We start from the raw sequence: 57,671 nt of genomic DNA, 5'->3' as shown, positions 1-57,671 counted from the left end.
CTTCTCCACCACTGTGCCGCCAAGCAGATCCGGGCTGCGGTCCACCACCTCGATCGGTGTGGTTTCGTCGGCAAACTCACCCGCAGCTTGCGCCGCCAGCGCACGCTGGTGTGACTGCAGGGCAAAGGCGTCCTGCGCCTCGCGGCTCACCTTGTACTGCTGTGCCACTTTCTCGGCGGTCAGCCCCATGCCGTAGGCAATGCCCACATCCTCGCTGGCAAAAATGGCCGGTGACAGCGACGGTGTGTTGCCCATCATCGGCACCATACTCATGCTTTCGGTGCCGGCAGCAATCATCACCTCGGCCTCACCGACGCGGATGCGGTCGGCCGCCATCTGGATGGCGCTCAAGCCCGAGGCGCAAAAGCGGTTGACAGTGATACCACCCACACTCACTGGCAGGCCGGCCAGCACAGCGGCGATACGCGCCACATTCAGGCCCTGTGCTCCTTCGGGGATCGCGCAACCGCAGATCACGTCCTCGACCGCCGCCTTGTCCAGGCCGGGTGCCTGTGCCAGCAGCGACTGCAGCACCTTGACCAACAGGTCGTCAGGACGAGTGTTGCGGAAATAGCCACGGTGCGACTTGCCAATGGGGGTGCGCGTGGCGGCAACGATGTAGGCATCAGTCAGTTGTTTCATTTGAAATCCTTTGATCAGTTGGGGAGAGGGCAAATTTGCTGCGCAAATCTTGTTCTGTCCCGCAAAAAAATTAGTTGCGAACCGGCTTGCCGGTGGACATCATGCCCATGACGCGCTCCTGGGTCTTGGGATTGTCAAGCAGCGAGCAGAAGGTCTGTCGCTCCAGCGTCATCAGGTATTCCTCTGTCACCAGACTACCGGCATCCACATCACCACCGCAGACCACATTGGCAATCAGGCTGGCAATATGGAAATCGTGCTGACTGATGAAGCCACCGTCGCGCATGTTGACCAGCGAGCCTTTGAAAGTGGCAATGCCGCTGCGTCCGGCCACGGCAAACTGGCGTTTGTGCGGTGGGCGATAGCCTGAGCGCGCCATGGAGCGTGCCTCATTGATGGCCACAAACAGCAGCTCGTCCTTGTGTGGCACGATCACATCACTATCGAGCAGATAACCGATCTTGCGCGACTCCAGCGCGCTGGTGCCGACCTTGGCCATGGCAGCGGCAGTAAAACCGTCCGTGAGGAAGGGCAGCAGGTCTTTGCCGGTCGACGCGGCGGCATTTTCCGCGGCCCGCCGGGCAATGTAGGTCAGGCCGCCAGCTCCGGGGATCAGGCCAACCCCGACTTCCACCAGACCGACATAACTTTCCATCGCCGCCACACGGCGCGCGCAACTGACGGCGAGTTCACAGCCCCCGCCCAAGGCGATGCCGCGAATGGCGGCCACCACCGGCACTTGGGCATACCGCACACGCAAAAACGCCTGTTGCATTTGTGCCTCGACCGGTTCAATGGCCTTGGAACCCCCGCTCATGTAGGCAGGCAACAACGCCTGCAAGTCAGCACCTGCGGAAAAAACCTCGTCTCCACTCCAGATCACCACCGCCTGAAAACGCGCTTCGGCCAGATCAACCGCACGCACCAGGCCTTCGACCACATCGGGGTGCAGGGTGTGCATCTTGGTCTTGCTGGTCACAATCAGTACCTCGCCATCGAGCGTCCACAGGCGCACCGCGTCGTCCTCATATTCGGTGGTGCCGGCGCTGGCATGGTCGGGTGCCTGGGAGCCCAGGACGCTTTCCGGGAAGTGCTGGCGCGCATACACCGGCAAGCTGCGTACCGGCACAAACTGGCCGGTCGTCGGATTCCACGAACCTGCCGGCGTGTGCACCCCGCCGGCGTCGGCCACCGGGCCACTGAACACCCACTCAGGCAGTGGGGCATTGCACAGCGCTTTACCAGCGTCAATGTCTTCCTTGACCATATTGGCCACTGTCAGCCAGCCGGCCTCCTGCCACAGCTCGAACGGGCCTTGCTTCATGCCAAAGCCCCAGCGCATACAAAAGTCCACGTCACGCGCGTTGTCGGCCACGTCGGCCAGATGTACGGCGGCGTAGTGGAAAGCGTTGCGCAGGATGGCCCACAGGAACTTGCCCTGCGCGCCCTCGCTGTTGCGCAGCAGTTGCAGGCGCTCAGCGGCGGGTTTTTTCAACATGCGGGCATAAACCTCGTCGGCCTTCTCGCCAGCGGGTACATAGGTTTTGCTTGCCAGATCGAAGCGCGTGATGTCGCGTCCAACCTTTTTGAAGAAACCAGCTTTGGTCTTTTGTCCCAGGTTGCCCATCTCCAGCAGGGTTTTGAGCACTTCGGGTGTGGCAAAGCTGGCGTAAAACGGATCAAACTTGCCGACGCCTGCCGCAGCATCGCCGCTCAGCGTGTCCTGCAAGGTCTTGATGACATGCGCCATGGTGTCCAGACCCACCACATCGGCGGTGCGGAAAGTGCCTGAGCTGGCGCGCCCCAGCTTCTTGCCCGTCAGGTCATCGACCACGTCGTAACTCAAGCCGAAATTTTCCACTTCTTTCATGGTGGACAACATGCCCGCCACACCGATGCGGTTGGCGATGAAGTTGGGCGTGTCCTTGGCGCGCACCACGCCCTTGCCCAGCGCGGTGGTGACAAACGCTTCGAGTTCGTCCAGAATGCTGGGCTGCGTCGTCGGGGTATTGATCAATTCCACCAGCAGCATGTAGCGGGGTGGATTGAAGAAATGGATGCCGCAAAAGCGCGGCTTGATTTCCTCAGGCAAAACCTCACTCAGCTTGGTGATCGACAGGCCCGAGGTGTTCGACGCGACAATGGCGTGCGGTGCGACAAAAGGTGCAATCTTTTTGTACAGATCGAGCTTCCAGTCCATGCGTTCGGCAATCGCTTCAATGATCAAGTCGCAATCGCGCAATTGCTCCAGATGTTCTTCGTAATTGGCCTGGCCAATCAGCGCGGCATCTTCGGGCACACCCAGTGGCGAGGGTTTGAGCTTTTTCAGGCCATCGACCGCGCGGGTGACGATGCCGTTTTTGGGCCCCTCTTTGGCCGGCAGGTCAAACAGAACGACCGGCACCTTGACGTTGGCCAGGTGCGCGGCAATTTGCGCGCCCATCACACCTGCGCCGAGGACGGCGACTTTTTTCACATTGAAACGAGACATGGTTTAACTCCGTTAGGGCCGAGCTTGTCGAAGCCCTTGAATACGTTCTGATATGCCCTTTGACAAGCTCAGGGCGAACAGTGCGCGCGATTTACTGAACGCGCACCCAGGTTTGCGTGCGGCCAATGCCAAATACCGAGCCGCGGACTTCCAGCTTTTTGCCGTCTTCAATCGGGGTCAAACGCAGGGTATAGGACTTGCCGTTTTCCGGATCAAGAATCTTGCCGTCCTCCCAAACGTCTTTGCCCTCGACCTTTTTGGCCCCACGGATGATTTCCATGCCCAGGACCGGCTTGTCCTTGCGATCGTCGCTGCACTCGGTGCAGAGCTTTTTCTGGTCGGCATCCTTGCGCAACAACTTCTCGATGTGCCCCGTGAGCACGCCGCCGGCCTCCTTGATGATGATCAGGCTCTTGAGCTCATTGGTCTTGTCGTCGATGCTGTGCCATTGGCCTACGGGGGTCATCTGGGCCGCTGCGGCACCACCGAATGCAACCAATACGCTAGCTATCAGCGCACGTCCGGTATGGGCTAGAGTCCAATTTGTCATATAAAGTCTCCTCGAATAGTGGTTAAAAAAGTTCAGGCTAACGCCGCATCAGTATCCATCAAGACTTTGGAGCCGGTGCGCGCTGTGCGCATCAGTGTTGCCGTCTCGGGGAACAGCTTGGCAAAGTAAAAACGCGCCGTCTGCAGTTTGGCAACGTAAAACGGGTCCGTGTTGCCCGAGGCGATCTGGCGCAGCGCCACTTGTGCCATGCGCGCCCAGAAGTAGCCAAACACCAGGTGCCCGGCCACCCGCAAGTAGTCGACCGCAGCGGCACCGACTTCGTCGGGGTTCTGAAAGCCTTTGAAGCCCAGCTCGGTGGTGAACTTGGTCATCTGATCGCCCAGGATGGCGATCGGGGTGATGAACTCGGCCATCTTTTCGTTCACACCTTCTTCGGCCACCAGCGCGCCAATGAGCTTGCCAAACTTTTTCAGCGTGGCACCGTTGTTGCCCAGCACCTTGCGTCCCAGCAGATCCAGACTCTGGATGGTGTTGGTACCCTCGTAGATCATGTTGATGCGGTTGTCGCGCACAAACTGCTCCATGCCGTTGTCCTTGATGAAGCCGTGACCGCCAAACACCTGCATGCAGGCATTGGTCGAGATATGGCCGTTGTCGGTGATGAAGGCCTTGACGATGGGGGTGAGCAGCGCTAGCATCTCGCCAGACTCTTTGCGTGTCTTTTCATCAGGGTGGTGGTGCTCTTTCTCCAGCAGCATCGAGCTGAAACACATCAAGGCGCGGCCCCCTTCGGCATACGCCTTGGCGGTGAGCAGCATCTTGCGCACATCAGGATGCACAATGATCGGGTCGGCAGCCAGGTCTTTGGCTTTGACACCCGACAAGCTGCGCATCTGAGTCCGCTCTTTGGCATAAGCCAGTGCATTCTGGAACGCCACTTCGGTCAAGCCCAGCGACTGGTTGCCCACGCCCAGGCGGGCCGCGTTCATCATCACAAACATGCCTTGCATGCCCTTGTTGGGTTGACCGACCAGAGTGCCAACGGCGCCTTCGAGTTCGATCTGCGCGGTGGCGCTGGACTTGATGCCCATCTTGTGTTCCAGACGCGAGGCAAAGACGCTGTTGCGTGCGCCCAGAGAGCCATCGGCATTCACATGGAATTTGGGCACGATGAACAGGCTCACGCCCTTGATGCCCTGGGGAGCGTCGGGCAGTCGGGCCAACACCAGGTGGATGATGTTGTCAGCCAGGTCGTGCTCGCCGGCGCTGATGAAGATCTTGGTGCCGGTGATCTTGTAGGTGCCATCCGCTTGGGGCTCGGCCTTGCTGCGCATCAGGCCCAAATCGGTGCCGCAGTGCGGCTCGGTCAGGCACATGGTGCCGGTCCACTCGCCGCTGGTCATCTTGTGCAGATAAGTGGCTTTTTGCTCGGGTGTGCCGTGCGTGTACAGGGAGGCGTACGCACCGTGGGTCAGACCGGGATACATGGTCCAGGCCTGATTGGCAGAATTCATCATCTCGTAAAACAACTGGTTCACCACCAATGGCAAGCCCTGTCCGCCATATTCAGGGTCACACGCCAGGGCGGCCCACCCTGCTTCAATGTACTGGGCATAGGCCTCTTTGTAGCCGGTGGGAGTCTTGACCTCGTGCGTGCTGGTATCGAGCTTGCAACTCTCGCTGTCACCACTGATGTTGATGGGAAGCAGCACGTTGGCGGCAAATTTGCCACCTTCTTCCAGCACGGCGTTGATGGTGTCAGCGTCCATGTCAGCATGTACCGGCATGGCTTGCAGATCAGCGGTGACGTTGAGCACTTCGTGCATGACAAACTGCATATCACGCAGCGGCGGGGTGTAAACAGCCATGGTTTTCTCCTTGTAGGCGAGGGATATCAGCGCGACATGCCGGAAGGTCTGGCGACCGACCTGCCGTAACGCAACAAAATGTTTTCAAATCCGGTATTGGCGCGGCCAATGGCACCCGGGTTTTTCAAGAAGCGGGCCTCGTAATGCAGTGCCAGGATCAGGCCATGAATCTCGAAGGCCATCTGCTGCTCATCGGCATCAGCCACCAGATGGCTGGCCTCTTTGGCTTGCACAACGGCACGGTACATGGCCGCTAGCCATGTCTGCACCGAAGAAGCCAATGCATCGCGCACCGGGCCGGGGCGATCGTCAAACTCGACGGCACCACTGATGAATATGCAGCCCGACTGGATTTCAACGGCCACGCGTTTCATCCAGTTGGCAAACAGCGCGCGCACCCGTGGCAGGCCACGCGGCTCGTTCATGGCGGGGAAAAACACCTCGTCAGCAAAGCGCTTGTAATACTCGCGGATCACCGAGATCTGCAATTCTTCACGCGAGCCGAAGTGGGCAAACACGCCCGACTTGCTCATATGGGTGACTTCGGCCAGCGCGCCGATACTCAGGCCTTCAAGCCCAATCTGCTCAGCCAGCCCCAGCGCAGCGTCGATGATGAGCTGCTTGGTTTGCTGGCCCTTCTGCAAGGCACGCTCACCGCGGGACGCAGACGAGACGCTGTCACGCTCAGGTTGGGATGTAGATAGGAGTTTGCGCATGTTGCATAAAAGAACGGTCGTTCTATTTTGCAACAAATCCCGGTTTTGTAGCGACAGCGCAGCAGTTCTAGGGACCTCGTTCTAGCCCGGACCGGGGTTTTCCCCTAGTGAACCGGCACGCCAACCCTTGCGCGCCCTGAATAGCGAGCATTCAATGACCCAGCATGAGCAACAGGCCCTCCTCCAGCTGCTCCGACGGCAGGTGCCTGAAACCGCCACGCACATAACGCTGCAATCGTCCTATGGCAAATGCGGTCAGGATTGCGGCACGAAGATGTTGCATCCGCGTGGGCGTCGCGGTGGCGGCATCGAGCGCACCATCGCGCAGACTTTGCTTGAGCGCAGATTCAAACTTGTCGAAAAACAGGTTCATTCGCTGCTGCAATCGCGGATGCTCCAGCACCAAGGCTTCGCCCACCATGACGCGTGCCATGCCACGGTTTTTCTCGGCAAACCGCAGTAACAGGGTCACCATCTGCCCAGCCTGTTGGCCACCGGCTGCGTTGCTGCTGCTGATCTGACCGATCAAGCCAAAAACGCTTTGCTCGATGAAATCGATCAGCGCTTCAAACATTTGCGCCTTGCTGGCAAAGTGGCGGTACAGTGCGGCCTCGCTAACCTGCAATTGCGCCGCCAGGGCTGCCGTGGTGATGCGCTCGGCAGCGGGCTGCTCCAGCATGACCGCCAGTGCCTGCAGAATCTGCAAGCGCCGCTCGCCGGGCTTGGCCCGTGCACGCGTCCGGGTGCTGAGTGGTGACGCCTCGGCCTGGCTTGCATTTTTCATGTTCTGTTGGCCTCTAGCGCTTGCATGTATTATTTTTTTAGATACGTTTTCAATAGCAATTATTGGGAACGGATCATGGTGCCAAAGGCTTGATCGGTCAAGATTTCAAGCAGCAGCACATGGGGCACGCGACCATCGATGATGTGCACGGCATTGACGCCGCTTTTGGCAGCATCCAGCGCACCCGCAATTTTTGGCAACATGCCACCGCTGAGCGTGCCGTCGGCAAAGAGGCCGTCTATCTGCTGTGCTGTCAATTCCGGGAGCAGTTCACCCGCCTTGTTGAGCACGCCGCTGATATTGGTCAGCATCATCAGTTTCTCGGCCTTGAGCACCATGGCGAGTCTGGCCGCCACCACGTCGGCATTGATGTTGTAACTCTCGTTGTTGTCACCAAAGCCAATCGGACTGATGACCGGAATGAAAGCGTCGTCCTGCAAAGCCCTGACCACGCTGGGGTCGACGCTGACGATGTCTCCCACCTGCCCGACATCGTGCTCTTTGCTCGGGTCGGCGTTGTCAAGCATCTTGAGTTTTTGCGCGCGGATCATGCCACCATCGCGCCCGGTCAGCCCCACTGCCTTGCCACCCGCCTGATTGATCAGACCAACAATGTCTTGCTGCACCTCCCCGCCCAGCACCCACTCGACCACTTCCATGGTTTCGGCATCGGTGACCCGCATACCCTGAATGAATTCGCCCTTTTTACCCAAACGCTTCAGCGCGGTTTCGATTTGCGGGCCACCACCGTGGACCACCACCGGATTGATACCCACCAGCTTGAGCAGAACCACGTCTTCGGCAAAATCTGCCTGCAGGGCCGGGTCGGTCATGGCGTTGCCACCGTATTTGATGACCATGGTCTTGCCGTGAAACTTGCGAATGTAAGGCAGCGCCTGAGCCAGAATTTCAGCCTTGTCGCGTGGGGAAATGTGAGATACGTCGGTCATGTGCGTGGTGTTGACAGAAAGGAATCCGGATGGAAGCTTAAATTGTGCCGCATCCGCAAGCTGCCGCAAGGACCGACGCCAATTCAACCGGTGGTCGCCGTGGCAAACCCTTGGACACAGCAGCCAAGTACCGCTTTGATGCCTGGCAAGTCGCCGGCTGCGGCAGCGCTGCGCAGGGTGTCCAGATGCGGGGCCAGTTCGGTCCAGGTCAAACAGACTTCTTGCGCTTTCATGATGCGCGGATGGGTGGTAGGCTGCGGATCATCACCGATCAGCAGCTCTTCATACAGCTTTTCAGCCGGACGCAGCCCGGTCACCGCGATTTCGATATCGCCATCGGGACAGGCCGCATCGCGAACCCGAAGACCCGCCAGCGCCACCATGCGCCGCGCCAGATCCATGATTCTCACGGGCTCCCCCATGTCCAGCACGAAAACATCGCCACCGCGTGCCATGGCACCTGCCTGCAACACCAGTTGCGCTGCCTCAGGGATGGTCATGAAGTAACGCGTGACTTCCGGATGGGTGACGGTCAGCGGGCCGCCACTGGCAAGTTGGCGACGAAACAACGGCACCACACTACCGCTGGAGCCCAGCACGTTACCAAAGCGGACCATACAGAAGCAGGTGCCCGCAGCACCATCCTCCAAAGGCGACAAGGCCTGCAAGACCAGTTCGGCCATTCGCTTGCTGGCACCCATCACATTGGTCGGACGAACCGCCTTGTCGGTGGAGACCAGCACAAAGCGCGCAGCACCGCTGCGCCGCGCCGCCAGCGCCACGTTCAAAGTACCAAACACGTTGTTCAGCACCCCTTCACCTGGGTTGTCTTCCACCATTGGCACGTGCTTGTAGGCTGCCGCGTGGTAGACCGTGCTGGGACGGTAAATCGCGCAAATGGTGTCCAGTCGCTCCGGGTTGCTGATACTGCCAAGCAGCGGCCGCAATGCCACCTGCAAACCTTCGGCATTCATCAGTTCCAGCAGTTCCTGATGAATACTGTAAAGACCAAACTCGTGGTGGTCAAACAGCAGCAGTTGGCGCGGGCGCTGCCGCACAATCTGCCGGGTCAGTTCGCTGCCAATGCTGCCCCCGGCACCCGTGACCAGTACCACCTGTCCGGCGAGATCGCGCGCCAGCAAGACCGGGTCGGGTGGCACCGGGTCGCGTCCAAGCAGGTCTTCCAGGTCAAGTTCATGAAAGTCCTGTACCGTGACGCGGCCACTGGCCAGATCGGCCAAACCCGGCAAGGTGCGCACATGAACGGGCAAATGCGCCAGGCTTTGCAATATCGCATTGCGCCGGTCACGCGAGACACTGGGCAGGGCCAGCAGGATATCGGTCACGCCCTGCCGGGCAATGACCCGAGCGATATCAGCCGGAGAAAACACCGGAACCCCGTTGAGGCTGCGCCCTGCCTTGGTCGGATCATCGTCCACAAAACCCAGCAGCGCATACTGCTGTGACAACCGAAGCGCCGCCGCGGTTTGTACACCTGCCGTACCCGCACCGTACACCAACAGCCGACCTTCAAGCTTGGCGCCATGGTGGCCTTGTCCGGCCAGCCAGAAGCGAGCGACGGCACGGCTACTGACCAGCAGCAACAAAAAAATCAATGGCTGCAAAACACCCAAGGTACGAGGGACCCAGGGCCACTGCATCCACAGCAGAATCACAAAAAGAACACCACCGTAGATCAGTACCGCCAATCCGGTGGTTTGCAAGGCGGCCTGGCCGGTGTAACGAAAGATGGCCCGATACAGGCCAAAGCGGAAAAAAATCGGGATGAAGAGCGCTGGCGCCAGCAAATAGACCCACCATTGGGCTCCCACTGGCGGCCCGTAATAGTCCAGCCGCAAGGCAAAGGCGATCCAGGTTGCAAACAGGGCCAGAGCAACATCAAGACCAATCACCACCAGCCGCTTGACCCAGCGCGGCCACTCCAGAACCCTGCTTTGCATTCAATAACCTTGAATCACCCTATTCTCAAGATGAGATGGCAAATGACTCTTTGGTTCTACCTTGAGCCACCAAAGCGGCAAGCCAGCGCGGCATCAAGCCACGACCACTCCAGGTTTCCCCGTTGGGACCACGGTATTTGGCCGGTGCCGGATTGCTCGACTTGGTCGCGCTGCCGGCTACCTTGCGTGGTCGACCCTTGCCACCCTCCAAATCGGCCACCGTGATGCCAAAGGCCTCCATTTTGGCCAGGATCTCCTGCACTGTCTTGCTGAACTCCTGGGCCTTGATCTCCTCGGCCTGTTTTTGCAGCATTGCAATCTGGTTCTGTATCTCGATCAAATTGTTCATTTCAAATACCTGTTCATGAAAAATCCCTGAAAGTCGACTTGGCGTATTGTTTTAATGCGTAACATTATCCCGCCTTATCACCTTAAAAATCGTGCTAAAAATAATCTTCACATCAAAATAAAGCGATTGATTCTTCAAGTATTCAATATCCAATGCGACTTTGTCCGGAATCGGCAACTCATCACGGCCGTTGATTTGTGCCCAGCCCGTCAAACCCGGAGTCAAACGATGGACTTGCACCCGGGTTCGTAAAGTGATCAGGTCATGCTGATTGAACAAAGCCGGTCGTGGCCCGACAAAACTCATATCTCCTTTCAGAATGCTCCACAATTGCGGCAATTCATCCAGACTGCTCTTTCTCAAGAAACCACCTACCGACGTCAGGTAAATCGCGGGATTGTTCAACAAATGGGTGGCGACCGCGGGCGTGCCAATTTTCATGCTACGAAACTTCGGCATTCTGAATAGCTGATTGTCCCGTCCAACCCGGTCTGACCAATATAGTATTGGCCCACGAGAGGTAAGCCGTACCACGATGGCGACCGCAATCAGCGGTACCAACAGGAGCACCAGCGCCAACAACGCCAGCAAAACATCAAAAATCCTTTTCATGTCGGGGCTTCAATGGAAATCGTCCGACGCAAACCCTCTGCAACGGTGATCCTTGGTTCCCATTGCAACCGTTGGCGGGCTTTATGAATATCCAGCTGCAAGTTGGCGCACAAACGGTCAATGACGTGAGTGCGACCCGTCAAGCGGCCCGCCAGCTGCAAAGCCCAGACCGGCAAAGCAACCAGTCTTGATGGTCGTCTCAGCGCGTGAGCGATTCCTCGAACCAGATCAGCGGTCGACTTGTCTTCACCGTCGCTGACCAGAAATAGCTGATTGGCGGCCGCCGGATGGCTGAGGCAAATACTCAGAAAGTCCACCAGGTTGTCCAATGCAACCAGGCTTCTGGCATTGTGAACTGCCGCCAGCGGCAAAGGCCAGCCGCGCTGAACCCAACGCACCAATGCGGCAAAGTTGGCGCGCACCCCTGGCCCATACACCAAGGGCGGGCGAACAATCACCAGTTCCAGACCGGTGTCGCGGACAATCGCCCACAAGCCCTGTTCTGCCTCCCACTTGCTGATGGCATAAGGGTCCTGCGGTGCGGGTATATCATGCTCCGCAAAAACCTGCCCCGGGGCGGTGTGCTCTCCATTGACCTTGACGGTGCTGACGAACACCAGGCGCCGCACCCCGGCGCTGACCGCCTGTCGTGCCAGATTCAGCGTCGCCGCCACGTTCACCTGTCGAAATGCCGCCAGCGGATCGGCTGCATCGTCGTTCATGACATGCACCCGCGCTGCCAGATGGACGATGGTATCCACACCGGACAGCGCCTCGTGCCACGACGTTGAAGCGCCGAGATCCCCCACGCGGACACAATCGCCCGACAGTTTGCTCGCGCCACCATCCCGCACAACCGCCCGCACCGCCACACCGAGCGCGGTCAGATGTCCGCACAGACGACGTCCGACCAGTCCATTGGCACCCGTGACCAATACCCTCATAGAAGGCCGGCCCCACGCAGTTGCCGGAAAACCGGTGACCGAAAAAAGCGAGCAATGCTACGGATATGCCACACGGTGTACTTGAATTGTCGATGGCTGGTGCGCTGTGCATGATGCACGACCTGAGTCTGGGTGCACCACGCCACCTGGCGTTGCGACAAACTCAGGCGCGCACAAATGTCCACGTCTTCATAATAGAGAAAATACCGCTCATCAAATCCTTGTAGTTCTGCATACACCTGCTTGGGAAATAGCAGCAACATACCCGCACACCAATCCACGACCCGCACCTCACCATCCGATGGGTAATCTGCTTGTTGTGAGCCCGAAGTCAATTTGCCAAGTATTTTTTTGGGTGTGGGAAATTTACGCGCGCTGTCTTCGAGCTGACCAGTTGGACCGAGTACCAAGGGTGCTGCAATACCCACGGATGGATCGACAAAGGACGCCAGCAACCCCCCGAAAGGACATGCGCTAAATCGGATATCCGGATTCATCACACAAAAGTAGTGGCCTCTGGACTGAGCAAAAGCAGTATTGTGATTGGCACCGAATCCTTTGGGTTTCAGGTTTCGAATGATCTGGACCGGAAAGTCATAATCAGCAGCATCAAATACCGCAAGTTCCGGGATATTGAGTGTCAGAATCAGCTCAAAAGCGAAATCAGCGCAACTCGACTGAAAATCCTCCAGCAACTTTGCAACCAGCGGCCATTGCCCGTGGCTGACGACTGAAACGGTGATCATCATAGATCTTTCGGCCGTTTGGTTTTCCATCGCAAATAAATCAGATAAATGATCAGACGGCGAAAATACTTCAGCACGGAATAAACGGCCAACAGCGACAACTGCCAACGCTGGATACTGCCCCGCCGGAACAGGCGCTGGTAGTTGCCCAGATCGCTACGTTCCATCAGCCACACCTGCGAGCTCAAACCCGTGACTCCGAAAGGGTTTTTGTAAATGGCGGCCAGATCCATCGGCAACTTCACCACCTTCTCGCCGGCGCACACTACTTTCAGCCACAGCATATGGTCTTCCATATACCGCTGGCGCTCTTCAAACCGGTGTACGGTGTCGCGCCGGATCATGACCGAAGGCGTCACAAAGCGGTTGGACAAAATCAGGCGCCATTTGCGCAGCACAATGCCGGCCGATTTTTGCACGGCCCAATACGGCAACACACCCTGTTTGAGCAGCCGGTGCCCATGACCACACAACACCACATCGGGGTTGGCTGCCATGTAGGCGAACTGGATTTCGAGCTTGCGGAAGTGCCAGGCGTCGTCGGCATCCAAAAAAGCAACAAAAGGCTGGCTGGCCACGGCCCAGGCGGCATTTCGAGCGCTAGCAGCACCCTGGTTCTGCTCCAGCGCCAGCAAATTGATCCAGCCCGGTTCAAATTTCGCCTGCTGTGCACGCAAGACTGAAAGCGTGTCATCACCGCTTGCATCATCGACCAGAATCACCTCGACCGGCTGACAGGTCTGCGCCACCACCGAGGCCAAGGCACGCTCAATGGTTTTCGCACAGCGAAAGCACGGGATCACCACCGAAACCGCAACAGAGGTTTTCATGCGTCGACAAAACCCTTCAGCACCGCGCAAGCCCGCTGGCTGTCAGCACAAAAAACGCGTTTGAGCAGCATCATGACCATCAAACTCACAGTTGGAACCCAGGGTATTGGTGCATGCTTGCGAAAGAACCGCAAGGCAGACCGTGTGAAGTATTGATCCAGCAGGGGACTGCCCCGCCCCAGACTTGCCGATTGCTTGTGCCACACCCGCGACTGCTCCGCGACGCCTAGTAGCCAGCCTGCTTGGCGAAGGCGAGCGCCCAAGTCGGTGTCTTCCCAGTACATGAAGAAAGACCGATCATCAAACAGCCCCACTTGCTGCAGTGCCTCTCGGCGCAGCAACATCGAAGCCCCAGAGACAAAGTCCAGCGCAGCGGGCACACGCTGATGATGGGAACGCCCGGTCCACAGATTCACCCGGCCACCGCCCCAAAGCTGGATCCGATCAACTCCACCGGCATCAAACAGCAGCGAGCCCACCGCGCCCAACGATGGGTTGCCTTGCGCCACGGTCACCAGCGCAGAAAGTGCGCCGACTGCCACGGTGGCGTCGCTGTTGATCAGCCAGATGTAATCTGCACCAACGCCAAGAGCGTACCGAATACCCACATTGCAACCGCCTCCAAACCCCAAGTTCGCCCCAGTTTGCAGCAGCGTCACGGCCGGTTGATGTGCCAGGATGTGCTGCACCGAATCGTCGGTGGAACCGTTGTCCACCACGATCAGGTCAAAGTCCGGATAATCCAGCTTCTGCAATGACGCAAGGCAGGCAAGTGTGTCGCGCCAACCGTTCCAGTTGAGCACCACCACACCGACCCGACTCGTGCTGCCATCCTTGGTCATGGCTTAAAGCGAAGCGCTCTTTTTTCGACAAGATGCCAGGACAACCAGGCCAGCAGCATCGTCAACCCAAACGACAGCGCCAGGTGGAACTCAAAACTCCAGCCGTAAGACTGACCCATCGACACCACCACCTGCTGCACCGGAAAGGCAAATATGTACATACCGTAAGACAAATCACCCAAAGGTTTCGTCAACCGTGCGCCACCCTGCCAAACTTGCGCCACAGCCACCAGGCCTGCGGCAAACAGCAGCAAAGCCGTGCGCTCCATGCCGCGCGGGCTGCTGACCCAAAAAATCAATAGCGCCAACAAAACGGCTGCGGATACCCGCCACTGGTGTTTTGTCCAAGCCGGGTCGCCACGAACGAACGCGTAGACGGCACCCCACCAAAAAAAAGCAACCATCTCAAAATGTGCAAGAAACCGCTGCCCTAACACGGGTACGCCAAAGGCCGCACCACTCAGCGCCAGTGCCATTCCGAGCGCCAATCCACGCCAGTTCGCTCGACGAAAAACAAGGCCCAGCACAGCCAGCAGAACATAACAAAAAAACTCCACTGGCAAGGTCCACAAAGAACCATTGACCGCGTCAGGGTACGGATTGTCTTCAAAAACACCCGGCAACCCATAACGCACCAGCAAGATTGCCGTGCTCAGGTAACGCCAGGTCGCAGCAGAAGACCCGTACTCCCCAAGCGGCAAGACCGAGATGGCAGGACCCAGCACCAGCACCGTGAGCAACACCAACACCCACAACGCCGGAAAGATCCGCAAGGCACGACGCTGAAAAAATCGCCATCCATCGGGATCCCGCACCCAACTCGACCAAATCAGACATCCACTCAAGAAGAAAAACACCGATACCCCCGCCCCGCCAAAGCTGGTCCACCCCATGAAATTGGTCTCGGGATGGCCGAGCAACACATGCTGGTGACTGTACAGCACCATACCCGCAGCGCCCAAGCGCAACAGATCAAGGGAGTTGCCCGCACTGGCCGTCTTTCCAAGCCCTGCCCCCAAACTAGCTCCTCTCTCGAGCCACCAGATAGTACTGGTAGGTGACAAAGTCCCTGAAGAGGCCCAAAGTCAGGGTATTGAGCAGATTCTTGCGTGACCAGCCGACAAAACCCGTGTCCCGGCAGACCGGCTTCGTCAGCCGTGGATGGGTCAGCAGCTGCAACGCAGAATGCCGTGTGAAAAAACGCAAATGTGTTCGATCCAGATGGCCCGCATCGGTGTAATCCCAGCGCCCCTGAAACAGCAGCGGAACCAGCACACTGAAATGCCGGATATTGGGCACACTCACAATGAGCGTACCACCCGCGGCCAGTTGTTGTGTAACCAGGCGGTCAACCATGGCCCATGGGTCGACCAGATGCTCCAAAACATCCAGACACAGCACCAGGTCGAACCGACCGCCTGAGAAAAACACCTCGGTGCGCTCGATATCGGCACAGTGCACCTCGTCCACGTCCTGACGTGCCGCCTTTGCCGCAGTTTCTGAAATTTCAACCCCGGCCGTGTAAGCCACACGCCGCACCTGGCGCAACCACGCCAGCGTCGCACCGGAGCCGCACCCCAACTCAAGAACGCGCCCACAATCGGCTGGCAGAAGCGGCGCGATTTCCTTGCGGGCGTGCGCAAAATAAGTATCGGCTTTGTTGGTATAACTTTGCATGGCTCAAATCGTGCTGCTGATCGCGGCGGTACCCTGGTGCCGATGCCACATCCAGGCCAAAGCGGCGTAGTCTACGACGCTTCTGAGCAGCCAGGCCCAAGCGGCTCCGATCAGCCCAAGGCTAGAAATGGCCAAGAAAACAAGTGCAGCATAGGGCAGCAACTCAATACTGTGCAACAAGGCGACCTGTCGGACCCTGCCAACCGCCTGCAGTGCAGTGAACGGAATCTGCGCCAGGGCATTGACACCGAAGGCAAACAGCAACACGCGTGTCGGCGCCGTTGCCTGGGCAGAAAAGTCTGCGCCAAGCCACACATGAAACGCCCACGGCGTGCCCAGATAGGCCAGTGCCACCACCAATGTGACAACCAGCAGACTCAGGGCACTGGAACGCGCGACCAGTTGCTGCGCTCTGGAAGTTGCCGAAGGGTCTGAGGATGACGCCAGGCTGGCCAGACGCGCCAGCTCGGGAAGCAGCACGCTGCACAAAGCCGCGATCAAAATCGGCAGTCGCGACACCAGGTCAAACGGAATCGCATAGACGGCCACTGCAGCGGCAGACAGTGTAAAACCAATGACAAACCGATCCACATAAACGATCAAGGGGCCAATCACATTGCTGACCGTCACCCAACTGCCAAAAGAGAGCAGTCGGCGCAGCCAGACCAGGCTGACGCCATGCAACAAAACACGGCCATAGGCAGCAGCGCCAACGCCAGCCTGATCCGACACCAGGCGCCAAAGTACCAGCACATGCAACAGACGCACGATCAGAATGCTGACACAGGCACCAATCAGACTGGGCGTCCAGGTGGCACTCAGACACGGACCCAAGACCAGCAGGACACCGGTCGGAATACGCAGCAGATTGAGGGCCTTGAATGCCCCGATCCCTTCCAGTTGGCCGCGCAGCGCTGATGACAGCAATAGCAATGGCAAACTGGGCAAGGTCCAAAACAAGGCCAGCTTCACCTCTTCACGCAAGCTGGGTGAAGACAAGTCAAACGGCACCCCCCAGACTGAAACCGCAAGGCCCAAAACCACCGCCGCCGCCACACCGATGCCTGACAACAAAACCGATGCTGTTCCCAACACGTGGGTCTCATCGACGTGAGTTCCCGCCACCGCGTTCGCCCTCAGGGCAGCAACCGCCACGGTCACCGCGCGGCCAAGCCCCATGTCAAGAAAACTGAAATAACCCACCACCACCCAGACCAACGACAGGATGCCCACACGCTCCTGTCCCAGGGTCTGCATCAACCAGGGCACCGCCGCGAGCGCGGCGAGCATGGGCACCACGGTTCCTGACAAGGACCAGAAAACCGAGTGAAGGAGACTGCGCGACAGAAGGGTGGCAGGTGGCATCAGGCAGGAAGGAGAGCTTCGCCCGCAGGGACTCTGCCAGCATCAAGCCACTCGGACATTAAAAGGGCACCCCCAGGTGCCCCGAGCGGCGGATTATCGCCGCATCGACTGCAATCAGGCGCGCTGCTAAAAATGGATGCCGCGCATCATCTGCTGCAACGCCACCGCTTCGGGCGACAGTTGCGACTTGGCAGATTTTTCGTCAGGTTTGGCACCTTTTGCGGCGCTGGAATCGGGGAACATCCTGAAACTGGTGTTCATGGCGATCTGAGCTACCCGAGGCAAGGCCGCATGCAAAATCTGCCCGGTGATGCCCAACCGGGTGGCAATGCGCACCGGTTTAAAGATGCAGGCCTGCGCAATCATGTCGGCCGCCTCTTCGGGTGAAAGCGTCGGCACGTTGTTATAAAGGTTGGTTGGCGCAATCATGGGAGTGCGCACCAGCGGCATATTGATGGTGGTGAAACTGATGCCCTGATCGGCAAACTCGCTGGAAGCGCAACGCGTCCAGGCATCCAGCGCAGCCTTGCTGGCCACATAGGCACTGAAACGCGGCGCATTGGTCAGCACACCAATGGAACTGATGTTGACCACATGGCCCCTGCGTTTGGCCACCATGCCAGGCAAAAAGCCGGTGGTGACGCGCAGGCTGCCAAAGTAGTTGAGCTGCATGGTGCGCTCATAGTCGTGGAAGCGGTCATAGCTGGACTCAATCGCCCGGCGAATGGAGCGCCCAGCGTTGTTGATCAGAAAGTCCACGCCACCGTGCTGCGTGATCACCTGCTGCACAAACGCGTCACAGGCGGCCTGTTCGGCAATGTCGACGGCGTACGCAACAAACTTGTAGCCGCGGGAGGTGGCCTCGGCACACGCCTCGTCAAGCTTCTCCTGGTCGCGGCCACAAATCAAAGTGATAGCACCCGCCTCAGCAAACTTGTGGGCTGCAGCCAAACCAATGCCAGAAGATCCGCCTGTGACAAGAACCACCTTTCCGGCCACCGTGCCACGCAGACTGCGGTCGATGTGCAGGTCCGGATCCAGATGCCGCTCCCAGTAGTCCCACAACCGCCAGGCATAGTCATCCAGCTTGGGACAGGCAACACCGGTCCCCTTGAGTGCGGCGACAGTGTCCCGGCAATCAAAACGCGTGGGGTAGTTCACAAAGGTGAGCATGTCTTCCGGCAACCCCAGATCGGCCATGATGGCGCTGCGAATGCGGCGCACCGGTGCCAGCGCCATCAGCCCCTTCTTGACGCTGCGCGGTATAAAACCCAGCAGCGCTGCATTGATAAACAGGTTCATCTTGGGCGCATGCGCGGCACGGCTGAAAATATCCAGCACATCACCAACGCGGTACCCCACCGGATCGACCAGGTGGTAACACTTGCCGGCAATGCTGCTTTGATGACTGATGGTGGCAAGTGCATCCACCACAAAGTCAACCGGCACAATATTGATGCGCCCACCTTCCAGCCCGATCGATGGCATCCATGGCGGCAACAGCTGCCGCATACGCTGAATCAGCTTGAAAAAATAGTAGGGTCCGTCGATCTTGTCCATTTCGCCCGTGCGGCTATCGCCCACGACCATTGCCGGACGGTAAATGCTCCAGGGCAGCTTGCACTCGGTGCGCACAATTTTTTCACTCTCGTGCTTGGTCATGAAATACGGGTGCTCGTAATTCTCGGCCTCATCGAACATATCCTCGCGAAACACCCCTTCATACAAACCGGCCGCAGCAATAGACGACACGTGGTGAAAATGTTTCGCCTCAATGCTTCGGGCGAAATCGACCGTATTGCGGGTCCCATCCACGTTGACTGCGATCTGGCTGCCTTCATCAGCCCCCAGGTCGTAAATGGCGGCGAGATGATAAAAGTGGTCGATCTGCCCCTTGATCTGCTTGATATCGGCCGCAGCCACACCCAGTTTTTTGTCAGCTAGCTCACCCAGTACCGGGATGGCCCGTGTCGGCCCCACACCCCAAAACTCGCGCAGCGCCTTGACTTTGTCCTGGCTTTCCTTGCGGATCAGAAAATAAACCACCGCGCCTTTTCGCTGCAGCAGCTTGCCAACCAGACGTTTTCCGATGAAACCCGTCGCACCCGTCACAAAATATTGCATGTCAACTCCATTACTGATGCCGCATTCTTGCCCGAAACAGCACTTTTTGCATTCAGCGTAAACCCGTGGGCAGCACGCCCATGGCCGGCAAATTAGTAAGACACACCTACACCTCGAACATCGGTACCCCTACAGTTGCGCCAAATTCGGGCCGCAAGCCTGTTTTGAAACTATTTTTGAACCAACCGGAGTACATACCATGGTGACCAAACTTACGAAAGCCGCAGCACCCAGCAAACCCACACGTGGCAAAACAACCGCCAGCAAAAAGACCGCATTGCCACTGGCGGGCTCGGTGAAAGATTCAGCACAACAGATCTGGCAAGCCGGTCTGGGCGCATTCACCAAGGCACAGACCGAAGGCACCAAGGCCTTTGAGGCATTGGTCAAGGAAGGCGTCAGTTTTCAGCGCAAGACGCAGTCCGCTGCCGAGGAAAAAATCAATGAAGCCACTCAGAAGATGTCCAGCATGGCGACCGACATCTCCAGCAAGGCCTCTGGTCAATGGGACAAGCTGGAGAACATTTTTGAAGACCGTGTCGCCAAGGCTCTGAATAAACTGGGGGTTCCGTCTGCCAAGGATGTCAGCGCACTGATCGCACGCATTGACGAACTCAATGCCAGTGTGCAAAAGCTCTCGGGTACCCAACCTGCAGCCAAGACCGTGCCCAAAGCTGGTCCCAAGACTGCCGCGAAGGCACCCGTGGCAAAAAAACCCGTGGCGAAGAAAGTGACTTCGCCCAAAGCCGCTGTCAAGCCTGCCGTGGCTGAAACCCAAGCGGATCAGGTAAACCCTGAGTCGAAATAGCACGATCGGTCTTAAACTGTGACCCATGAAGACTTCACCACCCGCCACTCCCAGAATTGCTTTGGCGTTGGCAGGTGGCGGGCCTCTTGGTGCCATCTATGAAATTGGCGCCTTGTGCGCCCTCCAGGATTCACTGCTCGGCATTGACTTCAATCGCTTGCAACATTACGTCGGTGTTTCTGCCGGCGGTTTTATAGCGGCTGGACTGGCCAACGGCATCACGCCACAGCAGTTGTTCACGCTGTTCATTGAAGACAGCAAACGTCAAACCGAGATTTTTGACCCTGCTCTGCTGCTCAGGCCTGCATTCTCCGAGTTTTTTTCTCGTTCCCTGCTGTTGCCTGAACTGATGATGGCAGGTGTCTGGCAGGGCACACTGGGGCGCAAGTCGTGGATGCGGGCGCTTGAGCGGCTGAGCCCTAGTTTGCCAACCGGTCTGTTTTCCAATGCCCAGATCCACACCGAGTTGAGTCGGCTGTTTTCCCGCCCGGGACGCAGCAATGATTTTCGGCAACTGAAAAGCCGCCTGACACTGGTGGCCACCCATCTCGACAGCAGCACCGCCGTGCCCTTTGGCCGACCGGGTTGGGACCATGTGCCAATTTCCCGTGCCGTGCAGGCCAGTGCGGCCTTGCCGGGCCTGTTTCCACCGGTCGAAATTGATGGGCAGCATTTCGTTGATGGCGCGTTGATCAAAACGATGCATGCGTCGATCGCGCTCGACGAGGGTGTGGACCTGATGTTGTGCCTGAACCCCCTGGTGCCATTTGACGCGACAACACCGGTTACAGCGAGAGACCGAATCATGCCATGGACCGCACCCGAACCCATTCCGCGCATCGCGGAAGGGGGCCTGCCCGCCGTGCTGAGTCAGACGTTCCGCTCATTGATTCATTCGAGGATGGTGCTTGGCCTCAAGAATTACGAACTATCCTATCCCAATACCGACATTGTGCTGATCGAGCCGAACCATCGCGACCCCGAATTGTATTTGGCCAATACTTTCAGCTACAGTCAAAGGCGTCACCTGGCGGAACACGCTTACCAGCAGACGCGCCAGATGCTGCGCTCCAATCAGACCAATCTGACGGCCAAGTTTGGCTACCACGGGATCACGCTGAATCACCGTCTGCTTGACGACTCCCATCGGCATTTATGCTTGCCGAAACACCCGCCCGCCCGGATTGGAAGGGCGTTGACCAAGCTGCATGACTTGATGAACAATTTGAGTCAGGTGGTGGATCATCCCCGCGCCGAAAGTCAAACCGCATGGTAAAGAAGGCACCACGACGTACGGCTGAGCGCATTCTTGAGGTCACACTGGCGCTGTTCAATCGCTTCGGCGAGCCCAATGTGTCGACTACCCTGATATCGGCCGAGCTCAATATCAGTCCCGGAAACCTTTACTACCACTACCCGGCCAAAGACGAGCTGATCAACGCCCTGTTCAACCGTTTTGAGCGCGAGCTGGGCGAGTTGCTCAACGCCAGTGACGATGTGCGCAACGTGGAAGACGCATGGTTCTTTATGCACAGCCTGTTCGAGCTGATCTGGCAATACCGTTTTTTGTACCGCGACCTCAACGACCTGCTGAGCAAGAACCGCCGCCTGGAAACTCATTTCCAGCTGGTCCTGAAGAACAAGACACGTGCCGCTCGGGCGCTGCTTGACGGCATGCGCCGGGGTGGTGCGTTGCAGATCGACTCGCGCGAGATCGACGCCACTGCGACGAGCATGGTGGTGGTGCTGACCTATTGGCTCAGTTATGAGTATGTGCGCGACCCGCGCAATGCGCTTGAGCCCAACAACGCGCAGTCTGCGCTGATGCGTGGCGCGCAGCACACACTGAATTTGTTGGCACCTTACCTTGAGTCTGGCCAGCGTGCCCATTTGCTGCAACTTGCAGATGCCTACAATAAAGGGTAGCGGTTCAAAAAAACAGGTTCTAGGAGACAAAAATGGCCAGATGGACGGCTTTTCCTTATGCTGGCACGGACAACTTTGATGCCGCCATCCTCAGCCGAAAGTGGCTCTTGCTCCACGCAGGTGATCTGGAGCCTTTGCCGACCCATCCGCAAGTCCTTCAAGCCTGGGTGCATTTTCACAATGGCGAATTTCACAAAGCGGCAACGCTGGGACAGGGCCTGGGGCACGAAGGCCTGACGGTTTACTGCAAAGCCACCTGCACCCACGCCACCTACCTGGAAAAACACGAAGAACACCGACTTGACCTGTTCCTGCAGGTGGCGCAGCGTGCCGAGCAGCGGGCACTGGCACAACCGGACAATGCCAGTGCGCACTATTGGTGGGCCTTTGCCCTGGGGCGCTACAGCCAGGGTTTGAGTGTCGCCAAGGCACTGGCCCAGGGTCTGGACAACAAGGTCAAAAGCCAGTTGGAAAAGGTAATTCGGCTGCAACCCAGACATGCCGATGCCCACATTGCGCTGGGAAACTTTCACGCCGAGATCATCGACAAGGTCGGCTCGCTGATTGGTGCCATGGCGTATGGCGTGAACAAAGACGTCGGGCTCAAACTTTTTGCCAACGCCATGCAACTCAACAGCAAATCACCCCGCTGCATGGTGGAATACGCCCGCGCACTGCTGATGTTTGACGGCGACAAAATGATGGAAGAAGCCACACACCTCTATCAACTGGCGTCACGCAGCCATCCGCGTGATGCCATGGAGCGACTGGAAGTCGAAATGGCCAAAGCCGAGCTTGAGGACTAAACCCGGTCAATCATCCCAGGGCAACATCAAAGTCAGCCAACTGAGTTTCTCAAACTCGGGGGCAAAACCATCGATGATGGCTTGGGGGTCGGGGCACAACGTGGTGTCACTGATCACGCCAAACTGCACACCACCGCCGTAACTCAGAATTGACACACCCAGTCCCACGGTGCCGGACTGCGGCACCCAAAACAGCGTCTGATCCAGCGTGGCACCGCAAAACTGCAGTTTCTCACGGGGTCCGGGCACATTGGTCATGACCGCCGTGGTTTTCTTGGAAAACAGATTGAGCATCGCATCCTGAGCCGGCTTCAACAGTAACCCGGCCACAGCCAACATACCAAAGGCCAACAGGGGCTGCATGCTGCCTTTCAGTTCGGACATGCGTCGACGCACCTCGTAGACACGCGCGATCGGATTTTCCAGACCCAAAGGCAGCACCACCGGTGCCAGACCAAACTGGTTGCCCAGCTTGTACGCCTGCGACATCGGGCGCAAGTTCACCGGCACCATGGCCCGTACCTCTTTGCCCAGCACCGCGTCACCATGGCCCTTGAGATACTGGGCGATGGCGCCGGCCACACTGGCCAGTAGCACGTCGTTGATCGAACAGCGCAAGGCTTTGCTCACCGCACGCACTTCATCCAGCGGAATGGGACGACACCAGGCGACGCGTTTGCTGGTGCCAGGTATTCCCTTGAGGCGTGTGGGCGAGTCATCGGGCATCAGCGCCAGCGCCGCACCGTCACGCAACACCTGATAGGCCAACCGGGCAAGCTCCGCCGACCCGGCCTTACCTTTGCTGAAACCACTTTCCAGCCAGCGCTCCAACACATTGCGTGGGTCGCCCATGGCCTCGAAAGCATGCACTGCCCCATCACCAGCAACTTCCAATGCCTTGACGGCAGCCACCGTCAAGGGTTCGATCAGGGTGTGGCTCATCCACTCCTCGGCCGCCTCCCAGCCATGCGGGTGTGCCCCCCGCGGTGCCCGCTGGGGTGGGTCGGATCCACCGTCCACCAAGGACTGAATGACCGAGATCAAAGCCAGCCCGTCGGCGATGCAATGGTGGATCCGCGCCACCAGGGCAGAGCCGCCGTCGTAATGCTCCACCAAACGAAAATCCCACAACGGATAGCGGGCATCCAAAGGCTGCATCGCCAGTTCACCCAGACGTTGCTGCAGCGCCTGTTCCGGCTGGGACTTGGCCGAAGCCGGGAGTTTTTCACGCAGCACATGACGCCTGATGCTGAACCGGGTATCAGTCACCCAGTTGGCCCCGGTTGCATCGAGCTGTACGCGCTGAGAAAATCTCGGATACTTGAGCAAACGCTCCTCGATGCGCTCGCACACTGCGGCATACCGCACACGCGGCTTGATGATCCAGACCCCAACAATCATCATCAGGTTACTTGGGGCATCCATGCGCAGCCAGGCGGTGTCCACCTTGCTCATGCGCTCTACGGTAAATGGAATATCTTTTCGGGTCACCATACACTGGCTTTTTTGGGAATGATCTCTATTTTGTCGGCAATCGCGCCTTTAAGATAGCTGTGTATTACCCTGATACGCACTGCCCCAGCCTCACAACCAAGAACCCAAGGAAAGTCCGCCATGTCAGCCCTGAAAACCAAGTTCGAAGCCGCCGTTGCCAACTCAAAAAATCTGAGTGAGCGCCCCGACAACATGACCTTGCTCAAGTTGTACGCCCTGTACAAACAAGCCAGCAGCGGTGACAACACAGAAAAGAAACCTGGATTCACCGACATGGTGGGACGCGCCAAGTGGGACGCCTGGAACGGGCTAAAAGGTACGGCCAGCAACGACGCCATGCAGCAGTACGTTGACTTGATCGAATCACTCAGCTGACCCGGCCTTTTGTTTGGGCCGTGCGCGCACCACCCGAGGTGCTTGCGGTTCTGTTTTTGGCGCGAGCAAGGTATCGAGGTTTTTGACAATTTCGGCCTCGATCTTGTGCTTGAATGCGCCCAACAGAAAACCGAGTTGTGCGCGCAATTCAAAACGGTCTTTGTGCACCAGCAAGTTGCCTTTGACGCCTGAGCGGGAAAACACCACCTCATCACCGCCCTTGCTTTCTGCATAGCTGCAAGCCATGCCGAAATCGGCCTCGACCTGTTCAGCCCATTGAAAGGCGATCTTTCTGGCTTTGGCCAGGCCCAAGCTGTGTTCGCGAACGATGTGTAAATCAGCCAAGTGTCTGCTCCTGTGCCCATTGTTGAAGGTGTGTGTTGCGTTCGATTGCCGCCATTTTGGCCAATTGCCTGACCGCATCATAAAACCTCTGCCAGTCGCGCCCGACCTGCTCAAACAGAGCCTCAAACCCCGGCACCAGATCATCATAGGCCGCTTGTGCGGCAAAACTCGCATTGTTGGCCTGCGCCACCCAGGCATCAAAGCCGCTGTAACCACCCCACTGTTGTTTGATCTGGGTGTAGTCGGCCCGAAACTCCTGCATGATCTTATTTTTTATAGCAGAAATCTCTTGTTTAGATTGCGCTAGAGCCTGTTTTTGAGCGTAAAAATCAAGCAGCTTCTGGCGCGTCTGTCGGGTCAGTGTACGAAACTGAACACGCCGCTGATCGAACAGCTGGTACTGCGCTTTGACCTGAGGATCGCCCTTTAAATCCAGCCATTGCCGCACACCGAGGCGCTCCACAGCGGTCGCAAAAGATTCATTGAAGCGCGTGTCGTCCGCCACATACACCACCTGGTGGGCCAGTTCATGAAACATCAGGCGCGCCAGTTCGCCATCGCTGTAATGGACAAAGGTATTGAGCAGGGGGTCGCCGCCAGCCCAGTTCATCCAGCCCAAGGTCGAGTAGGCCGGTACGCCATAAACGCTGACCTCCCATCCCTGATGGCGCAATTCGCTGGCCTGCTGGTTGGCGGCAGACTCATCAAAATAGCCGCGATAAGTCACACAACCCGCCACCGGAAAGCACCAGGTCTTCAATGTCAGAGAAAACTCGGGGGTCGCCACCACGTTCCAAACCACATGACGGCGATGCAAATCGGCGTAGGCTTGGTAGCTGGCGTTGTCTGGCAGATGCAACCGGGTTGTTGCAAAGTGGCGTATCTGCTGCGCCAGTTGCAGGCGCGCACGCAGCGCCGGCGCGGTCTGCGCGTCTTCCAGCCAGTCGCGGATGGGGCGCGCCGACTGCATCAGGCGCATGTGTCCGCCGATCGACTGCCAGTAGTAGGCGGTTTCGGCGCAGGCACCCAACAGCAGCGTCAGCGCCAGCAGCAAGCGCCGCGCGACAATGTGGGTTATCACACCGAGCGCCATGACTGGCACGGTGTAGCATGACTGACCGAAGCCTTTGGCTCACAGACCACATCACAGAAAGACATCAGGAATGCTCTACAAATTCAAATCAAAAGCCGCCGGTGACGTGATTATGTTGCAGCCCAACGGCGAGCATGTTCTACAGATCATCGGCAAACACAGCGCCGACGAACCCAGTGTGAAGGGCATTTTGCTACCAGAGCAGATGGCGCAGGCGCTGGACGCCTTGAGCGCAGCCATCGCGCACGAAGAAGCGGCACGCCGCGATGCCATCGCCGCCGCACAAGCCGAGCACTTGCCAGCACCCCGATTTGACGCCATCGGCTTGCGCCAGCGCGCGCAGCCCTTGATGGAGATGATACGGTTATGCCAGAAAGAAGAAGAGCCCATCACCTGGGGTGTCTGATCTATTCCAGCATAAAAACTGGTTTTGGCGCTTACCCATATTGGGTTTATCGCTATATTATTGATAACTTCTGGCGTCCTCGATCACCTTGCCATCGTTGGGCAGGGTGCCGATCGGCAGCAATTCGACCTGGGCGCGCAATTTGGTCACGTCCCGCATGGCCTGGGTCAACTGTTCAGCCAGACCGATGGCATCACCCAAGGCTTCGACCTTGAGTGTCATGCTGTCGTTGGCCATTTCGCCACTGACCACCAGACGCGCCCGAGTGATCTCGGGGAAACGCTTGACAACGGTGTTCACCTGCCCCGGGTGCACAAACATGCCACGCACCTTGGTGGTTTGATCGGCGCGACCCATCCAGCCCTTGATACGGGTGTTGGTCCGCCCGGTGGGGCAACTGCCCGGCAGCACCGCCGACAGGTCTCCCGTGCCAAAACGAATCAGCGGGTAGGTCCGGTTCAGCGTGGTCACCACCACTTCACCCACCTCCCCCGCAGCCACCGGGTCACCGGTGCCCGGGCGCACGATCTCCAGCAATACGCCTTCGTCCACCACCAAACCTTCGCGCGAAGCGGTTTCGAACGCAATCGAACCCACATCGGCCGTGGCGTAACACTGATAACCAGCCACGCCGTGCGCCGCAAACCAGTCACGCAAACTCGGCGGAAAGGCCTCACCGCCAAACATGGCCTTGGTCAAGCTGGGCAGAGGCACGTCCATCTCAAGCGCTTTTTCAAGAATGATCTTGAGGAAACTGGGTGTACCGATATAGCCTGCGGGCTGCAACTCGGCCATCGCCTGCACCTGCTGCTCGGTCTGACCGGTGCCGCCGGGGAACACCGTACAACCCAGCGCATGGGCACCGGTTTCCATCATCGAGCCGGCCGGTACAAAGTGATAGCTGAAGCTGTTGTGGATCAATTCACCCGGCCTGAAACCGGCCGCAAAAATGGCGCGCGCCATCCGCCAGTAATCCTGTCCCGTGCCTTCGGGCTCGTAGATCGGACCGGGACTGGCAAACACACGCGGCATTTGCGCACCAAAACCGGCGGCGCTAAAGCCACCAAACACGCTAAGGCCTTGCTTGCGGCTGGCGAGTTGCCGCTCAAGCAGCTCATGCTTGCGTATGACGGGCAGTTGGGCCAGAGCCTGCCGGCTATTGACACTGAACGGATCGACGTCCTGTAGCAGTTGCGCAAATGCCGGGGAGGCCAACTTGGCGTGTGCCACCTGCACCGGCAAGGCGCTCAGCAGAGCCATTTCACGCGCAGCTGGTTCCCGCGTTTCCAGCGCGTCAAAAAAATTGTTCATGTTCTTCCCAGAAAAAACTGTCACGCCAACCAGCGCTTGCGCCGCTTGTAACTCTTCACGTCCTTGAAGCTCTTGCGTTCACCACCACCCATGCCCAGATAAAACTCTTTGACATCCTCGTTGTTGGCCAGGTCACTGGCCACACCGTCCATCACCACCCGGCCCGACTCCATGATGTAGCCATAGTCGGCGTACTTGAGCGCCATGTTGGTGTTCTGTTCCGCCAGCAGGAAGGTGACTTTCTCTTTCTCGTTCAGATCTTTCACGATCTCGAACACCTCTTCAACAATCTGCGGCGCCAATCCCATCGACGGTTCATCCAGCAACACCATGCTGGGGTTGGTCATGAGCGCTCGGCCAATCGCGCACATCTGCTGCTCACCACCCGAGGTGTAGGCGGCCTGACTGGTGCGCCGGGTTTTCAGGCGCGGGAAATAGGTGTAGACCTTGTCCAGATTGGCGGCAATTTCGCCTTTGTCCTTGCGCGTGTAGCTGCCTGTGAGCAGGTTTTCTTCAATGGTCAGGTGGGCAAAACAGTGGCGCCCTTCCATCACCTGCACCACACCACGCTGCACCAGGTCGGCGGGCGACAGGTTTTCGATGCGTTCACCCCGCAACTCGATCGAACCCTTGGTGACCTCGCCCCGTTCACCACGCAACAGGTTGGAGATGGCACGCAGTGTGGTGGTTTTGCCCGCGCCGTTGCCCCCGAGGATGGCCACAATGTTGCCCTGCGGCACATTCAGCGACACACCTTTGAGCACCAGAATGACATGGTTGTATATGACTTCGATGCCATTGACATTGAGAACGATGTTGTTGGGTTCCATATTTCCTAGCTTTCACCAATCAACAACCCTGCACGCAGGACTGTTGGCTGGGCATCCCGGCTAGCAGCCGGGATGCGGGGAGATATCAGGACTGGCAGTCCGCCGGGGTGCGCGGGGTCAGCTTCTTGTCCTCGGCATATTTGGCAGCCGTCTTTTTGACCAGGGGTTTGAGAATTTGCTCGTCGGCCTGCAGCCAGTCAGAGCTGAATGCCCATTGTTTGCCATCCCAGGTGTGTACACGCGCCCAGTTGGAACCCATGTGGTCGGCGCAGGTGGTGGCCACCGGACGCATAACCCCGGCAAAACCCAGCCCGTCAAGCTTCTTTTGATCAAGCGCGAGGTTTTCATAGCCCCAGCGAGCCTGCTCACCATTCATCCACTTGCCTTTGCCAAAACGCTCTTGCGCGCGTCGCACACCTTCAACCGCGAACATCGCACTCATGGCACCCCGCATGTACAGCACCGAACCCACCTCTTCCTTGGGGCCACTGCCTTTGCCAGCACCATGGACCTTGGCCAGGATTTCCTTGACAACGGCTGAATTGGGTTCAGCACCATGTTGCATGGTGACCGCGTTGTAGCCCTTGGCCCCCTCGCCCACGTCTTTCACGTCAGGCTCGGCACCCGACCACCATACACCGTACATCTTGTCACGCGGATAACCGGTAGCCTGAGCTTCTTTGAGCGCAGTGGAATTCATCACACCCCAACCCCACAACAATACGTAGTCGGGACGGGCCTGGCGTACCTGCAGCCAGGTCGCTTTCTGGTCAACACCTGGGGCAGTGACTGGCAACAATTGCAGATTGAAACCGTGCATGGCAGCGCGCTCCTGCAAGAGCGGGATCGGCTCTTTACCATAGGGTGAGTCATGGTAGACCAAGGTGACCTTCTTGCCTTTGAGCTTGTCGAGGCCACCTTCCTTCTTGCCGATGGTTTGCACCAAGGCGTCAGCAGCCAGCCAGTAGGTGCCCGCGATCGGGAAGTTCCACTTGAAAATCAAGCCATCCTGGCTTTCGCTGCGGCCATAGCCTGCAGTGATCAAGGAAATCTTGTCGCCTGGCGCTTTTTCTGTCAAAGCAAACGTGATACCGGTGGACAAGGGCTGGAACACGGTGGCACCGCCATGTTTGCCTTTAAGACGCTCATAACACTCCACACCACGTGCCGTGTCGTAGCCAGTCTCGCACTCTTCGTAAATGATCTTCACGCCATTGATACCACCGCGCGCATTGGTCAGCGCCATGTAGTCCGCGTAGCCGTTGGCCCATGGCACCCCGTTCGGTGCGTAGGGTCCGGTGCGATACGGCAGACCGGGGAAGAACTGCTCTTTGGCCTGGGCAAACGCCCCTGCGGCGGCAGCGACCATGGCACTGGCCAGAACGATGTTGCGAATTTTCATGGAGTCTCCTAAGTAATTGACACTCACGTGCCTATGGTTAACGAACGGGAACAAACAACAAAATCAGTGTGGAAATGGCCACAAGCGCATCTTTTGTTTGCCAATGGACCAGAGTTTGGCCAGCCCATGCGGCTCAACAATCAGAAACCAGACAATCAACGCGCCAAAAATCATCAGCTCAGCGTGAGAAATTCCCGACGTCGAAATCTGCACACCGACCAGACCACCCAGCAGCGGCAAGAACTGGTTCAAAAAGATGGGGAGCAACACAATGAACGCGGCACCAAAAAAGCTGCCCATGATGGAGCCCATGCCGCCAATGATCACCATGAACAACAGATTGAACGACTGGTTGATCGAAAACGCCGCCGGCTCCCAGGAACCCAGATAGACAAAGCCCCACAACGCCCCCGCCATACCAACGATGAACGAGCTGACCGCAAACGCAGTCAATTTGGCATACATCGGACGGATGCCGATCACCGCAGCGGCCACGTCCATGTCGCGGATCGCCATCCACTCCCGTCCCATGGCACTACGCACCAGGTTCTTGGCCAGCAGGCCAATCACCACCAAAAGGGAAAGACACAGCAGGTATTTGGAAAGCGGCGACTCAATGGGCATGCCAAATACCTGCAGTCCTGATACCGAAACCGACCCCGAGGGCGCGTCGTTGGTGAACCATTTGATGCGCAAGAACATCCAGTCGGCAAAAAACTGCGCCGCCAGCGTGGCCACTGCCAAATACAAGCCCTTGACCCTAAGGCTTGGTAAACCAAACAAGATTCCAAACGCCGCCGAACAGATACCACCCAACACCAGCGCAGCAACCAGTGGCATGCCTGGCACACGTACAAAAAAATTGAACGCGGCATAAGCCCCCACCGCCATGAAGGCGCCCGACCCCAGAGAAATCTGGCCGCAGTAACCGACCAAGATGTTGACCCCCAATGCAGCCAGCGCCATGATGAGGAACGGGATCAGGATGGCACGGAACATGTAGTCGCTGCTGAACAGCGGCACCACCAGATATGCCGCGGCGATGATCAGCAGTACCGCCCAGCGATCCTGTGCAATCGGAAAAATCTGCTGATCGGCCCGGTAGCTGGTCTTGAATTGGCCGTTTTCTCTGTAGAACATGTCGATTCTCTATTCGTTGGGGGCTGGAAAAATGTCAGGACCAGTTTCAGACGCGATCAATGATCTTCTCGCCAAACAACCCTTGTGGCCGATACAGCAAAAACAACAGCGCCAACACATAGGCAAACCAGATCTCGATGCCGCCACCCACATACGGCCCCAAAAACACTTCAGACAACTTTTCACCCACGCCGATGATCAGGCCCCCAATGATGGCCCCAGGCACCGATGTCAGTCCCCCCAGGATCACCACCGGCAGCGCCCGCAGCGCCACCGTGGTCAGAGAAAACTGCACACCAAGCTTGCTGCCCCAGATCATGCCGGCCACCAGCGCCACCACACCCGCCACACACCACACGATGACCCAGATGCGATTGAGCGGAATGCCGATGCTCTGCGCCGCCTGATGGTCGTCTGCCACCGCCCGCAACGCACGCCCGGTCACGGTTTTCTGGAAAAACACGGTCAGCAGGCCGACCAGCACGGCGGCAATTACAGCCGCATACAAATCCTCCTTGTTGATCAGGATGCCGCCTTCAAACAGGCTCTCAAAGGCCATGATCGGCTCTTTGGGCATGCCCACATCAATCTTGTAAATGTCGCTGCCAAAAATGGTCTGGCCCACGCCGTCGAGAAAGTAGCTGATCCCCAGCGTGGCCATCAACAGTGTGGTGCCTTCCTGATTGACCAGGTGACGCAAGGCCAAGCGCTCAATCAGCCAGGCCACGCCAAACATCAGGATCCCGGCGCCAATGAAGGCCAGCGCATTCGCCACAAAACTGCTGGTGATACCCGCGTAAAGGGGGATCCACTCAGAAAATCGCGCCATCGCCAGCGCCGCAAACAGCACCATCGCACCCTGGGCAAAGTTAAATACCCCCGAAGCCTTGTAAATCAGCACAAAGCCTAACGCCACCAGCGAATACAGCATGCCGGCCATGAGGCCACCGAGCAAGGTTTCAATGAAAAATCCCATGTGCTTAACTCCTGCGTGCTTAGTGACTGGTGCCAAGATAGGCGCTGATCACTTCTTCGTTGGTACGCACCTCGTCGGGTGTGCCATCGCCAATTTTTTTGCCGTAGTCCAGCACCACGACGCGGTCGCTGATGTCCATCACCACACCCATGTCGTGCTCGATCAGCACAATGGTGGTGCCAAACTCTTCGTTCACATCCAGCACAAAACGGCTCATGTCCTGCTTTTCTTCGACGTTCATGCCGGCCATGGGCTCATCGAGCAGCAGCAGTTGCGGCTCCATCGCCAGCGCACGGCCCAGGTCGACGCGCTTTTGCAGGCCGTAGGGCAGCTGGCCGACCGGGGTCTTGCGAAACGCCTGGATCTCCAGAAAGTCGATGATGTGTTCCACAAACTCGCGATGTTTTTCCTCTTCGCGCTGGGCCGGGCCGATGCGCAGCGCCTGCAGGAAGATGTTGCTTTTGATACGCAGGTTGCGACCGGTCATGATGTTGTCGATCACGCTCATGCCCTTGAACAGCGCCAGGTTCTGAAACGTGCGCCCAATGCCCATGGTGGCCACCTGGTGGCTGTCCATGTGACTGAAGGTCTGGCCTCTGAAAGTAATGGCACCTTCCGTCGGCCGATAGACGCCGTTGATGCAGTTGAGCATGGAGCTCTTGCCGGCACCATTGGGGCCGATGATGGCGCGTACCTCGTGCTCATGCACGTTGAAGCTGATGTCTGTCAGCGCCTTGACACCGCCAAAACGCAGGGAGATGTTCTTGACGTCAAGAATGACGTCGCCAATTTGTTTGCTTGCCATGGGATGAACTTCTTTCAGGCTGCCGCTTTGACCGGTGCAAAGGTTTTGGTGTCGTCGATGCGCAAGGTGGCGCTCACCTTGCCGGTGCGACCGTCTTCAAATTTGACCTGTGTTTCGATGTACTGCGTGGTTTTGCCGCCATAGAGCGCGTCGATCAGCACATCGTATTTTTCGGCAATGAAACCGCGGCGGACTTTGTTGGTGCGTGTCAGTTCGCCATCGTCGGCATCGAGTTCCTTGTGCAGCACCAGGAAGCGGCTGACCTGAGAGCCCGCCAGCAGAGTGTCCACACTCAAATCGGCGTTGACCTTCTCCACACACTCTTTGACCAGCTGATAGACCTCAGGCTTCTGCGCCAGATCGGTATAACCCGCGTAAGGCAGATTGCGCCGTTCGGCCCAGTTGCCAACCGCGTCAAAGTCGATATTGATCATCACGCAGACCTTTTCGCGGCCATCGCCATACGCCACCACTTCTTTGATGTGCGGAAAGAACTTGAGCTTGTTCTCGACATACTTGGGCGCAAACATCGCACCGTCGTTGGCACCGCCCTTGATACGGCCCACGTCTTTCACGCGATCGATGATTTTCAGGTGGCCGTGCGCATCCAGAAAGCCGGCATCGCTGGTGTGGTACCAGCCGTCAGTGGTCAACACCTCGGCCGTGGCTTCGGGGTTTTTGAAATAGCCTTTGAGCAAGCCGGGCGACTTGACCAGAATCTCGCCGTTGTCGGCCAGTTTGATCTCCACGCCCGCGCACGGCACGCCCACCGTGTCGGCACGCGCTTCATGGTCGGGCTGCAGGCAGACAAACACGGCCGTTTCGGTTGAGCCATACAGTTGCTTGATGTTGACGCCAATGGAGCGGTAGAAGCTGAACAGGTCCGGGCCAATCGCCTCGCCAGCGGTGTAGGCCACCCGCACCCGGCTAAACCCCAGGTTGTTGCGCAGTGGCCCATACACCAGAAAATCACCCAAGGCGTACATCAGCCGGTCACCCAGCGGCACACTTTTGCCATCCATCAAGGTCGGTCCTACCCGTTTGGCAATCGCCATGAAGGCGTGAAACATCTTGCGCTTGATGCTACCGGCGTCTTCCATGCGGATCATCACACTGGTCAACAAGCCCTCAAACACCCTGGGTGGCGCAAAGTAATAGGTCGGCCCAATTTCCTTCAGATCAATGGTCACGGTGGCGGCTGACTCCGGGCAGTTCACCACATAACCACAGCTCAACCACTGCGCGTAACTGAAGATGTTTTGCCCAATCCAGGCCGGTGGCAAATAGGCCAGCACGTCTTCATGGTGGGTCAATTTGTCAAACTCGGCACCGGCGCGCGCCCGGTTGAGCAGGGTGTCGTGGGTATGCACCACGCCCTTGGGGTTGCCGGTGGTGCCACTGGTAAAGAACATCGCCGCCACATCATCGGGCAACACCTTGTCAACCTCGGATTTGAAGAACTCGGTGTGGATGGCAGCAAACGCCTTGCCGGCGGCAATCAGTTCGTCCAGCGCGGCCAGGCCGGGCTCGTCGTAATTGCGCAGGCCACGTGGATCGTCAAAGTAAATATGCGTGAGCTGCGGGCACTGCTCCCGTATTTCCAGCAACTTGTCAACCTGCTCCTGATCCTCGGCAAAGGCAAAACGGACCTCGGCGTTGTTGAGCGGGAACACACACTCGGGTGCTGCAGCATCCTGGTACAGCGCAATCGGCACTGCGCCCAGCGACTGCACCGCCAGCATGGTGGCGTACAAACGTGGGCGATTCGCCCCAATCACCACCATGTGGTCGTGCTGACGCAGCCCCGCCTGATGCAGCCCACAGGCCAGGTGCTCCACCAGTGCTGCCATGTCGGCCCAACTGGTCGCCTGCCAGATGCCGTATTCCTTCTCACGCATGGCGGTGTCGGTGGGGCGCTGCGTGGCATGGTTCAACAGTAATCGCGGAAAAGTCGTCTGCATCGGTTTGCCTTGTCTGCCTGATTCAATGCCAGTCCGGTAACCCGGATACTGGCTGAAGTGGGCGCAATGATAGGACGCAGTTTGACGTCAAGTTGTCGTTTGGACGACAATCTGGCGCTTTCTCGGTAGGTGTTTTCCCTGCGTTTTATCAATTTGTTGACAAAGGAGCTGATCCATGACCACCGAACCGAGTCTGTTTCAGCGCCGACGTCCCCTCACACCCGCCGAGCTTGACCAGATCCCATGGCTCAAGCGACTGCTACCCACCGAGCGCGAGCGTGCCGTGGAAGACCTGCAGGTCTCGGACGCCAAACCCGGGGACTATGTTTGCCGCACCGGCCGGCAGGTGACATACTGGTTTGGCGTGATTGACGGACTGCTAAAGATGAGCACCGACAACGCCGAAGGCCAGACCATGACCTTCACCGGTGTGCCCCCCGGTGGCTGGTTTGGCGAGGGCACCGCGCTGAAACGCGAGGTGTACCGCTACAACATCCAGGCGCTGCGCAACAGCATGGTGGCCGGCCTGCATGTGGACACCTTTCACTGGTTGCTCGACCATTCCATCGGATTTAACCGATTTGTGATGAACCAACTCAACGAGAGGCTGGGCCAGTTCATCGCCGCCCGCGAGATCGACCGCATGAGCAACCCGACTATCCGGGTGGCCCGCAGTCTGGCGGCGCTGTTCAACCCGGTGCTGTATCCCGGGCTGGGCACCGAGCTGCGTATCACCCAGCAGGAACTGGCCTATCTGGTGGGACTGTCGCGCCAGCGGGTGAACGAGGCGCTGACAACCCTGGCGTCCCACGGCGCAATTGCGGTGGAATATGGCGGCCTGAGGGTGGTCAATCTGCAGGCACTGCGCAGCAGTTACTTTATTGAATAAATCGGGCTTCAGCCCATATTCATCAAGTGTTAGTAGCTACAATTTCAATACTATGACGTCTTCACCCCAGCCTCCTGCCTTCCGGCGCGCCGCACCTCCCCCCCAAAAAGCCCCGATCCCTGCTGGCCAAAGCAACACCGCAGCGTTTGGTGCCAACGGCACCTTGAGGCTCAACAAACGCATGGCCGAGTTGGGACTTGCATCGCGCCGCGAAGCCGATGACTGGATTGCCAAGGGCTGGGTCAAGGTCAACGGCCGCGTCGCGGAAATGGGAATGCAGGTGGCGCCCGACGTCAAGATCGAGATCGACAAACAGGCACAGGGCCAGCAGGCCAAACAGGTCACGGTACTGATCAACAAACCGCTCGGTCTGGTCAGTGGACAGGCCGAAGACGGGCATCAACCTGCCATCACGCTGGTGCAACCGCAGAATCGCTGGACCGAGGACAACGCACGCTTTTTCTTTCACCCCAGCCAGCTCAAAAGCCTGGTGCCTGCCGGACGGCTCGACATCGACTCCACCGGCCTCCTGGTGCTCACGCAAGACGGACGGGTGGCACGCCAGCTCATCGGTGAAGACGCGTCGATGGAAAAGGAATATCTGGTACGGGTGATCTACACCGGTGTCATCAACACCGCTGCGGCCAGCTCGGCCGCTGCCACCCATACCGCGAGGCCCGTCGCACGCGCCACCCTGAACCGCCCCGCTGCGCCCACGCAACTCAGCCGCATCGATGACGACGACCCGGTGAGTCAGGACGTGCAGTCTGTGTTCCCACCCGAGCAGCTGGCACTGCTGCGCCACGGTCTGCGGCTGGACGGTCAGCCCTTGAAGCCCGCGCAAGTTGAATGGCAGAACCCCGAGCAGTTGCGCTTTGTGCTGACCGAAGGCAAAAAACGCCAGATTCGCCGCATGTGCGAGCTGGTCGGCCTGAAGGTCGTCGGCCTGAAACGCGTGCGCGTCGGCAAGGTCATGCTGGGCAATCTGCCCGTGGGCCAATGGCGTTACCTGGCACCGCACGAGCACTTTTGAGCCACTTCAGACCCTATCTCACGGCGTTTGATTTTGGGCAGTGGGTGGCGTCACACCTGAAGCTATCATCGCCCTTGACGGTCGCTGCAGACCATGTAACGACCCGTGCCAACTGCCCTCCGAAGAGATAGCCCACGTGAACCCCTACCCTGCGATCGACACACTCAGCAACCTCTACCGCTGCATGGTGCGCATTCGCGCCTTTGAGAACGCCGCCGAGATCGCCAGCCAGGGTGGTGTCAGCGCTTACGGCCAAAGCGCCGGTGGCAGCGCCCAGGTGCGCGGCCCGCTGCATTTATCCACCGGACAGGAAGCGGTGCCAGCGGGCGTCTGCGCACACTTGAGTACCCGCGACACCATCACCTCGACCCACCGCGGACACGGCCACACCCTGGCCAAGGGCGCTGACCTGGGGCGCATGATGGCTGAACTGTTTGGCAAAGCCAGCGGCTTCAATGGTGGCAAGGGCGGCTCCATGCACATTGCCGACTTTTCGGTCGGCATGCTGGGTGCCAACGGCGTGGTGGCGGCCGGTTTGCCGATCGCCGTGGGTGCGGCACAGGCGCAAAAACTGAAGCAGAAGACGCAAGCCGAACAAGGACGAGAGATTGAAAACACCATCACCGTGTGTTTTTTTGGCGATGGCGCCATTAACCGGGGGCCGTTCCTGGAGGCCCTGAACTGGGCGCAGGTCTATCACCTGCCGGTGCTGTTTGTCTGCGAAGACAACCGCTGGAGCGCCACCACCGAAAGCACAGCCATGACTGCCGGGGCGGGAGCCTCCGCGCGGGCCCAGAGTCTTGACATCGCGGCCACCCAGGTGGATGGCAACGATGTCGTCGCGGTGTACCAAGCTGCGCAGGCGTTGGTGGCGCAGGTGCGCGCTGGCCTGGGGCCGCGCCTGCTGCACGCCCTGACTTACCGGGTCAAAGGTCATGTGTCAGTGGACCCGGCCGCTTACCGCAACCCACAAGAGCTGGCAGCAGCCTTGCAAACCGACCCGATCGCCCGACTTCGTGAACGTTTTAAGGCTATAGCGCAGACAGATCAATCGCTGACAGCTATTGAAGATGCAGCGGCTGCCGAGGTCAACGCGGCCCTGGCTGCTGCTGCTGCTGCCCCCTGGCCTGACGCCAGCGCTGCTTATACCGACGTCCAGACCACCGGAGCCGGCACATGGTATTGACAACAACAGCGCCTGCCGCGCAGAGCATGACCTACGCGCAAGCCGCCGTGCGTGCCTTGCAACTTGAGATGCGCGCCGACCCCCATGTGGTGGTGCTGGGCGAAGATGTGGGGCGCGGTGGCATTTTTGGCCAGTACGCCGGGCTGCAAGCCGAGTTTGGTGTGGATCGCGTCATTGACACTCCGATCAGCGAATCGGCCATCATGGGCGCGGGCGTCGGGATGGCGCTGGCAGGCCTGCGCCCGGTGGTGGAGATGCGGGTGGCCGACTTTGCCCTGTGCGGCATGGATGAAATCGTCAACCAGGCCGCCAAGAACCGCTATATGTTTGGCGGCCAGGGCCGGGTGCCGCTGGTGGCGCGCCTGCCCGGCGGGATTTGGGACGCATCGGCTGCCCAGCACTCGCAGAGTTTCGAAGCCTGGTTTGCCGCCCTGCCGGGGGTGGTGGTGGTCTGCCCGGCGACGGTGCAAGACAACTACTCACTGTTGCGCGCCGCGCTGGCCTGTGGCGACCCGGTGATTTACATCGAACACAAAACGCTCTGGGGCGCATCGGGTGCTGTCGATGAAGCGTTGCAAGTGCCACTTGGCAAAGCTGCCATTCGCCGCCCTGGCACCCAGTTGACGCTGGTGAGCTGGAGCCGGCAGGCGCTGCTGTGCGAACAGGCGTGCCAGACGCTCGCGGCGCAAGGCATCGACGTCGAGCTGATCGATTTGCGCAGTATTTGGCCGTGGGACCGTGAGTGCGTACTCACCTCCACCGCCAAAACCGGCCGTCTGCTGGTGGTGCACGAAGCGATTCAGGTGGCGGGTTTTGGCGCCGAGATTGCCGCCACAGTGGCCGAAGTGACTGGCGCGCGCGTCAAACGACTCGGTGCACCGCGCATTCCGGTCGGCTACTCGCCCATTCTGGAAGCACAATCGCGCATCAGCCCTGAGACGATTGCCGCCACGGTCAGAACCATGCTGGCTTAGGCCCGACCCGACGATGCACTTACCCCACGAACCCCATCACCTGCCCATTGAGGTGCAAGACCCGACCGTTCCCGAAGAACACCCCCGCGTTCCGCTCAAGGTAGAAGACTGGTTGACCGTGATCGTCATGGCGCTGCTGGCGCTCATCACTTTCACCAACGTGCTGGTGCGCTATTTCACCAACGAGTCATTTGCCTGGACCGAAGAGTTTTCGGTGTTCCTGATGATTGTGCTGGCGCTGGTGGCGGGTTCGGCCTCGGTGGCGCGCAACCGGCAAATCCGCATCGAGTTTTTTTCTGACAGTGGCACGCCAGCACGCCAGCGTGCGCTGGCACGCTTTGGGGCGCTGATGGTGTGTGCACTCTTCACGCTGATGGCGGTATTGAGTGTGCGCACCGTGTACGACGATTTTCAGTACGGCGAAACCTCGCCTGGTATTGGCGTGCCGCAATGGTGGTACACCATGTGGCTGCCCGTTCTGTCGATCGCCATCGCTTTGCGGGCGCTGGGCCTGTTCATCCGGCGCGGGCGCGCGCCATGATCGCCACGTTGTTGTTCGTAGTGTTTGTTGGCATGATGCTGGCGGGCGTGCCGATTGGTGTGTCGCTGGGTCTGGCCGGCGCAGCGGCCATTGCGCTGGCCAACGCCGGCTCACAGTGGCTTGGTCTGCTGGCGGTGCCGCAGAACTTTTACGCCGGCTTGGGCAAGTACCCGCTGCTCGCGATCCCAATGTTTGTGCTGGTCGGCTCGATTTTTGACCGCTCGGGCGTTGCTTTGCGATTGGTCAACTTTGCCACCGCCATCGTTGGGCGTGGCCCGGGCATGTTGCCGCTGGTCGTGATTGCGGTGGCCATGTTCATGGGCGGTATTTCTGGCTCCGGGCCGGCCACAGCCGCCGCCGTCGGGGGCGTGATGATTGCTGCCATGACGCGCGCCGGTTATGCGCCGGCGTTTTCGGCCAGCGTGGTGGGGGCTGCGGCCTCCATCGACATTTTGATTCCCCCGTCGATTGCCTTCATCGTCTATTCAGTGCTGGTGCCAGGGGCCTCGGTACCGGCCATTTTTGCCGCCGGCATGGTGCCCGGTTTGCTGGTCGGACTGGCGCTGATGGTGCCCGCCGTGTGGCTGTCGCGTCATCACGGCATGGGCCAACAGGAGTCTTTGTTGCCGCGCCCACCGTTCTGGGCCAGCCTGCGTGAGGCGTCCTGGGGACTGGCGGCACCGGTGCTGATTCTGGGTGGTATGCGTGCCGGCTGGTTCACCCCCACCGAGGCTGCCGTGGTGGCGGTGTTCTACGGTCTGTTCGTCGGCATGGTGATCTACCGCAGCATCAAAGTGCGCGACCTGTTTGAGATTCTGCGCGAATCGGGTGAACTGTCAGCCATCATCTTGCTGGTGGTGGCTCTGGCCGGCGTGTTTGCCTACTCGCTCTCGACCCTGGGCATCATCGACCCGGTGACGCAGGCCATTGTCAACTCCGGGCTGGGTGAGTACGGCGTGCTGGCATTGCTGATGGCCTTGCTGGTGGTGGTGGGTATGTTTCTGGACGGTATTTCGATCTTTTTGATCTTTGTGCCGCTGCTGATACCGGTAGCCCAGTTTTACCATTGGGACCTGGTGTGGTTTGGCGTGTTGCTGACTCTCATGGTGGCCCTGGGCCAGTTCACCCCGCCGATCGCGGTCAACCTGATGGTGACTTGCCGCATTGCCGGTGTACGCATGGAAGAAACCGTGCGCTGGGTGATCTGGCTGCTGGCCGCGCTGCTGAGTGTGCTGCTGCTGGTGATTGTGTTCCCGCAGGTGGCGTTGTGGTTGCCGACCCGTTTGGGTTACTGACACAGCGTGCTTGAGACGTTTGGATTTTTTAACTGAAGGAGACTTGAGATGATGAAATTGCGTAGAACCCTGGTCGGCCTGGCCGCCGTTGCGGCCACCTTGGGCGCGCTCTCGACCCCGGCTGTGGCCGCTGAGCCTTACAAGGCCGAGTACCGCATGTCACTGGTGGTCGGTACCGCCTTCCCCTGGGGCAAGGGTGGCCAGATCTGGGCTGACCTGATCAAGGAGCGCACCCAAGGTCGCATCAACATCAAGCTCTACCCCGGTGTGTCGCTGATCCAGGGTGACCAAACGCGCGAATTTTCTGCGCTGCGTCAGGGTGTGATCGACATGGCAATTGGCTCCACCATCAACTGGTCGCCACAAGTGAAGGAACTCAACCTGTTCTCGCTGCCTTTCCTGATGCCCGACTACGCTGCCATCGATGCACTGACGCAGGGTGAAGTGGGGCAGAAGATGTTTGCCACCCTGTACAAAGCAGGCGTGGTGCCGCTGGCCTGGGGCGAGAACGGCTACCGGGAGCTGACCAACTCCAAGCGCCCGGTACGCAGCCCGGCTGACCTCAAAGGCCTGAAGATTCGCGTGGTGGGCTCCCCCTTGTTCCTCGACACCTTTACCGCGCTGGGTGCCAACCCGACACAGATGAGCTGGGCCGATGCCCAACCCGCCTTTGCCAGTGGCGCGGTGGACGGCCAGGAAAACCCGATGTCGATCTTCACCGCCGCCAAGCTGCACAACGTGGGACAGAAGAACGTGACCATGTGGGGCTATATGGCCGACCCGCTGGTGTTTGTGGTCAACAAGGACATCTGGGCTTCCTGGACACCGGCAGACCAGGCGGTGGTGCGCCAGGCGGCCATCGACGCCGGCAAACAGGAGATCGAAATTGCTCGCAAGGGTCTGGCTGATGCCGGACAGCCTCTGCTCAAGGACATCGCCGCCATGGGCGTCAACATCGTGCAGCTGAGCACTGCTGAGCGCGACGAGTTTGTCAAGGCCACGCGCCCGGTCTATGAGAAGTGGAAAAAAACCATTGGCGCTGATCTTGTGAGCACCGCCGAAAAAGCCATTGTGGCGCGCAAGAAGTAAGCCAGTGACGCCGCCACCCGCAGGGTGGTGGTATTGCCCCTTGCCTGTTCATCAAAAGCAGGCCGTCTGACGCCCATTGACACCGGCGTCAGGCATAGAATGACCTGTCATGAAAACGGGATCAGGTCTTCGCCTGGCACTTCTGTCGTTGTTGATCGTTGTACTCAGCGTGGCGGGCAGCGTTTATTTCTGGGTCTCCCTGGTCGATAGCGAAGCCACGGAACTGCAAAACGCCAGAATCCGCCACGAGCAACGCGCTGACCAGCTCAGCATTGCAGTGTCCCAGCAGTTTGATGCTGTCATCCGAAGTGTGGACACCGCTCTCAAGCACCTGCGCAAGGTGTATGTGCATGACCGCAAGAACTTTGATGCAGCGGCGCAGGAGTTGCTTCGAACGTATCCCCCGGACATGTTGCAGTTCGTCACCGTGTTCGGTGCCGATGGCTACCTTCAGTACTCATCCGATGGAAGCACCGAGCGACTGTTTTTTGGCGACCGGGAGCACTTTCGCGTGCACGCTGACAGGCAGGCAGACGCGCTGTTTATCAGCAAACCCATCGTCGGGCGCATCTCCAGTGTCCCGCTGATCCAGATCACCCGTCCAATTCTTGTGGACGGCCGGTTTGTCGGGGTGATCGGCATCCCGTTGCGGCCGGACTATATGGCGCGACTGCTCAATGCCATGCAAACCGACCCGCTGGACCTGGTCACCATCGTGCGTGCAGACGGTCGTTTTGTCACCCGCAGCCGCAACCTCGAAGCAGCACTCAAGACCCAGTTGCCCCTGTCCCGCCCGTTCCTGTCGGCACAACCCGGTGCACATGGCCGATTTCGCGACATCTCGACACTCGACAAAATTCCGATGCTGTTCTCTTGGCGCAAATTGACCGAGTGGCCAGTCAGCGTGGTGGTTGCGGTCAATGAGAGCCCGGAGTTGCTCAGAATCGGGCAGGGTCATGCAGTGGAGCGCCAGCGTGCCCTGCTGGGTATGGCAACCCTGACGCTGTTTGCAGTCGCCATCAGTTTCCTGCTGCTGCGGATTGGGCGAAAAAATGCGCAACTCGCCCAAAGTGATGCGCGCCGGCAACAAGAACAACTGTTCAGCCATGCCATTTTTGACGCGGTTGGAAATATCGGCCTGGTCATTGACCGCAGTGGAACCATCGTCCGGTTTAACCAGGCGGCACAGGACTTTACCGGTTACGCCTTTGCCGAGGTCAAAGGCCAGGCCTATTTCTGGACGCGATTTTTCCCGCCTGATCAGCAGGCCGCAGTGCAAGAGGTATTCAAGTCCTTTGCCACCGGGAACATTCCCCACCACTATGAAAACTACTGGATCAACCGCAGCGGTGAACAGCGGCTTCTGGCCTGGTCCAATACCACCCTGCCGGACCCACAAGGCCAGCCCTGTTACCTGGTTGCCATTGGACTCGACATCACGGCAAGCAAACGGGCTGAAGAGCAGCTGCGTCAGGCTGAATTGCTGCTGCGCTCGGCCGTTGAAACCATCGGTGAAGCCTTTGTCGTGTACGACCCGCGCGATCGCCTGGTATTTTGCAACGATCAATACCGGGCGTTTTATGCCACTTCAGCGCCCGCCATCCAGGAGGGCCGCACTTTTGAAGAAATTCTGCGCTATGGCCTGGAACGGGGCCAGTACGCAGCCGCCATCGGGCGGGAAGAAGACTGGCTGCAAGAGCGTCTGGCGATTCGTCGGCGCGGCGAGCAGGAGCTGATCCAGAAACTCGACGATGGCCGCTGGGTCAAGATCAGGGAGCGTCGCACACCGACGGGTCACACCGTTGGTTTTCGCGTCGACATCACCGAGCTTTACCTCGCCAAAGAAGCCGCCGAAACGGCCAACCTGGCCAAAAGTCGCTTTCTGGCCACCATGAGCCATGAGATCCGCACCCCGATGAACGGCATTCTGGGTATGGCGCAGATGCTGTTGACCCCCCATTTGGACGAGCAGCAACGCAACGACTATGCCCGCACCATTTTGTCGAGCGGTCAAACGCTGCTGACCCTGCTCAATGACATTCTGGATTTGTCAAAGATCGAAGCGGGCAAGTTCCAGCTCGAACGCACCACGTTCAGCCCGCCGGACCTGCTGCACGAGATTTGTAACCTGTTTGCCGGTACGGCCCAGGCGAAAGGTTTGCAACTGGATGCGCGATGGCACGGCACACCCAAGCGACGCGGTCTGGCCGATGCGCACCGGTTGCGCCAGATGCTTGCCAACCTGTTGGGCAATGCCGTCAAGTTCACGCAGCAGGGACAGGTCCTGATTGAAGTCAGCGAACGCGACCGCCATGGCGACACCTTGTGGCTGGAGTTTTCGGTACAAGACACCGGTATCGGCATTTCGGCCGACAAGCTGGGCTTGCTGTTCAAACCGTTCTCACAAACCGACAGCTCAATCACCCGCGAGTTTGGCGGATCGGGGCTGGGCTTGTCGATTGTGAGTCATCTGGCCAAAGCCATGGAGGGTGAGGTGGGGGTGAGCAGCGAACCCGGTGTTGGGTCGCGCTTCTGGTTCCGGGTGCCGATTCAAGTCCTTGCCGAAACCCAGGACAGTCGCCAGTCAGAGCGTGCGACCGCCGGCCAGACATCTGCCAGCCCGGCGTTGTTGCACGGCCATGTGCTGGTGGCCGAAGACAATCTGGTCAATTGCCTGGTGATTGAAACCTTGCTGGGCAGCCTGGGGTTGAGCGTAGCGCTGGTGCACGATGGCGAGCAGGCGGTTCAAGCCATCGAGCAGGCCGCCTCCGGCGCCGACCCCGATCAACATCAGCGGCCAGATCTGGTCCTGATGGATTTGCAGATGCCGGTACTCGACGGTTACCGCGCCACGGAGCAAATCAGGCAATTCGAACTGGCGCGGCAACAACGCCGTATGCCCATCATTGCCCTGACCGCGGACGCATTTGAAGAAGATCGGCAACACTGCCTGGCGGTCGGGATGGACGACTTCCTGACCAAGCCGATTGACCTGGAAGCACTGAAATCCGCGCTGGCCAAATGGTTACCCGGGCGGTCGATGCCCGTTGACGATGCTTCCTCCTGAACCCAGTGGATAGACCCTCGCCTCTAACACCGGCAGCCCGTGAGCGGCCACAATGCGTTGTATGACGCCTGCAACTCCTCCGATGCCAAAGAGCCGCCACCTGCGGGCCACCGATTTGCGAGCCGTCGCCCAATTGGCCGTTGAGGCCACGCATGCCATCACCCGCCTGAGCGAGGGCGTCCACCAGTCGGTCTGGCGTACCCTGGGCGCACCCAGTGGTGGCACCACCGCCCAAACGCGTGGCTTGACCGGGCTGGTCTACCAGAGCATTCAAGGGGTCACTCGGCTGGTTGGCCGGGGCGTGTCGGCCGCGCTGACCCAACTGGAGCCGCTGTTGCAACAACTGGAAGGCGCGCCAACGGCGTCGCCCGAGCGCGCTGCCGTGCTGGCGGCACTCAATGGTGTGATGGGTGACCGGCTGCAAGACAGCGCCAGTCCGCTGAGCACCACCATGACGCTACGTTTTAGAGAGCATTTAGGCCAATACTCAAAAGCGCTGGACCTCAGTTTACCTATAAATGATCAGATATCCGATGCATCCCCCAAGCTGCTGCTGGTGATTCACGGCCTGTGCATGAACGACCTGCAGTGGAGCACTGAGCAAGGCGGTCATGATGTCAACCACGCCAGCACCCTGGCGCAGGCGCTGGGCTTTACGCCGATCTACCTGCGCTACAACACAGGCCTGCACGTGTCGCAAAACGGCCATGCGCTGGCCGACCAGCTGGAACAATTGATGCAAAACTGGCCGACGCCTGTGACCGAACTGACCGTGCTGGTGCACAGCATGGGCGGGCTGGTGACACGCAGCGCGCTCTACTACGCCGCGCAGGCTGGGCTGCACTGGCCCCAGCTGGTCAAAAGTATCGTCTTCCTCGGCACGCCCCACCACGGTGCGCCGCTGGAGCGCGCCGGCAACTGGGTCGACGTGATACTGGGCAGCACGCCTTACAGCCGCCCATTTGCCAAACTCGGGCAGCTGCGCAGCGCGGGCGTCACCGATCTGCGCTATGGCCATGTGCTGGATGTGGACTGGCAGGGGCACGACCGGTTCCGGCGCAAACCCGACAGCCGCCAGCCTGTGCCGCTGCCAGAGCACATCGCCTGCTACACCATCGCGGCCACCACCGCTGCTCAACGCGGCAAACTGGCGGACCGACTGATCGGAGACGGACTGGTACCCCTGCATAGCGCCCTGGGGCATCACGACGACCCGGCGCGGCAACTGGCGTTCGCCCCTGAGCACCAACGCATTGTGTACCGCACGAATCACATGCAGTTGCTCCACAACCCGCAGGTGGGTCAGCAGTTGCTCAACTGGCTGGCTTGATCTGCGACGATACCGGGAAAACTCGGTTACCTTTGGCCTCCATGAAATTGATCCGCCTTGACCCGTCTCACGCCAGTGACTACCGCGCGCTCATGCTCGAAGCTTACGCGCAGCACCCGCAAGCATTTACCTCCAGCGTGGAAGAGCGTGCCAGGTTACCGCTGGGCTGGTGGGAAAGCCGCCTTGCCCCCGGTGACGCACCCGACGAGCTGGTATTTGGCTGCCTCCTGGACCATCAGCTGGCAGGTGTGGCCGGCCTGGCGTTCGAGCGGCGGGACAAGGTCAGGCACAAGGCCAGCTTGTTTGGCATGTATGTTCCAGCAGAGTACCGCCGGATGGGGCTGGGCCAGCATTTGGTTCAACACGCACTGTCCTATGCCAGAACCCGGCCCGGCGTCCGATTGGTACAGCTCACCGTGACCGACGCCAATGTTGCGGCCCGGTCGCTGTATGCACGCCATGGCTTTGTGCCCTTCGGTCTGGAGCCGATGGCAGTGGCCGTGGGTACCTCTTATGTCGACAAGTTGCACATGTGGTATGGACTCGACCGCCCAAGCACTCGGGAGTCTTTTGAGTTACCATAATTTCCCATGGCAAGTCCGCTCAAGTATTTTCCAGAAGCCAAGCAACGCGAGATGGCCGCGCAGGTTTGGGCATTGGCTGCCACCAAGACAAATTTCTTTTCTGATATTTGCAGTGTCAACCAGTATCGGTTCACAACCCCCGACGCCAGACAGGTTCTCCATGCCAAAGATTGGCTCACTTACTACCGTCAAGACGGTGCCCAGGAGGACAATGACTCCGTCAATCGGCAACTCAACAAAGCGCCTGGCTATTATTCCGGGGAATGCATTGCCGATGTAGAGCATTTTTTTGTAGCCGCGTTCATGGAGGTCGCGATCGGGCCGGCACTGACCCAGGTGGGGGTTGTTGGATGGGAAACATTTGACATTGTTCTGAAGCGTCCCGTGCTGAAAGCACTCGAAGCCGATGCTTTGGGAGGCAATGTTGCTGCTGCTTTTTTCAATGGGTTCCACGGTGGTCTCGGCGCCTGGTTCAAGTCGATCAAATGGAACTACGGCCAAGCGATTCGCGCTCAGTCCGGTATCGCATTTGGCTCTGAGCTGCTTGAGGGTCAGTCGGCGATCCCGATCATTGGTGACGGGGCGATTGCCATTGCCAAAGCGACTGCAGCGCTTCGCGATGCCGTCAATTTTGTTCAAAAGACGCTTGCCACCCCCCCGCCACGCATGCCAACGTTTGACACTTCGCCGGTCGGTATTTGCCCGATTTCGCCTGGTCCAGGTGCAACGGACAAGGAGTTCAAGCTCGATTTCAACGATCCCAAGCGCCGATCGCTTTCGGCCGTGTCGATGGCGGTTTACCAAACGTTTGACCTCTGGCCCCTGATTTGGTGGCACAACCCGAGCCTCGCAGCAAACCCGAACAAACTTAGAGGCCTCACCCATGTCCGGTATCGTGAGCTCTCAAGCTACTCGTCCTCTGAAATCGCCAAAGCCAAAGCTGCCGCACCCAGTTGGAAGAGTTTCGCTTTATAAATCTTCGGGTTCGCCAATTGACACCGAATGGGAGTGACAGATCAAGACACCGGCCGTCGCCATCCGAACCGGATTCTGGATAGCCTCTGCACTTTTGACCAAGGTTGAAGCCTGTCAATCAATGTTCCAAAGCTCTTCGACTGCACCGGTGTTTCCACGCGGACTTCGACTCGTCAGAATCAACACGCGTATCGCCCACGCCAAGCCACCCTCCTTTGTACAAGCGAAGCCACACTCATGAATACCCTACCCGCCCTACCCTGCTACCTCAACGGTGAGTTCACCACCTTGCCCAATGCCAAGATCAGCGTCATGGACCGGGGCTTTATCTTTGGCGATGGCGTGTACGAGGTGGCACCGGTGTACCAGGGGCGCTTGTTCCGCTTCGAAAACCACATGGCGAGGCTGGAACGCAGCCTGAAGGAACTGCGCATCCCCAACCCTTTCACGCGCATGCAGTGGGCTGAAATCGCAATCAAGTTAATAGCTACTTATGCTGATTCCATAAGCGCCAAAGCGCAAAATACCGACCAATTGATCTACCTGCAGATCACCCGTGGCGTGGCCATGCGCGACCACGTCATGCCCGAGGGACTGACCCCCACAGTATTTGTCATGACCAACGGGATGAAGCCGCCTAGCGCCGAGCAGCGCAGCCAGGGTGTCGCTTGCGTCAGCGCCGACGACTTTCGCTGGGCCAAGGCGCACATCAAGGCCACCAGCCTGCTCGGTGCGGTGTTTGCGCGCCAGATCAGCTTTGACGCCGGAGCAGTTGAGACGGTAATGTTTCGCGACGGCTATTTGAGCGAGGCCGCCGCCTGCAATGTCTGGATTGTCAAAGACGGCAAAGTGCTTGGGACACCCAAGGACAATCTGGTGCTGGAAGGCATTCGTTATGGCCTGATCGAAGAAATTTGCCGCGACCAGGGCATTGGCTTCGAGCTGCGCCGCATCAGCCGTGCCGAGGTGTTGGCCGCCGACGAACTCATGTTGACTTCTGCCACCAAAGAGGTGCTGCCAGTGACACTGCTCGACGCCCAGCCGGTGGGCAACGGCAAGCCCGGCCCGATGTATGCCAAGCTGTACGCGGGATACCAGGCGGCCAAGGCGCAGGCGCTGTCCGTTAGCGCTGCTCTCTGACGCCGCTCCGGCGACACGCAACGTGTCCGATTCCTCTGGGCATTGATGGGCCGAGCGTGGTGAATCCCCGGGAACAAAATCCCCGCCTATGGGCATGATTTGCCCGTTACCACCACAGGTGCCACCCTGGCCTCTCATTCACACCATTGTGGAGCCGAGTTCAATTGATTCCGGAGGCGCCGGCTCGCCTGGAATGCCAGGGCCTGGTCACGCGGTCAAACCCGTCAGATCAGCGTCAGGCGCGGGCTAAGCCGGAGTACACTGCAAAGGTCGTTCTGGCCCCTGCACCAGCCGATGCTGGGCAGGCAATTTCAACCACAAGGAGCTATTTGATGAAATTCAAACTTTTCGCCGCTGCTGTTTTGACCTCTGCTGCACTCGTTGGCACCGCCAGCGCCCAGCAGTTTTTCCGCATCGGCACCGGCGGTACCGCCGGCACTTACTATCCCGTAGGCGGGATGATCGCCAATGCGGTCTCACAACCCGGCAAGATCATTGCCACCGCACAGGCCAGCAATGGTTCGCTGGGCAATGTCAATGGTATCGCTGGCGGCGCGATGGAAGCGGGGTTCAGCCAGTCCGACGTAGCCACCTGGGCGCAAACCGGCACCGGCATTTTTGAAGGCAAACCCAAGGTGGCTGGCCTGCGCATGATTGCCAACCTGTACCCGGAGAGCATTCACGTGGTGGTGAAAAAGGGCTCTGGTTTCAAGAGCATTGCCGACCTCAAGGGCAAACGCGTGGCGCTGGATGAACCCGGCTCGGGCACGCTGATCAACGCCCGTCTGGTGCTGGCCGCCTACGGCATCAAAGAGTCTGACATCAAGCCCGAGTACATCAAACCCAATCAGGCCGGTGACAAGATGAAAGACGGCGCACTTGACGCCTTCTTCTTCACTGGCGGCGCACCTGCGGGTGCCATTGCCGAGTTGGCCAGCGCCGGTGGCGGCATTGAATTGCTGCCGATTGACGGTGCCGCTGCTGATGGTCTGCGCAAGTCCAGCACCTTCTTTGCGGTGGACTCGATCCCGGCTGACACCTACAAGGGTGTCGCCGCCGTCAAAACCCTGGCGGTCGGTGCGCAACTGGTGACCAGCGACAAGGTCGATACCGACACCGTCTATCAAATCACCAAGGCGCTGTACGGCGATGCAGCGCAGAAGTCGCTCGCTGCTGGTCACGCCAAGGGCAAGTACATCACGCTGCAAAACGCCGTGCAAGGCGTTGGTATTCCCTATCACCCGGGTGCCGAGAAGTTCTACAAGGAAGCCGGTGTGTTGAAGTAAACCGCGCTTGACTCAGCGCGCCAGATGGCACCTCACCCAGGTGCCATCTGGCGCATGGTTTGACGGGCGGCATCACCGCCCGTTTTTGTTGGAAAAACCTGAAGCCTTCCACTTATGAGCACCATTCCCGTCACCCTGCCAGATGACAAACAGCTGCTGGCGCTGGAGGAAAAGTTCGACCCCGAGATGCGCTTTCGCCCCTCGGTGCCGCCAGGCACGGTGCTGATCAAGTGGTTGCTCATCACCTTGAGTTGTTTTCATTACTACACGGCCGGTTTTGGCTTGTTGCGCGAAACCACCCATCGGGGCGTGCACCTGGCGTTTGTGCTGGGGCTGATTTTTCTGGTATTTGCCGGCAGCAAGGCGGCGGAAAACCGCTCGGTGCGTCACAGCCTGGCATCACCCGGCGGCATTCCGCTGTACGACTGGCTACTCGGTATTGCTGTGGCGCTTGCCGTGCTGTACATCCCCTACACCTTTGAAGACCTGGCGTTTCGCGTTGGCAACCCCAACAACTTCGACGTGATCTTTGGCACGGTATTGTTTGTCGCCTTGCTGGAGGCCACGCGGCGCAGCATGGGCTGGCCACTGCCGCTCATTGCGCTGGGCTTTACCTTTTACTCACTCTTTGGCCAGTATTTCCCCGGTTTGCTGCAGCACGCCGGATCGAGCTGGAGCCAGTTCATCAACCACCAGTACCTCACCAGCCAGGGCATCTACGGTGTGGCCGTTGGCGTGGTGGCCACCTATGTGTTTCACTTTGTGCTGTTTGGCGTGATGGCCACGCGTATCGGGCTGGGGCAACTGTTTCTGGACATTGCATCGAGCATTGCCGGACGCTACGCCGGTGGGCCGGCCAAGGTCAGCGTGTTTGGCTCGGCCATGTTTGGCATGTTGTCGGGCTCGTCAGTGGCCAATGCGGTCACGGTCGGCTCGCTCACCATTCCGGCCATGATTCGCGTAGGCTACAAGCGCGAATTTGCCGGCGCGGTGGAGGCTGCTGCGTCCACCGGGGGTCAGATCACGCCACCGGTTTTGGGTGCGGCAGCGTTTTTGATGATCGAGTTTTTGGGCCTGCCTTACCAGACCATCATCACCGCAGCCATCGTGCCGGCCTTCATGCACTTTTTTGGCGTGTTCATGCAGGTGCACTTTGAGGCCAAACGCTACGGCCTGCGCGGCCTGACCGAAGAAGAAATGCCCAAATTGCGGCAAAGCCTCAAGATGCGCTGGCCCACGCTGATTCCGCTGTTTTTGCTGATCAGCATTCTGGTCAGTGGCCGCACGCCGTATCTTGCGGCGTTTGTTGGCATCACCTCGAGCGCCATCGTGGGTGTGACCACCCAGGTGCAGGGCAACACGGTCAAAAACTGGCTGCTGATGGCGGTGATGCACCTAGCGCTGGTGGCTGTGGCCTTTACTGATCTGGATGAGATGACCAAACTGGGCATCTTTGGTGTGGCGATGGCCATCACTCTGGTCACCATGCGGCTGGCGAAGATTCGTGGCCGCATCGAACTGGCGGTGCTGGTCGAAGCGTTTGAAACTGGGGCGAAATACGCGCTGGCAGTGGGCGCGGCAGCCGCCACGGTGGGCATCGTCATTGGCGTGGTCACCCTCACCGGCGTGGGTTTCAAGATCAGCTTCATCATCACCGGCGCGGCCACGGCCATAGCCAATGGGCTGAGTGTGATCGTGCCCAGCTACCTGATGGCCATGCAATCACTCACGCTGTTGGCGGCACTGGTCATGACGGCGGCGGTGTGCATCTTGATGGGCGCGGGCATTCCCACCACCGCCAACTACATCATCATGGTGACAGTGGCCGCACCGACGTTAGTGCAGCTCGGCGTGGAACCGCTGGTGGCGCACTTCTTTGTGTTTTATTACGGCGTGCTAGCTGACATCACGCCGCCAGTCGCGCTGGCGGCCTATGCGGCAGCCGGTATGGCTGGCAGCGACCCGTTCAAGACCGGCAACACCGCTTTCCGGCTGGGCATCGCGAAGGCGCTGGTGCCATTCGTATTTGTTTTCTCGCCGTCGCTGATTCTGGTGGCCAAAGGCTTTACGTGGGCAGACTTTGCCATCACCTTCACCGGTTGCGTGCTGGGCATCACCTTTTTGGCGATGGCGTTCTCCAAGTTCTTCCTGGTCGAGATGAAACGCTGGGAGCAAGCGTTGTGCATTGCCGCTGCGCTCCTGATGGTGGCTCCCAGCCTGAGCGCCACCTTGATTGGCGTTGGCATGGTGGTGCCGGTGTTACTGCGGCAGGGGAAGGATTGGCGCCTGACGAAGCAGGGCGTCCATTGATGCGGTAAGCGGCGGGGCACGGGGCCGCACGAAATGGCAACGGGGCTGATCTCATCCTCGCGGGCGGTCCGCGTCCTTTCCCATTAACGCCAGACCACGGACTGGCAAGCCAATTTGTCGAGCAAGCGCAGCATGCTGTCCCTGGATTGGTAAAGTTCTTGCAACAGCAGATTGGCATCGTGACAGTTGCCTGATCTGGCAAGTGCCAATGCAGCGGTAGCCAGTGAGTGCCCTTGTTCGTGGTAAACCGCGATTTCCTTGTACTCTGGCGCTTTGCCATATCGGGTCACTCCGCTACCCCGATACCAACGACCAAAACTACAGATATTGCTATCGGCCTCAATGACCACATCACCATCCAGTTCCGTCACCTGTCGGGTCACTTTATCCACCCAGGCCCGATGGCTTTGAGCCGCGACCTGCAAGGTGACATCCTGGCCCATGGAAGGAATGACCATGGCGCCCCAGGACTGTCCCACATACCAGGTGTGCAGCCAGGTTTCCACCTGATCAGCCGGCATGGGCCTGGAAATGCCATAACCCTGCGCCAGATGGCAGCCAAAGTGGAGCAGCACGGCGCCATGCTCCAGTGTTTCAACACCTTCCGCAATCACCGGTCTGTTGAAGGCTTGCGCCAGGCGCACGACACTCTCCACAATGCCGAGACCACCCGGGTCCTCCAGCATCACGCGCACAAAGCTCTGGTCAATCTTGAGCAGTTGGACGGGCAGATTGAGGAAATAGGTTAACGACGAATAGCCCGTACCAAAGTCATCCAGCGCAAACTGAACCCCGAGTTTTCGGCACTGGGTGATGGTTTCGACGGCTTTCTTCATATCGGCCAGTGCCGCTGTTTCAAGGATCTCAAGCTCCAACCGTTCAGGCGCGACTTCAGGATGTCGCTCCAGAATCAGGCGCAATCTCTCGGCAAAATTGTCACGCAGCAGATGATCGGCACTGACGTTTGCGCTCACCATGCAATCGATGCTGGCCCTGCTCCAGGTGGCCATCTGCTTGAGCACGGTGTCGATAACCCACTCGCCCACCATCACTTCCAGTTCACTGCCGTCCATGTAGTGCAAGAATTCGCCGGGCGAAAGCAGCCCTCGCTCCGGATGCTGCCAACGAATCAACGCTTCAAATCCCACGATGTCGCCGTTGCGCAGATTGGCCTTGGGCTGAAAATAGAGCACAAACTCTGATTTATCCAAGGCTTCACGCAGGCGTTGCATGTAATGCCGCTGCGTCTGAACCTGCCGGTCGTGCCGGGGATCAAAGAAGTGGTAGCTGTTCTTGCCAGTCTCCTTGGCCAGGTACATGGCCTGGTCGGCGTGCCGCAGCAAAACATCGGCATCAGCGTCGTCAGACGGATAAATCGTGACACCAACACTGGCCGACACCGCCACCAAGTTCCCGGCTATTTCGATGGGCTCCTTGACGACCTCCAGTACTCGGTCCAGCGCCAGTTGGCTTTCTTGCGGACCAGCCAGGTCAGTCAACAGAAGAACGAATTCGTCGCCGCCGAGTCGCCCCAGGGTGTCGTCTGTTCGCAAGACCTTTCTCAAACGTCTGGTGATTTCCACCAGTAGTTTGTCGCCGCCGTCATGTCCAAACCGGTCATTGACGACCTTGAACCCATCGAGATCGAGGTAGCAGACGGCCACCGACCGTCCGGTCCGTCGGGTACGCAAAAGGGCTTGACTCAAACGGTCCAGCAGAAGTCGGCGATTGGGAACCCCGGTCAGCATGTCAAAGTGCGCGATGCGATACAACTCTTCTTCGTGGGCTTTGAGCAAACTGATGTCAGAAAAGACGCCGATGTAATGCTGCAGTTTGCCCGCGCTGTCTCGAATCACAGAAAGAGACAGTATTTCGGTGTACAGCTCGGCGTTATTGCGCCGGTTGCAGACCTCTCCCTGCCAGAAGTCATGCTCGGCGATGGAAGACCACATCTGTTGGTAGAACGCAGCATCATGCTTGCCTGACGCCAACAGTTTGGGCGTTCGGCCAAGCGCCTCGTCGCGTGAGTAACCGGTGATGCGCGTGAAGGCCGGGTTGACATCCACAATGGTCTTATCGGGCGCGCAAATGATGATGCCTTCGTAACTGTTCGCGTAAACACTGGCAGCCAGCCGCAAGCCCGATTCGGCGCGCTTTCTTTCACTGACATCCCGAATCACAGCGCTGAAATGCGCGCCGTTCGAGGTCGCCCAGGAACCCAGTACCAGTTCTATGGGAAATTCACTGCCACCCTTTCGCAGGCCAATCAACTCGAGCACCTTGCCCAGCAGGTGAGGGGGAGTCCCTTCGCGCAAACGAGCCATCGCCAGATCATGCGCATGGTTGAGTCGCTGCGGCATCAAACGGTTCACCGATTGACCCAGCATCTCGTCGGCCGTGTAACCAAAAAGATGGCAAGCACCTTCGTTCCATCCAATCACCAGCCCATTGGCATCAGCCTGAATGATGGCGTCCGGGGCGGTATCCACCACCGCGCGCAAGCGTTGTTCTTTTTCACTCAATACCTGCGCCATCGCCTCGACCTGCTGGCGCTGCATCTCCGACTCGCGCAGCGCCTTGTAGGTCCGCAGTGCAACGTACACCGAGACAAAGATCTTGTCGGCAGTCAGCTCGGATTTCAGGCGGTAACCGTCAATTTCGTAATCCGTCACCACCTCGCGCTGCGGCGCATAACCGGGTTGTCCGGTCACCAGTACGATCTGAACCATGCGGTTGCAGATGTCACGACGGATATGGCGCACCAGATTCAATCCGGCAAGCTCAGACTCCATCACCACATCCAGCAGTATCAACGAGATGTCCGGATGCTCGGCCAGGATTTTCTTGGCCTCAGCAGCCGAGTGGGCGTCCAACAATTGCAGTGGTTTTCCCTCCACCCGCATGTCCCGAAGCGCCAGGTTCAGTACGGCATGAATGTCTTTTTCATCGTCCACCAGCAGCACTTTCCAGGCCGACACGGTGGATCCATCGGGCCCTGCTGCGGACTCTGGTTCAGGCGCAAACAGGTCGGAAAAGGCGTCGGAATCAGTCATGGCTTTTCTTTCAGACCATCATGGTTAGGGACCTCAATGCGAAAGCACACCCCCCCACTGGGGCTGCGCTGAACGGTGATGCTCCCGCCCAGCCTCTGGGTGATCAGGTTGTAGACGAGATGCATGCCCAGGCCAATGCCATTTTGCATATCGGTGGTAAAAAACGGGTCGAAAATTCGCGCCTGCGCCTCAGCTGTCAATCCATTGCCATCATCGGAGTAAACGAGCGACAGCATGGACTTGGCTAGAACAAGCTCCACTTGAATACACCCCGCGTCACGACCCTTGAAACCGTGCTGCAGCGAGTTGGATACAAAGTTGGTGAAGATGCTGGTCCAGTCCCCCGGGTAGCTTTCAATCTCCAGAGAATCATCGCAAATCACACTGACACGAATGCGTTCGGGCGAGATGCGATCACCAAAACTGTGAATGACCTCATTGAGGCAGTTTTTCACCCGGAATCGACTTTTCGTCTGCGGTAAACCATTCACGGCCACCTGCCGAAACTTGTCAATCAACAACCCGATGCGCTCCAGATTGGACAGAATCAGTGTCGACTGCGCCTGAGAATCCTTCAGATAGACCTGCAGGTCAGACTGCGTCATACGCCGCTCTGAAAAGCTCTGCGACAGATTCTGGGTGCGTGACTGCATGGTGGACGCAGCCAGAACGCCGACGCCCACCGGCGTGTTGATTTCGTGGGCCACACCGGCCACCATCACACCCAAGGAAGCCATTTTTTCTGCTTCAACCAGGCGTTTGCGGGTTCGGGCGTTTTCGATTGCCAGCGCCATCATGTCGGTCATGGCCAGCGCCAGATTCAGGTAGCGCTCACGCTGCTGCGGGAACGCAAGCGCATCCACCACAACATGACCAAACACATGGTCATCACGCGCCACACGCAGCATGAATCCCTGGTCAGAGCTTGTCCATCCATAAGGTGCAGTCAGGGCGTGGACCTGCTCAGCAATTTCAGCGGGTATATCGGTGAATTCGGCCCCTGGTTGGGGTTCCGTTGAGACGTAATACCAGATGCCCGGTGCAAATAGCATGCGAAACAGGTCCTCAACGGCACTGATGACCTCGGGCTCCGTGCGCGCCTTGGTCATCCGGGCCAACAGGTCCATGGCTGTCATGTGGTCTGCCAGCGCACGCGCATGACTTTTCGCCTGCAGTCGGACAAGACCGTCAGATTGACCAAGTCGCCATGTGAGTACCAGGCGACTCAGGTAGAGCCGAAGGTGATCCAGCCCGACTGCCAAGCGGTGCGCTGGTATGCCCACGGCGATCTCGATTTCTGCCAGCAATGCAGCAGCCCTGTCGTCGATACCTGTGTCCAGCAACACCAGCCGCTTGGCAAAGTCCTGAAAAAAAGCTGGCGCGGTATCGCTGGTAAACCCGAGATCTTCCACATTTTCTCGCCAGCCTTGCAACCACGCTGGACTCATCAGGTAGCCACCACCCGACATGACCTCGTTCACCAGGGTGGCACCAGCCAGCAGATGGAAACACTGCTCCTGAATCAGCACCCGTGTGAGCGGAAAGTCTGCGGGCGGGTCTCCCAGCCCTGCAAGGCAGGCACGCCCCAGAACGATCACCTCCGAGCAATCAGCAGGCAAAAGACCTCGAAGGTCTTGCCACTGGACCGGGGGACGCCCACAACGCGCGGGAAAAGCCAATGAAACGACATCGGGCCAAGCCTCAGCCGCCAGGCTGGCCTGCATCTCCAGCTGAAAATTCTGGCATCCAAAGATACAAAGCCTGGCCATGAAAAGTTCACCAGTGTGAGGTGCTTACCCGTGCCAGTCCGCTACCCACGTGAGTGGATA

50 protein-coding genes (1 of these 50 cut by a window edge) are annotated in these 57,671 nt (G+C 58.7%); 20 read left to right on the top strand and 30 right to left on the bottom strand.

Going from position 1 to position 57,671, the window contains the following annotated elements; all coding sequences use genetic code 11:
• The 18 genes from KBF66_RS04295 to KBF66_RS04210 all read right to left on the bottom strand — a co-directional run.
• Positions 1-642 carry the 5' portion of an acetyl-CoA C-acyltransferase gene (locus KBF66_RS04295; protein ID WP_296652748.1) on the bottom strand. Its footprint begins 552 nt before the window's first position, so 642 of the gene's 1,194 nt are visible here — the first part of the coding sequence; its start codon is at positions 640-642; its stop codon lies beyond the left edge, outside the window.
• 70 nt (positions 643-712) lie between these two features.
• Positions 713-3,133: a 3-hydroxyacyl-CoA dehydrogenase/enoyl-CoA hydratase family protein gene (locus KBF66_RS04290; RefSeq protein WP_296652745.1), complete on the bottom strand. Its 2,421-nt coding sequence runs from the start codon at positions 3,131-3,133 to the stop codon at positions 713-715.
• A gap of 91 nt (positions 3,134-3,224) precedes the next feature.
• On the bottom strand, positions 3,225-3,599 hold the full coding sequence (locus KBF66_RS04285; RefSeq protein WP_296652791.1) for a DUF2147 domain-containing protein: 375 nt from the start codon (positions 3,597-3,599) through the stop codon (positions 3,225-3,227).
• A gap of 116 nt (positions 3,600-3,715) precedes the next feature.
• Positions 3,716-5,512, bottom strand: a complete 1,797-nt coding sequence (locus tag KBF66_RS04280; protein ID WP_296652742.1) for an acyl-CoA dehydrogenase C-terminal domain-containing protein — start codon at positions 5,510-5,512, stop codon at positions 3,716-3,718.
• A gap of 26 nt (positions 5,513-5,538) precedes the next feature.
• Positions 5,539-6,228 carry a TetR/AcrR family transcriptional regulator gene (locus KBF66_RS04275; protein WP_296652738.1) on the bottom strand — a complete coding sequence of 230 codons (690 nt, stop codon included), beginning with the start codon at positions 6,226-6,228 and terminating at the stop codon, positions 5,539-5,541.
• A 151-nt stretch (positions 6,229-6,379) separates the two neighbouring features.
• Positions 6,380-7,012 carry a nucleoid occlusion factor SlmA gene (slmA, locus tag KBF66_RS04270; protein WP_296652735.1) on the bottom strand — a complete coding sequence of 211 codons (633 nt, stop codon included), beginning with the start codon at positions 7,010-7,012 and terminating at the stop codon, positions 6,380-6,382.
• A gap of 59 nt (positions 7,013-7,071) precedes the next feature.
• Entirely contained in the window at positions 7,072-7,962 is an 891-nt protein-coding gene (argB, locus tag KBF66_RS04265) for an acetylglutamate kinase (RefSeq protein ID WP_296652732.1), read from the bottom strand.
• Positions 7,963-8,045: 83 nt separating this feature from the next.
• The gene (locus KBF66_RS04260; protein WP_296652729.1) at positions 8,046-9,923 is read right to left on the bottom strand and encodes a nucleoside-diphosphate sugar epimerase/dehydratase; all 1,878 of its coding nucleotides are present in this window, start codon (positions 9,921-9,923) and stop codon (positions 8,046-8,048) included.
• Between the two features lie 25 nt (positions 9,924-9,948).
• Positions 9,949-10,272, bottom strand: coding sequence for an H-NS histone family protein (locus KBF66_RS04255; RefSeq protein WP_296652725.1), 324 nt, complete (start codon positions 10,270-10,272; stop codon positions 9,949-9,951).
• Between the two features lie 51 nt (positions 10,273-10,323).
• Entirely contained in the window at positions 10,324-10,884 is a 561-nt protein-coding gene (locus tag KBF66_RS04250) for a sugar transferase (protein WP_296652722.1), read from the bottom strand.
• Positions 10,881-11,828, bottom strand: a complete 948-nt coding sequence (locus KBF66_RS04245) for an SDR family oxidoreductase (protein ID WP_296652718.1) — start codon at positions 11,826-11,828, stop codon at positions 10,881-10,883. Before KBF66_RS04245 ends, KBF66_RS04250 begins: the two co-directional genes overlap by 4 nt.
• On the bottom strand, positions 11,825-12,577 hold the full coding sequence (locus tag KBF66_RS04240; protein WP_296652715.1) for a glycosyltransferase family 2 protein: 753 nt from the start codon (positions 12,575-12,577) through the stop codon (positions 11,825-11,827). The genes KBF66_RS04245 and KBF66_RS04240 overlap by 4 nt, the downstream gene beginning before the upstream one ends.
• Positions 12,574-13,404, bottom strand: a complete 831-nt coding sequence (locus tag KBF66_RS04235) for a glycosyltransferase family 2 protein (RefSeq protein ID WP_296652710.1) — start codon at positions 13,402-13,404, stop codon at positions 12,574-12,576. The genes KBF66_RS04240 and KBF66_RS04235 overlap by 4 nt, the downstream gene beginning before the upstream one ends.
• Positions 13,401-14,246: a glycosyltransferase family 2 protein gene (locus KBF66_RS04230; protein WP_296652707.1), complete on the bottom strand. Its 846-nt coding sequence runs from the start codon at positions 14,244-14,246 to the stop codon at positions 13,401-13,403. Before KBF66_RS04230 ends, KBF66_RS04235 begins: the two co-directional genes overlap by 4 nt.
• Entirely contained in the window at positions 14,243-15,265 is a 1,023-nt protein-coding gene (locus KBF66_RS04225) for an acyltransferase (protein WP_296652705.1), read from the bottom strand. Before KBF66_RS04225 ends, KBF66_RS04230 begins: the two co-directional genes overlap by 4 nt.
• A 1-nt stretch (position 15,266) precedes the next feature.
• Positions 15,267-15,923 (bottom strand): class I SAM-dependent methyltransferase, encoded by a 657-nt coding sequence (locus KBF66_RS04220; RefSeq protein ID WP_296652703.1) that lies wholly within the window; start codon positions 15,921-15,923, stop codon positions 15,267-15,269.
• A 3-nt stretch (positions 15,924-15,926) separates the two neighbouring features.
• Positions 15,927-17,288: an oligosaccharide flippase family protein gene (locus KBF66_RS04215; protein ID WP_296652702.1), complete on the bottom strand. Its 1,362-nt coding sequence runs from the start codon at positions 17,286-17,288 to the stop codon at positions 15,927-15,929.
• Between the two features lie 126 nt (positions 17,289-17,414).
• On the bottom strand, positions 17,415-19,412 hold the full coding sequence (locus tag KBF66_RS04210; protein WP_296652700.1) for an SDR family oxidoreductase: 1,998 nt from the start codon (positions 19,410-19,412) through the stop codon (positions 17,415-17,417).
• Positions 19,413-19,611: 199 nt separating this feature from the next.
• Between KBF66_RS04210 and KBF66_RS04205 the strand changes: the two genes are divergently transcribed.
• The 4 genes from KBF66_RS04205 to KBF66_RS04190 are packed head-to-tail and all read left to right on the top strand — an operon-like array spanning position 19,612 to position 22,952.
• A complete protein-coding gene (locus KBF66_RS04205; RefSeq protein WP_296652698.1) occupies positions 19,612-20,220 on the top strand; it encodes a phasin family protein in 609 nt (202 codons plus the stop codon).
• 25 nt (positions 20,221-20,245) lie between these two features.
• A complete protein-coding gene (locus KBF66_RS04200) occupies positions 20,246-21,496 on the top strand; it encodes a patatin-like phospholipase family protein (protein WP_296652697.1) in 1,251 nt (416 codons plus the stop codon).
• Entirely contained in the window at positions 21,490-22,146 is a 657-nt protein-coding gene (locus KBF66_RS04195; RefSeq protein ID WP_296652695.1) for a TetR/AcrR family transcriptional regulator, read from the top strand. The genes KBF66_RS04200 and KBF66_RS04195 overlap by 7 nt, the downstream gene beginning before the upstream one ends.
• Positions 22,147-22,178: 32 nt before the next feature.
• Positions 22,179-22,952, top strand: coding sequence for a hypothetical protein (locus KBF66_RS04190; RefSeq protein WP_296652692.1), 774 nt, complete (start codon positions 22,179-22,181; stop codon positions 22,950-22,952).
• A gap of 6 nt (positions 22,953-22,958) precedes the next feature.
• On the opposite strand, the gene KBF66_RS04185 is transcribed toward KBF66_RS04190, so the two are convergent.
• Positions 22,959-24,446 (bottom strand): wax ester/triacylglycerol synthase family O-acyltransferase, encoded by a 1,488-nt coding sequence (locus tag KBF66_RS04185; protein WP_296652689.1) that lies wholly within the window; start codon positions 24,444-24,446, stop codon positions 22,959-22,961.
• 120 nt (positions 24,447-24,566) lie between these two features.
• On the opposite strand from KBF66_RS04185, the gene KBF66_RS04180 reads away from it, so the two are divergent.
• Positions 24,567-24,821 (top strand): acyl-CoA-binding protein, encoded by a 255-nt coding sequence (locus KBF66_RS04180; protein ID WP_296652685.1) that lies wholly within the window; start codon positions 24,567-24,569, stop codon positions 24,819-24,821.
• Here KBF66_RS04180 and KBF66_RS04175 read toward each other — a convergent pair.
• Both KBF66_RS04175 and KBF66_RS04170 read right to left on the bottom strand, forming a co-directional pair.
• On the bottom strand, positions 24,810-25,166 hold the full coding sequence (locus tag KBF66_RS04175) for a polyhydroxyalkanoic acid system family protein (RefSeq protein ID WP_296652681.1): 357 nt from the start codon (positions 25,164-25,166) through the stop codon (positions 24,810-24,812). The genes KBF66_RS04180 and KBF66_RS04175 overlap by 12 nt on opposite strands.
• Positions 25,159-26,247, bottom strand: a complete 1,089-nt coding sequence (locus KBF66_RS04170) for an aminopeptidase (protein ID WP_296652679.1) — start codon at positions 26,245-26,247, stop codon at positions 25,159-25,161. The genes KBF66_RS04175 and KBF66_RS04170 overlap by 8 nt, the downstream gene beginning before the upstream one ends.
• Positions 26,248-26,329: 82 nt before the next feature.
• Between KBF66_RS04170 and KBF66_RS04165 the strand changes: the two genes are divergently transcribed.
• Positions 26,330-26,665: a DUF1840 domain-containing protein gene (locus KBF66_RS04165; protein WP_296652676.1), complete on the top strand. Its 336-nt coding sequence runs from the start codon at positions 26,330-26,332 to the stop codon at positions 26,663-26,665.
• Positions 26,666-26,722: 57 nt separating this feature from the next.
• Here KBF66_RS04165 and KBF66_RS04160 read toward each other — a convergent pair whose 3' ends face one another.
• The 7 genes from KBF66_RS04160 to KBF66_RS04130 all read right to left on the bottom strand — a co-directional run bounded on the left by KBF66_RS04160 (position 26,723) and on the right by KBF66_RS04130 (position 35,090).
• Positions 26,723-27,976, bottom strand: coding sequence for an AMP-binding protein (locus KBF66_RS04160; protein ID WP_296652673.1), 1,254 nt, complete (start codon positions 27,974-27,976; stop codon positions 26,723-26,725).
• A gap of 20 nt (positions 27,977-27,996) precedes the next feature.
• On the bottom strand, positions 27,997-28,806 hold the full coding sequence (locus KBF66_RS04155) for an ABC transporter ATP-binding protein (RefSeq protein WP_296652671.1): 810 nt from the start codon (positions 28,804-28,806) through the stop codon (positions 27,997-27,999).
• Between the two features lie 85 nt (positions 28,807-28,891).
• A complete protein-coding gene (locus KBF66_RS04150; RefSeq protein WP_296652669.1) occupies positions 28,892-30,208 on the bottom strand; it encodes an ABC transporter substrate-binding protein in 1,317 nt (438 codons plus the stop codon).
• Between the two features lie 63 nt (positions 30,209-30,271).
• Positions 30,272-31,348 carry a branched-chain amino acid ABC transporter permease gene (locus tag KBF66_RS04145; protein WP_296652665.1) on the bottom strand — a complete coding sequence of 359 codons (1,077 nt, stop codon included), beginning with the start codon at positions 31,346-31,348 and terminating at the stop codon, positions 30,272-30,274.
• 46 nt (positions 31,349-31,394) lie between these two features.
• Entirely contained in the window at positions 31,395-32,324 is a 930-nt protein-coding gene (locus KBF66_RS04140; protein ID WP_296652661.1) for a branched-chain amino acid ABC transporter permease, read from the bottom strand.
• Between the two features lie 19 nt (positions 32,325-32,343).
• Complete coding sequence (locus tag KBF66_RS04135; protein WP_296652657.1) at positions 32,344-33,129, bottom strand: ABC transporter ATP-binding protein; 786 nt, start codon at positions 33,127-33,129, stop codon at positions 32,344-32,346.
• 14 nt (positions 33,130-33,143) lie between these two features.
• Positions 33,144-35,090: an AMP-binding protein gene (locus KBF66_RS04130; protein WP_296652654.1), complete on the bottom strand. Its 1,947-nt coding sequence runs from the start codon at positions 35,088-35,090 to the stop codon at positions 33,144-33,146.
• Positions 35,091-35,265: 175 nt separating this feature from the next.
• On the opposite strand from KBF66_RS04130, the gene KBF66_RS04125 reads away from it, so the two are divergent.
• The 14 genes from KBF66_RS04125 (at position 35,266) to KBF66_RS04060 (ending at position 52,789) form a co-directional block, all read left to right on the top strand.
• Positions 35,266-35,979, top strand: coding sequence for a Crp/Fnr family transcriptional regulator (locus tag KBF66_RS04125; RefSeq protein WP_296652650.1), 714 nt, complete (start codon positions 35,266-35,268; stop codon positions 35,977-35,979).
• Positions 35,980-36,031: 52 nt separating this feature from the next.
• Complete coding sequence (locus KBF66_RS04120; RefSeq protein WP_296652647.1) at positions 36,032-37,012, top strand: pseudouridine synthase; 981 nt, start codon at positions 36,032-36,034, stop codon at positions 37,010-37,012.
• Between the two features lie 184 nt (positions 37,013-37,196).
• Positions 37,197-38,198 carry a thiamine pyrophosphate-dependent dehydrogenase E1 component subunit alpha gene (locus KBF66_RS04115; protein WP_296652785.1) on the top strand — a complete coding sequence of 334 codons (1,002 nt, stop codon included), beginning with the start codon at positions 37,197-37,199 and terminating at the stop codon, positions 38,196-38,198.
• Entirely contained in the window at positions 38,189-39,172 is a 984-nt protein-coding gene (locus KBF66_RS04110; protein ID WP_296652644.1) for a transketolase C-terminal domain-containing protein, read from the top strand. Before KBF66_RS04115 ends, KBF66_RS04110 begins: the two co-directional genes overlap by 10 nt.
• A 13-nt stretch (positions 39,173-39,185) precedes the next feature.
• Positions 39,186-39,713, top strand: a complete 528-nt coding sequence (locus KBF66_RS04105) for a TRAP transporter small permease (protein ID WP_296652641.1) — start codon at positions 39,186-39,188, stop codon at positions 39,711-39,713.
• Complete coding sequence (locus KBF66_RS04100; RefSeq protein WP_296652639.1) at positions 39,710-41,008, top strand: TRAP transporter large permease; 1,299 nt, start codon at positions 39,710-39,712, stop codon at positions 41,006-41,008. Before KBF66_RS04105 ends, KBF66_RS04100 begins: the two co-directional genes overlap by 4 nt.
• A gap of 51 nt (positions 41,009-41,059) precedes the next feature.
• Positions 41,060-42,097, top strand: a complete 1,038-nt coding sequence (locus tag KBF66_RS04095) for a DctP family TRAP transporter solute-binding subunit (RefSeq protein WP_296652782.1) — start codon at positions 41,060-41,062, stop codon at positions 42,095-42,097.
• A 109-nt stretch (positions 42,098-42,206) separates the two neighbouring features.
• Entirely contained in the window at positions 42,207-45,164 is a 2,958-nt protein-coding gene (locus KBF66_RS04090) for an ATP-binding protein (RefSeq protein ID WP_296652634.1), read from the top strand.
• A gap of 82 nt (positions 45,165-45,246) precedes the next feature.
• Positions 45,247-46,494, top strand: coding sequence for an alpha/beta hydrolase (locus KBF66_RS04085; RefSeq protein ID WP_296652632.1), 1,248 nt, complete (start codon positions 45,247-45,249; stop codon positions 46,492-46,494).
• A gap of 41 nt (positions 46,495-46,535) precedes the next feature.
• Positions 46,536-47,078 (top strand): GNAT family N-acetyltransferase, encoded by a 543-nt coding sequence (locus KBF66_RS04080; protein WP_296652628.1) that lies wholly within the window; start codon positions 46,536-46,538, stop codon positions 47,076-47,078.
• Positions 47,079-47,129: 51 nt separating this feature from the next.
• The gene (locus KBF66_RS04075; RefSeq protein WP_296652624.1) at positions 47,130-48,053 is read left to right on the top strand and encodes a hypothetical protein; all 924 of its coding nucleotides are present in this window, start codon (positions 47,130-47,132) and stop codon (positions 48,051-48,053) included.
• A gap of 237 nt (positions 48,054-48,290) precedes the next feature.
• Positions 48,291-49,193, top strand: a complete 903-nt coding sequence (locus KBF66_RS04070) for a D-amino acid aminotransferase (RefSeq protein WP_296652621.1) — start codon at positions 48,291-48,293, stop codon at positions 49,191-49,193.
• A gap of 332 nt (positions 49,194-49,525) precedes the next feature.
• A complete protein-coding gene (locus KBF66_RS04065) occupies positions 49,526-50,479 on the top strand; it encodes a TAXI family TRAP transporter solute-binding subunit (protein WP_296652618.1) in 954 nt (317 codons plus the stop codon).
• A gap of 114 nt (positions 50,480-50,593) precedes the next feature.
• Positions 50,594-52,789, top strand: a complete 2,196-nt coding sequence (locus KBF66_RS04060; protein WP_296652615.1) for a TRAP transporter permease — start codon at positions 50,594-50,596, stop codon at positions 52,787-52,789.
• 83 nt (positions 52,790-52,872) lie between these two features.
• Here KBF66_RS04060 and KBF66_RS04055 read toward each other — a convergent pair whose 3' ends face one another.
• Positions 52,873-55,842: an EAL domain-containing protein gene (locus KBF66_RS04055; protein ID WP_296652612.1), complete on the bottom strand. Its 2,970-nt coding sequence runs from the start codon at positions 55,840-55,842 to the stop codon at positions 52,873-52,875.
• Positions 55,839-57,611: an ATP-binding protein gene (locus KBF66_RS04050; RefSeq protein WP_296652609.1), complete on the bottom strand. Its 1,773-nt coding sequence runs from the start codon at positions 57,609-57,611 to the stop codon at positions 55,839-55,841. Before KBF66_RS04050 ends, KBF66_RS04055 begins: the two co-directional genes overlap by 4 nt.
• Between the last annotated feature and the right edge of the window lie 60 nt (positions 57,612-57,671).

It is taken from the genome of Rhodoferax sp., assembly GCF_018063565.1.
In the GTDB taxonomy this organism is placed as follows: Bacteria; Pseudomonadota; Gammaproteobacteria; order Burkholderiales; family Burkholderiaceae_C; genus Rhodoferax.
This window is presented reverse-complemented; position numbering and strand designations above follow the sequence as displayed.

What these genes read in the sequence shown, in the direction of transcription:
- KBF66_RS04050 (WP_296652609.1), bottom strand. Translation starts at nt 57,611, where the DNA reads ATGGCCAGGCTTTGTATCTTTGGATGCCAGAATTTTCAGCTGGAGATG.
- KBF66_RS04205 (WP_296652698.1), top strand. Translation starts at nt 19,612, where the DNA reads ATGGTGACCAAACTTACGAAAGCCGCAGCACCCAGCAAACCCACACGT.
- KBF66_RS04085 (WP_296652632.1), top strand. Translation starts at nt 45,247, where the DNA reads ATGCCAAAGAGCCGCCACCTGCGGGCCACCGATTTGCGAGCCGTCGCC.
- KBF66_RS04130 (WP_296652654.1), bottom strand. Translation starts at nt 35,090, where the DNA reads ATGCAGACGACTTTTCCGCGATTACTGTTGAACCATGCCACGCAGCGC.
- KBF66_RS04215 (WP_296652702.1), bottom strand. Translation starts at nt 17,288, where the DNA reads ATGCCACCTGCCACCCTTCTGTCGCGCAGTCTCCTTCACTCGGTTTTC.
- KBF66_RS04190 (WP_296652692.1), top strand. Translation starts at nt 22,179, where the DNA reads ATGGCCAGATGGACGGCTTTTCCTTATGCTGGCACGGACAACTTTGAT.
- KBF66_RS04060 (WP_296652615.1), top strand. Translation starts at nt 50,594, where the DNA reads ATGAGCACCATTCCCGTCACCCTGCCAGATGACAAACAGCTGCTGGCG.
- KBF66_RS04285 (WP_296652791.1), bottom strand. Translation starts at nt 3,599, where the DNA reads ATGACCCCCGTAGGCCAATGGCACAGCATCGACGACAAGACCAATGAG.
- KBF66_RS04165 (WP_296652676.1), top strand. Translation starts at nt 26,330, where the DNA reads ATGCTCTACAAATTCAAATCAAAAGCCGCCGGTGACGTGATTATGTTG.
- KBF66_RS04125 (WP_296652650.1), top strand. Translation starts at nt 35,266, where the DNA reads ATGACCACCGAACCGAGTCTGTTTCAGCGCCGACGTCCCCTCACACCC.
- KBF66_RS04250 (WP_296652722.1), bottom strand. Translation starts at nt 10,884, where the DNA reads ATGAAAAGGATTTTTGATGTTTTGCTGGCGTTGTTGGCGCTGGTGCTC.
- KBF66_RS04120 (WP_296652647.1), top strand. Translation starts at nt 36,032, where the DNA reads ATGACGTCTTCACCCCAGCCTCCTGCCTTCCGGCGCGCCGCACCTCCC.
- KBF66_RS04275 (WP_296652738.1), bottom strand. Translation starts at nt 6,228, where the DNA reads ATGCGCAAACTCCTATCTACATCCCAACCTGAGCGTGACAGCGTCTCG.
- KBF66_RS04160 (WP_296652673.1), bottom strand. Translation starts at nt 27,976, where the DNA reads ATGAACAATTTTTTTGACGCGCTGGAAACGCGGGAACCAGCTGCGCGT.
- KBF66_RS04185 (WP_296652689.1), bottom strand. Translation starts at nt 24,446, where the DNA reads ATGGTGACCCGAAAAGATATTCCATTTACCGTAGAGCGCATGAGCAAG.
- KBF66_RS04290 (WP_296652745.1), bottom strand. Translation starts at nt 3,133, where the DNA reads ATGTCTCGTTTCAATGTGAAAAAAGTCGCCGTCCTCGGCGCAGGTGTG.
- KBF66_RS04095 (WP_296652782.1), top strand. Translation starts at nt 41,060, where the DNA reads ATGAAATTGCGTAGAACCCTGGTCGGCCTGGCCGCCGTTGCGGCCACC.
- KBF66_RS04080 (WP_296652628.1), top strand. Translation starts at nt 46,536, where the DNA reads ATGAAATTGATCCGCCTTGACCCGTCTCACGCCAGTGACTACCGCGCG.
- KBF66_RS04090 (WP_296652634.1), top strand. Translation starts at nt 42,207, where the DNA reads ATGAAAACGGGATCAGGTCTTCGCCTGGCACTTCTGTCGTTGTTGATC.
- KBF66_RS04200 (WP_296652697.1), top strand. Translation starts at nt 20,246, where the DNA reads ATGAAGACTTCACCACCCGCCACTCCCAGAATTGCTTTGGCGTTGGCA.
- KBF66_RS04110 (WP_296652644.1), top strand. Translation starts at nt 38,189, where the DNA reads ATGGTATTGACAACAACAGCGCCTGCCGCGCAGAGCATGACCTACGCG.
- KBF66_RS04075 (WP_296652624.1), top strand. Translation starts at nt 47,130, where the DNA reads ATGGCCGCGCAGGTTTGGGCATTGGCTGCCACCAAGACAAATTTCTTT.
- KBF66_RS04150 (WP_296652669.1), bottom strand. Translation starts at nt 30,208, where the DNA reads ATGAAAATTCGCAACATCGTTCTGGCCAGTGCCATGGTCGCTGCCGCC.
- KBF66_RS04260 (WP_296652729.1), bottom strand. Translation starts at nt 9,923, where the DNA reads ATGCAAAGCAGGGTTCTGGAGTGGCCGCGCTGGGTCAAGCGGCTGGTG.
- slmA (WP_296652735.1), bottom strand. Translation starts at nt 7,012, where the DNA reads ATGAAAAATGCAAGCCAGGCCGAGGCGTCACCACTCAGCACCCGGACG.
- KBF66_RS04235 (WP_296652710.1), bottom strand. Translation starts at nt 13,404, where the DNA reads ATGAAAACCTCTGTTGCGGTTTCGGTGGTGATCCCGTGCTTTCGCTGT.
- KBF66_RS04280 (WP_296652742.1), bottom strand. Translation starts at nt 5,512, where the DNA reads ATGGCTGTTTACACCCCGCCGCTGCGTGATATGCAGTTTGTCATGCAC.
- KBF66_RS04115 (WP_296652785.1), top strand. Translation starts at nt 37,197, where the DNA reads ATGGTGCGCATTCGCGCCTTTGAGAACGCCGCCGAGATCGCCAGCCAG.
- KBF66_RS04240 (WP_296652715.1), bottom strand. Translation starts at nt 12,577, where the DNA reads ATGATGATCACCGTTTCAGTCGTCAGCCACGGGCAATGGCCGCTGGTT.
- KBF66_RS04195 (WP_296652695.1), top strand. Translation starts at nt 21,490, where the DNA reads ATGGTAAAGAAGGCACCACGACGTACGGCTGAGCGCATTCTTGAGGTC.
- argB (WP_296652732.1), bottom strand. Translation starts at nt 7,962, where the DNA reads ATGACCGACGTATCTCACATTTCCCCACGCGACAAGGCTGAAATTCTG.
- KBF66_RS04135 (WP_296652657.1), bottom strand. Translation starts at nt 33,129, where the DNA reads ATGGCAAGCAAACAAATTGGCGACGTCATTCTTGACGTCAAGAACATC.
- KBF66_RS04070 (WP_296652621.1), top strand. Translation starts at nt 48,291, where the DNA reads ATGAATACCCTACCCGCCCTACCCTGCTACCTCAACGGTGAGTTCACC.
- KBF66_RS04105 (WP_296652641.1), top strand. Translation starts at nt 39,186, where the DNA reads ATGCACTTACCCCACGAACCCCATCACCTGCCCATTGAGGTGCAAGAC.
- KBF66_RS04245 (WP_296652718.1), bottom strand. Translation starts at nt 11,828, where the DNA reads ATGAGGGTATTGGTCACGGGTGCCAATGGACTGGTCGGACGTCGTCTG.
- KBF66_RS04155 (WP_296652671.1), bottom strand. Translation starts at nt 28,806, where the DNA reads ATGGAACCCAACAACATCGTTCTCAATGTCAATGGCATCGAAGTCATA.
- KBF66_RS04220 (WP_296652703.1), bottom strand. Translation starts at nt 15,923, where the DNA reads ATGCAAAGTTATACCAACAAAGCCGATACTTATTTTGCGCACGCCCGC.
- KBF66_RS04055 (WP_296652612.1), bottom strand. Translation starts at nt 55,842, where the DNA reads ATGACTGATTCCGACGCCTTTTCCGACCTGTTTGCGCCTGAACCAGAG.
- KBF66_RS04210 (WP_296652700.1), bottom strand. Translation starts at nt 19,412, where the DNA reads ATGCAATATTTTGTGACGGGTGCGACGGGTTTCATCGGAAAACGTCTG.
- KBF66_RS04255 (WP_296652725.1), bottom strand. Translation starts at nt 10,272, where the DNA reads ATGAACAATTTGATCGAGATACAGAACCAGATTGCAATGCTGCAAAAA.
- KBF66_RS04145 (WP_296652665.1), bottom strand. Translation starts at nt 31,348, where the DNA reads ATGTTCTACAGAGAAAACGGCCAATTCAAGACCAGCTACCGGGCCGAT.
- KBF66_RS04100 (WP_296652639.1), top strand. Translation starts at nt 39,710, where the DNA reads ATGATCGCCACGTTGTTGTTCGTAGTGTTTGTTGGCATGATGCTGGCG.
- KBF66_RS04180 (WP_296652685.1), top strand. Translation starts at nt 24,567, where the DNA reads ATGTCAGCCCTGAAAACCAAGTTCGAAGCCGCCGTTGCCAACTCAAAA.
- KBF66_RS04230 (WP_296652707.1), bottom strand. Translation starts at nt 14,246, where the DNA reads ATGACCAAGGATGGCAGCACGAGTCGGGTCGGTGTGGTGGTGCTCAAC.
- KBF66_RS04140 (WP_296652661.1), bottom strand. Translation starts at nt 32,324, where the DNA reads ATGGGATTTTTCATTGAAACCTTGCTCGGTGGCCTCATGGCCGGCATG.
- KBF66_RS04065 (WP_296652618.1), top strand. Translation starts at nt 49,526, where the DNA reads ATGAAATTCAAACTTTTCGCCGCTGCTGTTTTGACCTCTGCTGCACTC.